At 70.4% G+C, this 42,495-nt stretch carries 40 protein-coding genes and 1 pseudogene; 26 read left to right on the top strand and 15 right to left on the bottom strand.

Features of this window, described 5'->3' with window-relative positions:
• The 4 genes and pseudogenes from ACNFOC_RS12880 to ACNFOC_RS12865 form a co-directional block, all read left to right on the top strand.
• Window positions 1-470 (top strand): annotated as a pseudogene (locus ACNFOC_RS12880) (aldose 1-epimerase); the annotation flags it as partial.
• Window positions 471-504: 34 nt separating this feature from the next.
• On the top strand, window positions 505-1,218 hold the full coding sequence (locus tag ACNFOC_RS12875) for a helix-turn-helix transcriptional regulator (RefSeq protein ID WP_416959251.1): 714 nt from the start codon (window positions 505-507) through the stop codon (window positions 1,216-1,218).
• Entirely contained in the window at window positions 1,215-2,195 is a 981-nt protein-coding gene (locus ACNFOC_RS12870) for a pyridoxal-phosphate dependent enzyme (protein WP_416959250.1), read from the top strand. Before ACNFOC_RS12875 ends, ACNFOC_RS12870 begins: the two co-directional genes overlap by 4 nt.
• A 165-nt stretch (window positions 2,196-2,360) precedes the next feature.
• Window positions 2,361-2,720 carry a cupin domain-containing protein gene (locus ACNFOC_RS12865; protein WP_329262963.1) on the top strand — a complete coding sequence of 120 codons (360 nt, stop codon included), beginning with the start codon at window positions 2,361-2,363 and terminating at the stop codon, window positions 2,718-2,720.
• A 50-nt stretch (window positions 2,721-2,770) separates the two neighbouring features.
• On the opposite strand, the gene ACNFOC_RS12860 is transcribed toward ACNFOC_RS12865, so the two are convergent.
• Window positions 2,771-3,730 (bottom strand): D-cysteine desulfhydrase family protein, encoded by a 960-nt coding sequence (locus ACNFOC_RS12860; RefSeq protein ID WP_416959249.1) that lies wholly within the window; start codon window positions 3,728-3,730, stop codon window positions 2,771-2,773.
• Between the two features lie 162 nt (window positions 3,731-3,892).
• Between ACNFOC_RS12860 and ACNFOC_RS12855 the strand changes: the two genes are divergently transcribed.
• Entirely contained in the window at window positions 3,893-4,594 is a 702-nt protein-coding gene (locus tag ACNFOC_RS12855) for an SDR family oxidoreductase (protein WP_416959248.1), read from the top strand.
• Window positions 4,595-4,609: 15 nt separating this feature from the next.
• Here ACNFOC_RS12855 and ACNFOC_RS12850 read toward each other — a convergent pair whose 3' ends face one another.
• Together ACNFOC_RS12850 and ACNFOC_RS12845 are read right to left on the bottom strand one after the other, a co-directional pair.
• On the bottom strand, window positions 4,610-5,965 hold the full coding sequence (locus ACNFOC_RS12850) for a vWA domain-containing protein (protein WP_416959247.1): 1,356 nt from the start codon (window positions 5,963-5,965) through the stop codon (window positions 4,610-4,612).
• The gene (locus tag ACNFOC_RS12845; protein WP_416959246.1) at window positions 5,962-6,819 is read right to left on the bottom strand and encodes an AAA family ATPase; all 858 of its coding nucleotides are present in this window, start codon (window positions 6,817-6,819) and stop codon (window positions 5,962-5,964) included. The genes ACNFOC_RS12850 and ACNFOC_RS12845 overlap by 4 nt, the downstream gene beginning before the upstream one ends.
• 150 nt (window positions 6,820-6,969) lie before the next feature.
• On the opposite strand from ACNFOC_RS12845, the gene ACNFOC_RS12840 reads away from it, so the two are divergent.
• Window positions 6,970-7,539, top strand: a complete 570-nt coding sequence (locus tag ACNFOC_RS12840) for a TetR/AcrR family transcriptional regulator (RefSeq protein ID WP_416959245.1) — start codon at window positions 6,970-6,972, stop codon at window positions 7,537-7,539.
• A gap of 139 nt (window positions 7,540-7,678) precedes the next feature.
• Here ACNFOC_RS12840 and ACNFOC_RS12835 read toward each other — a convergent pair whose 3' ends face one another.
• Window positions 7,679-8,989, bottom strand: coding sequence for an FtsX-like permease family protein (locus ACNFOC_RS12835; protein ID WP_416959244.1), 1,311 nt, complete (start codon window positions 8,987-8,989; stop codon window positions 7,679-7,681).
• A gap of 3 nt (window positions 8,990-8,992) precedes the next feature.
• On the bottom strand, window positions 8,993-9,775 hold the full coding sequence (locus ACNFOC_RS12830) for an ABC transporter ATP-binding protein (RefSeq protein WP_416959243.1): 783 nt from the start codon (window positions 9,773-9,775) through the stop codon (window positions 8,993-8,995).
• Window positions 9,776-10,009: 234 nt separating this feature from the next.
• Here ACNFOC_RS12830 and ACNFOC_RS12825 point away from each other — a divergent pair, with 234 nt between their 5' ends.
• The 6 genes from ACNFOC_RS12825 (at window position 10,010) to ACNFOC_RS12800 (ending at window position 13,897) form a co-directional block, all read left to right on the top strand.
• On the top strand, window positions 10,010-10,567 hold the full coding sequence (locus tag ACNFOC_RS12825; RefSeq protein WP_416959242.1) for a DUF4232 domain-containing protein: 558 nt from the start codon (window positions 10,010-10,012) through the stop codon (window positions 10,565-10,567).
• On the top strand, window positions 10,564-10,932 hold the full coding sequence (locus ACNFOC_RS12820) for a hypothetical protein (RefSeq protein ID WP_416959241.1): 369 nt from the start codon (window positions 10,564-10,566) through the stop codon (window positions 10,930-10,932). Before ACNFOC_RS12825 ends, ACNFOC_RS12820 begins: the two co-directional genes overlap by 4 nt.
• A 62-nt stretch (window positions 10,933-10,994) precedes the next feature.
• Window positions 10,995-11,675 carry an ABC transporter permease gene (locus ACNFOC_RS12815; protein ID WP_318020537.1) on the top strand — a complete coding sequence of 227 codons (681 nt, stop codon included), beginning with the start codon at window positions 10,995-10,997 and terminating at the stop codon, window positions 11,673-11,675.
• Window positions 11,672-12,343: an ABC transporter permease gene (locus tag ACNFOC_RS12810; RefSeq protein ID WP_416959240.1), complete on the top strand. Its 672-nt coding sequence runs from the start codon at window positions 11,672-11,674 to the stop codon at window positions 12,341-12,343. Before ACNFOC_RS12815 ends, ACNFOC_RS12810 begins: the two co-directional genes overlap by 4 nt.
• Window positions 12,340-13,278, top strand: coding sequence for an ABC transporter substrate-binding protein (locus tag ACNFOC_RS12805; RefSeq protein ID WP_416959239.1), 939 nt, complete (start codon window positions 12,340-12,342; stop codon window positions 13,276-13,278). The genes ACNFOC_RS12810 and ACNFOC_RS12805 overlap by 4 nt, the downstream gene beginning before the upstream one ends.
• Before the next feature lie 40 nt (window positions 13,279-13,318).
• Window positions 13,319-13,897: a hypothetical protein gene (locus tag ACNFOC_RS12800; RefSeq protein ID WP_416959238.1), complete on the top strand. Its 579-nt coding sequence runs from the start codon at window positions 13,319-13,321 to the stop codon at window positions 13,895-13,897.
• A gap of 15 nt (window positions 13,898-13,912) precedes the next feature.
• Here ACNFOC_RS12800 and ACNFOC_RS12795 read toward each other — a convergent pair whose 3' ends face one another.
• Window positions 13,913-15,067: a betaine/proline/choline family ABC transporter ATP-binding protein gene (locus ACNFOC_RS12795; protein ID WP_416959237.1), complete on the bottom strand. Its 1,155-nt coding sequence runs from the start codon at window positions 15,065-15,067 to the stop codon at window positions 13,913-13,915.
• A 129-nt stretch (window positions 15,068-15,196) separates the two neighbouring features.
• Here ACNFOC_RS12795 and ACNFOC_RS12790 point away from each other — a divergent pair, with 129 nt between their 5' ends.
• On the top strand, window positions 15,197-18,307 hold the full coding sequence (locus ACNFOC_RS12790) for a family 78 glycoside hydrolase catalytic domain (protein WP_416959236.1): 3,111 nt from the start codon (window positions 15,197-15,199) through the stop codon (window positions 18,305-18,307).
• On the opposite strand, the gene ACNFOC_RS12785 is transcribed toward ACNFOC_RS12790, so the two are convergent.
• The 6 genes from ACNFOC_RS12785 to rhaI form a co-directional block, all read right to left on the bottom strand.
• Entirely contained in the window at window positions 18,280-18,948 is a 669-nt protein-coding gene (locus ACNFOC_RS12785) for a LutC/YkgG family protein (protein ID WP_416959235.1), read from the bottom strand. The genes ACNFOC_RS12790 and ACNFOC_RS12785 overlap by 28 nt on opposite strands.
• Window positions 18,945-20,432 carry a LutB/LldF family L-lactate oxidation iron-sulfur protein gene (locus ACNFOC_RS12780; RefSeq protein ID WP_416959234.1) on the bottom strand — a complete coding sequence of 496 codons (1,488 nt, stop codon included), beginning with the start codon at window positions 20,430-20,432 and terminating at the stop codon, window positions 18,945-18,947. Before ACNFOC_RS12780 ends, ACNFOC_RS12785 begins: the two co-directional genes overlap by 4 nt.
• Window positions 20,429-21,190: a (Fe-S)-binding protein gene (locus tag ACNFOC_RS12775; protein ID WP_416959233.1), complete on the bottom strand. Its 762-nt coding sequence runs from the start codon at window positions 21,188-21,190 to the stop codon at window positions 20,429-20,431. The genes ACNFOC_RS12780 and ACNFOC_RS12775 overlap by 4 nt, the downstream gene beginning before the upstream one ends.
• Before the next feature lie 73 nt (window positions 21,191-21,263).
• Window positions 21,264-22,727 carry a rhamnulokinase gene (locus ACNFOC_RS12770; RefSeq protein WP_416959232.1) on the bottom strand — a complete coding sequence of 488 codons (1,464 nt, stop codon included), beginning with the start codon at window positions 22,725-22,727 and terminating at the stop codon, window positions 21,264-21,266.
• Window positions 22,724-24,763, bottom strand: coding sequence for a bifunctional aldolase/short-chain dehydrogenase (locus ACNFOC_RS12765; protein ID WP_416959231.1), 2,040 nt, complete (start codon window positions 24,761-24,763; stop codon window positions 22,724-22,726). The genes ACNFOC_RS12770 and ACNFOC_RS12765 overlap by 4 nt, the downstream gene beginning before the upstream one ends.
• Window positions 24,764-24,877: 114 nt before the next feature.
• Window positions 24,878-26,038: an L-rhamnose isomerase gene (rhaI, locus tag ACNFOC_RS12760; protein ID WP_416959230.1), complete on the bottom strand. Its 1,161-nt coding sequence runs from the start codon at window positions 26,036-26,038 to the stop codon at window positions 24,878-24,880.
• A 262-nt stretch (window positions 26,039-26,300) separates the two neighbouring features.
• Between rhaI and ACNFOC_RS12755 the strand changes: the two genes are divergently transcribed.
• The 11 genes from ACNFOC_RS12755 to ACNFOC_RS12705 all read left to right on the top strand — a co-directional run bounded on the left by ACNFOC_RS12755 (window position 26,301) and on the right by ACNFOC_RS12705 (window position 37,055).
• Window positions 26,301-27,818, top strand: coding sequence for a sugar ABC transporter ATP-binding protein (locus ACNFOC_RS12755; protein WP_416959229.1), 1,518 nt, complete (start codon window positions 26,301-26,303; stop codon window positions 27,816-27,818).
• Between the two features lie 43 nt (window positions 27,819-27,861).
• Window positions 27,862-28,902 carry an ABC transporter permease gene (locus ACNFOC_RS12750; RefSeq protein ID WP_365299307.1) on the top strand — a complete coding sequence of 347 codons (1,041 nt, stop codon included), beginning with the start codon at window positions 27,862-27,864 and terminating at the stop codon, window positions 28,900-28,902.
• Complete coding sequence (locus tag ACNFOC_RS12745; RefSeq protein ID WP_416959228.1) at window positions 28,895-29,872, top strand: ABC transporter permease; 978 nt, start codon at window positions 28,895-28,897, stop codon at window positions 29,870-29,872. Before ACNFOC_RS12750 ends, ACNFOC_RS12745 begins: the two co-directional genes overlap by 8 nt.
• A gap of 98 nt (window positions 29,873-29,970) precedes the next feature.
• Complete coding sequence (gene rhaS / locus ACNFOC_RS12740) at window positions 29,971-31,053, top strand: rhamnose ABC transporter substrate-binding protein (protein ID WP_416959227.1); 1,083 nt, start codon at window positions 29,971-29,973, stop codon at window positions 31,051-31,053.
• Between the two features lie 50 nt (window positions 31,054-31,103).
• On the top strand, window positions 31,104-31,424 hold the full coding sequence (locus tag ACNFOC_RS12735) for an L-rhamnose mutarotase (protein ID WP_033278944.1): 321 nt from the start codon (window positions 31,104-31,106) through the stop codon (window positions 31,422-31,424).
• A 19-nt stretch (window positions 31,425-31,443) separates the two neighbouring features.
• Complete coding sequence (locus ACNFOC_RS12730) at window positions 31,444-32,856, top strand: BNR repeat-containing protein (protein WP_416959226.1); 1,413 nt, start codon at window positions 31,444-31,446, stop codon at window positions 32,854-32,856.
• Between the two features lie 88 nt (window positions 32,857-32,944).
• Window positions 32,945-33,976: a LacI family DNA-binding transcriptional regulator gene (locus ACNFOC_RS12725; protein WP_416959225.1), complete on the top strand. Its 1,032-nt coding sequence runs from the start codon at window positions 32,945-32,947 to the stop codon at window positions 33,974-33,976.
• A gap of 111 nt (window positions 33,977-34,087) precedes the next feature.
• On the top strand, window positions 34,088-35,392 hold the full coding sequence (locus ACNFOC_RS12720; protein WP_416959224.1) for an alpha/beta fold hydrolase: 1,305 nt from the start codon (window positions 34,088-34,090) through the stop codon (window positions 35,390-35,392).
• An 81-nt stretch (window positions 35,393-35,473) separates the two neighbouring features.
• Window positions 35,474-36,088, top strand: a complete 615-nt coding sequence (locus tag ACNFOC_RS12715; protein WP_416959223.1) for an FxLYD domain-containing protein — start codon at window positions 35,474-35,476, stop codon at window positions 36,086-36,088.
• Window positions 36,085-36,219: a hypothetical protein gene (locus tag ACNFOC_RS12710; RefSeq protein ID WP_416959222.1), complete on the top strand. Its 135-nt coding sequence runs from the start codon at window positions 36,085-36,087 to the stop codon at window positions 36,217-36,219. The genes ACNFOC_RS12715 and ACNFOC_RS12710 overlap by 4 nt, the downstream gene beginning before the upstream one ends.
• 5 nt (window positions 36,220-36,224) lie before the next feature.
• Window positions 36,225-37,055 carry a pentapeptide repeat-containing protein gene (locus ACNFOC_RS12705; RefSeq protein ID WP_416959221.1) on the top strand — a complete coding sequence of 277 codons (831 nt, stop codon included), beginning with the start codon at window positions 36,225-36,227 and terminating at the stop codon, window positions 37,053-37,055.
• Here the strand turns inward: ACNFOC_RS12705 and ACNFOC_RS12700 are convergent.
• The gene (locus ACNFOC_RS12700) at window positions 37,017-38,552 is read right to left on the bottom strand and encodes a cytochrome P450 (protein WP_416959220.1); all 1,536 of its coding nucleotides are present in this window, start codon (window positions 38,550-38,552) and stop codon (window positions 37,017-37,019) included. The genes ACNFOC_RS12705 and ACNFOC_RS12700 overlap by 39 nt on opposite strands.
• A 108-nt stretch (window positions 38,553-38,660) precedes the next feature.
• Between ACNFOC_RS12700 and ACNFOC_RS12695 the strand changes: the two genes are divergently transcribed.
• Together ACNFOC_RS12695 and ACNFOC_RS12690 are read left to right on the top strand one after the other, a co-directional pair.
• Window positions 38,661-39,269, top strand: coding sequence for a TetR/AcrR family transcriptional regulator (locus ACNFOC_RS12695; protein WP_416959219.1), 609 nt, complete (start codon window positions 38,661-38,663; stop codon window positions 39,267-39,269).
• 112 nt (window positions 39,270-39,381) lie between these two features.
• Complete coding sequence (locus tag ACNFOC_RS12690; RefSeq protein ID WP_416959218.1) at window positions 39,382-40,107, top strand: DUF2470 domain-containing protein; 726 nt, start codon at window positions 39,382-39,384, stop codon at window positions 40,105-40,107.
• On the opposite strand, the gene ACNFOC_RS12685 is transcribed toward ACNFOC_RS12690, so the two are convergent.
• The gene (locus ACNFOC_RS12685; RefSeq protein ID WP_416959217.1) at window positions 40,075-41,307 is read right to left on the bottom strand and encodes a lactonase family protein; all 1,233 of its coding nucleotides are present in this window, start codon (window positions 41,305-41,307) and stop codon (window positions 40,075-40,077) included. The genes ACNFOC_RS12690 and ACNFOC_RS12685 overlap by 33 nt on opposite strands.
• 114 nt (window positions 41,308-41,421) lie before the next feature.
• Complete coding sequence (locus ACNFOC_RS12680) at window positions 41,422-42,474, bottom strand: hypothetical protein (RefSeq protein ID WP_416959252.1); 1,053 nt, start codon at window positions 42,472-42,474, stop codon at window positions 41,422-41,424.
• Between the last annotated feature and the right edge of the window lie 21 nt (window positions 42,475-42,495).

Genomic DNA, 42,495 nt, shown 5'->3' with positions numbered 1-42,495 from the left:
ACTTCACCCTCTCCCGCCCCATCGACGACCTCGTCCTGCGGATCCCCGCCCACACCCTGATCCGCACCGACGCCTCCCTCATCCCCCTGCGCGGAAAGGAGGCCCTGCTGCCGCTGGACCGCTGCCCCGACATGGACTTCCGTACGCCCAGGAGGCTCGGCGACGCCGTCATCGACGCCTGTTTCGCGGACCTGGTCCCCGGCCCCGGCGGCCGGACCGAGACGGTGCTGAGCGACCCCGTGACCGGAGACGAACTACGGGTGTGGCAGCACGGCGGGTACCTGCACGTGTTCACCGGCGACACCCTGGCCCGCGACCGGCGTGCCTCCCTCGCCCTGGAACCCGTCGAGGCACCGACCGACGCCTACAACCGTCCGGAACACGCCGGCGCCCTGTCCCTGGAGCCCGGTCGGCAGCGGGAATTCCGCTTCGGCGTCACATACCTGCCCGGTTCTGGACTGCGAGTATAGTGATTGGACTTACAGTCTGAACCGAGGGGTGGCAATGACGGACGGCAACCCGGCCCGCGACGCCGAACGCGACGCGATCATCGCCGCGTTGGTGCCCGTGGTCGACGGCATCGCGGCGACGTTCGGTCCGGTGTGCGAGGTGGTGCTGCACGACTACCGGCAGCCGGAGAAGTCGGTGGTCGCCGTCGCCGGGGACCTGACCGGGCGGTCGGTGGGCGGGGCGATGAGCGAGATCGGGCTGCGCATGCTGGCGCGCGGGGACGAGGCCGCCGACGAGCTGAACTACCTCACCCGGACCAAGGGCGGCCAACAGCTCAAGTCGTCCACGATGGTGCTGCGCGACTCCACGGGCGCGGTGTTCGGCGCGCTGTGCGTCAACGTCGACGTGACCGCCGTACAGCAGGCGCAGGCACTCCTTGCCGCGATCGGCGGGGGTGGTGCGGCCGAGGCGCCGACCACCACCACCTTCGGCAACGACATCGACTCCGTCGTCGAGGCCATCGTCGACGCCCATCAGCTACGGCGGGGCAGGACCTGGGTCCAACTCGACCGCGCGCAGCGGCTGGAGCTGTTCCGCGGCCTCGACGAGCACGGGGTCTTCGCCGTGCGCCGGGCCATCGAGCAGGTCGCCGCCCGGCTCGGCATCTCCCGGGCCTCCGCCTACAGCTACCTCTCGCAGACCCGCGCGGCGACGGGCACACCGCCCGGTCCCGCCGCTGATTCCGCTTCCACTGGAGGAGACGCGTGACGACCGGCACCCCGCCCATCACCCTCGACGACGTCCTCGGCGCCGCCGCCCAGATCAAGGGCGTCGCCCACCGCACCCCGGTGCTGCGCTCGCGCACCCTCGACCAACTCGTCGGCGCCGAGGTGCACTTGAAGTGCGAGAACTTCCAGCGGATCGGCGCCTTCAAGTTCCGCGGCGCCTACAACGCGGCCTCGCGGCTGACGCCGGAGCAACTCGCGTGCGGCATCGCCGCCTACTCGTCCGGCAACCACGCCCAGGCCGTCGCCCTCGCCGCCCGCGAACTCGGCACCACCGCGGTGATCCTCATGCCCGAGGACGTCCCGGCCTCGAAACGGGCCGCCACCGAGGGATATGGCGCCGAGGTCGTCACGTACGACCGCTACAGCGGCGACCGCGTGGCCATCGGGGAGGCCCTGGCCGCCGAGCGCGGGCTCTCCCTCATCCCGCCCTACGAGCATCCGCACGTCATGGCGGGGCAGGGCACGGCGGCACTCGAACTCGTCGAGGAAGTGGGGGAGTTGGACGCCGTACTGGTGCCCGTGGGCGGCGGCGGGCTGATCGCCGGGACGGCCACCGCCGTCAAGGGGCTGCACCCGAGCACCCGCGTGATCGGTGTCGAACCGGAGGCCGGGGACGACACCAGGCGGTCCCTGGAGGCGGGCCGGCGCGTGTCCATCCCGGTGCCGCGCACCATCGCCGACGGCCAAGCGGCCGATACGCCCGGTGAGTTGACCTTCTCCGTGAACCGGCGGCTGGTCGACGAGATCGCGTTGGTGAGCGACGAGGAGATCAAGGACGCGATGCGGTTCGCCTTCGAGCGGCTGAAGATCGTCGTCGAGCCCAGTGGTGCCACCCCGCTGGCCGCGCTCCTCGCCGGGCGCGCGGGCTCGCTTTCGGGCCGGGTGGGGATGATTGTGTCCGGCGGCAACATCGACACCGAGCGGTTCGCGCGGCTGTGCGCGAGCGGCTCGTCCTGACGGTGCCCGAGCCGGCGTTCCCCCGAATGGCGCTCCCGGGTGGACAGGAAGACGATGGAGTGGTGGGGCGCGGCCCCCGCCGGAGCGCCGGTGCCGTTCGAGGATGCCGGGAGACGGAGACCGGCCCCGGCCGCGCTGTGCGCGGCCGGAATGGAGGCAGCCGTCATGCTGGAAGTGAAGACGGTCGACAAGCCGGACGAGCGACGTGACTTCCCCCGCGGCCACCTCGAAGCAGTCCACCTCAGCGGTCTCGACTTCGCCGTGGGCACCTTCGAACCGGGCTGGCGCTGGTCCGAGTCCGTGGCACCGATCGCGGGAACCAAGAGCTGCGAGGTCCACCACAACGGTTATGTGGTCCAGGGACGGATGCACCTTCTGATGGACGACGGCGGCGAGGGCGAAGTGGGTCCCGGCGACGTCTTCGTCTGCCCGCCCGGACACGACGCGTGGGTCGTCGGCGACGAACAGGTCATCGTGTACGACTTCGCGGGCGGCATGGCCACGGACTACGCGAAGGCTCCGTAGCCCCTCCGGATGTACGCGCCTCGCGGCACCGCACCCGCCGGGCGCGTATGTCATGTCCGGTACTCGACGACCCGCCCCTCGGCGTACGCGACACCTTCCGCGTGCCCGAACAGGCCGGGCAGCCCGCCCGTGTGCACGAACACGGTCCGCTCACCCGGCCTGATGTCGCCGTCCCGGACGGCCGCGATCAGCCCGGCCATCGCCCGTCCCGTGTACGTCGGGTCGAGGACGAGCCCGGCGGTGCGGGCGGCGAGGGCGAGGGCCTCGGCGGTGGGCGCGGTGAGCGTGGCGTAGCCGCCGCCGATCTGGTCCCGTCGTACGCGCAGTCCATCCGGTGAGGTCAGACCCGCGAACTCGCTTACGGCGGGGGCGGGTTCGGGCAGCGCTCCCACGTCGACGCCGAGGACCGCCTCCGCCCCGAGCGCGACCACCAGCCCCGCCATCGTGCCGCCCGAGCCGAGCGCGACGACGGCGGTACGGAGATCGGGGAGCTGTCGGCGCAACTCCTCGCCACAGCGCACATATCCGCGTGCGCCGAGCGCGCTGGAACCGCCGAACGGGATCAGCGCGGGCCTGGCGCCCGACGTGCGGAGCTGTTCGCACACCTCGGCCGCCGCCCGGTCCAGTCCAGTCTGGTCCACGTCGCCCGCCCAGGCGATCCGCGCGCCGAACAGCCCGTCGAGGGCGAGGTTCCCCGAGCGCGACACACCCGGCGATCCGCGCAGCACCAGCACCACCCCCAGGCCCAGCCGTGCTCCGGCGGCCGCCGTCAGACGGGCGTGGTTGCTCTGCGGGGCGCCGGTCGTGACCAGGGTGTCCGCGCCCTCGGCGAGCGCCGCGCCCACGGTCCACTCCAGCTTGCGGATCTTGTTGCCGCCGCCTCCGAGGCCGGTCAGATCGTCGCGCTTGATCCACAGGTCGTCCGGGCCCAGCCCGATCGCGGTGGCGAGTCTCGGCGCCGGTTCGACGGGGGTGGGGAAGGTGGCCAGTTCCACGTGCGGGTCGCTCATGGCGTCCATCATCGCGTGCTCCGGTCGCCGGTCGGCTTGCGGGCGGGCCCACGGGCTTGCCCATGGAAACCGATCGGTTTACTGTGGTCGACATGAGGAAACCGATCGGTTTCCCACCCTCCTGCCGCGCTCCCACGGCACCCCTCACCTCAGGAGATCCCCATGACGAACATCGAAGGTTCCGTCGTCCTCGTCACCGGCGGCAGCCGCGGCATCGGCCGGGCGCTGGTCGAGGCCCTGTACGAGCGCGGCGCGAAGAAGGTGTACGCCACCGCCCGTGACCCGAAGACCGTCACGCACCCGGACGCCGTCCCGCTGGCGCTGGAGGTCAGCGACACCGCCTCCGTCGCGGCGGCGGCCGAACAGGCGCAGGACGTCACGATCGTGATCAACAACGCCGGCGCGTCCGTGAACGCGAACTTCCTGGACTCGCCCGTCGAGGACATCCGCCGCGAGTTCGAGACCAACTTCTATGGCCCGCTGCTCGTCACGCGCGCCTTCGTGCCGATCATCGAGCGCAACGGCGGCGGCCACCTCCTCAACGTCCACTCGGTGCTGTCCTGGGTCGGTCTCGCCGGCTCCTACAGCGCGTCCAAGGCCGCCTTCTGGTCGCAGACCAACTCCCTGCGCCTGGACCTGAAGCCGCGCGGAATCGACGTCACCGGACTGCATGTCGGCTACGTCGACACGGACATGGCCGCGCATGTCGACGCGCCCAAGTCCACTCCCGAGAGCGTGGCGGCCCAGGCCCTCGACGGCATCGAGGCCGGCGCCTTCGAGGTACTGGCCGACGACCTGACCCGCCAGGTCAAGGCCGGGCTCTCCGCCGAAGGCGGCGCCCTGTACCCGCAGTTGGCCGCCTAACCGGACCGGCGGTGCTCAGATCGGCAGCAACCGGCCCACCAGCGCGCTGAGTTGCTGGGCGTTCCGGCACTCGTGCATCTCGACCAGTTCCGTGTAACCGGGCGCCGCCGAGTCGCCGGTGCCCCACTGGGTGCGCTGCTCGGGGTTCAACCAGTAGACGCGGCGGGCCCGTCGGGCGATCTGCCGGACGGCCGGGAGATTCGGGTCGCTCATGTTGGTACGGGCGTCACCGAGCACGAACACGGTCGTACGCGGGCCGACCGCGTCGCCGTAGCGCTCCGCGAACTCGCCCAGGGCGACGCCGTAGTCGCTGCTTCCGTGCCAGCCGGTGAGGGTGGCCTCGTCGCGGATGCGGGTGCCCAGTCCCTCGGGGTCGGCCGTGCCGTGCGCGAGCAGCGGTGTCACCTCGTCGAGGCGGTTGACGAAGGCGAACACACGCACCTTGCTGAACTGGTCGTGCAGCGCCTGCACCAGCAGCATCGTGAAGTCGGAGAAGCCCGACACCGAGCCCGACACATCGCACAGCAGCACCAGTTCGGGCCGGACGGGCCGGCGTCGGCGCAGCACCGGACGCATCGGCACCCCGCCTGTGGACAGTGAGCCGCGCAGGGTGCGGCGGAGGTCGATCGTGCCCCTGGAGGCGCGGCGGCGGCGCGCGGCGAGACGGGTGGCCAGCTTCCGGGCCAACGGCTGAACCGCCCTGCGCAGCTCGGCCAGTTGGGCCCGTCCGGCGAACAGGAAGTCGACGCGGTCGGCCGTCGGAGCGATCGCCCGCCGGGCGATCTCGTCCCTGCCGCGCCGCTCGGCGACCCGACGCCGTGCCTCCAGGGCGACCTGCCGCCGGAAGCCCTCGATGCGCTGCCGGATCTCGTCGTCGAGCAGCCGGTCGGTGAACCCGGACTGGCCGCCCTCCGCCCGGATGCTCGTACGCACCCGGGCGAGCAGCGTCTGCGGACGCAGCCACTCCAGGGTCTGGTGCGACGACCAGCCGTCCGACGTGGGGGAGTTGCCGTAGCCGCCGAAACCGTCGACCGCCTCCGCCGCCAACTGCCCCATCAAAGCCTGGTCGTTGGCGGCCAGCGCTGCCGCGAGCCGGTCGCGGAGGTCGTCGCGGTTGGTGGGCTCGCCCTGGGGTGCTCCGATGCCGCGCGGGAAGTACAGGTCGAAGACCGGGTCGAACAGCGGGCGTTGACCCGTGCCGTGCAGCAGCGTCGCGGCCAGCCCCTCGCGCAGCAGCTCACGGTCCGCGAACCCGAGCGCCTCCATGGCCTGCGCCGCGTCCACGGTCTCGCCGGTGCCGATGCGCAGACCGTGCGCGCGCAGCGCCCCGACGAGGCCCGTCAGCCGCTCGGTGACACCGGCGGCGGTCACACGGCGTCCAGGTCGAGCTTCGCGGCCGCCCTGAGGATGTCGTCCTGGTGCTTGAGGAGCACGCCGAGGGTGTCCCGCACGACCGTCTCGTCGAGGGTGTCGGCGCCGAGCGCCAGGAGGGTGCGGGCCCAGTCGATGGTCTCGGCCACCGACGGCACCTTCCGCAGCTCCATCTCGCGCAGCGCCCCGACCACCCGCACCACCGACTCGGCCAGCGCCGCACCGAGCCCCGGCACCTTCAGCCGTACGATCCGACGCTCCAACTCCTCGTCGGGGAAGCCGATATGGAGGAACAGGCAGCGGCGGCGCAGGGCCTCGGACAGCTCACGGCTCGCGTTCGAGGTGAGGACCACGAAGGGGCGGCGGGTCGCGGTGATCGTGCCCAACTCCGGGACGGTGACCTGGAAGTCGCTGAGCACCTCCAGCAGCAGGCCCTCCACCTCGACGTCCGCCTTGTCGGTCTCGTCGATCAGCAGGACCTTCGGGTCGTCGCCGCGGATCGCCGTGAGCAGCGGGCGGGGGAGCAGGAACTCCTCGCTGAAGATGTCGGTGCGGGTCTCGTCCCAGCTCTCGTCGCGGCCCGCGCTGATGCGCAGCAACTGCTTGGCGTGGTTCCACTCGTACAGCGCCCGGGACTCGTCGACGCCCTCGTAGCACTGGAGCCGGACCAGCTCGGCTCCGGCGACCTCGGCGACGGCCTTGGCCAGCTCCGTCTTGCCGACACCGGCCGGGCCCTCCACGAGGAGCGGCTTGCCGAGGCGGTCGGCGAGGAAGACGGTCGTGGCGACCGCGGGCGAGGCCAGATAGCCGGTCTCGGCGAGTCGGGCGGCGACTTCGTCGACGGAACGGAACACGGGGCCTCCGGCGGGTCACGGGTGGTACATCGGCGCGCGGCAACATATCTAAGCGCTTGTTCACCTTCACTGTCACCCGGGGCCGGGTGCCCGCGCAAGCGTGTACACCGATCGGTTTCCTCTTGGCGTCCGGCGCGGTAACCTCGCAGTATGGCCACGACAGAGAAGGCGTCACCCCGGGACCGGCTGCTGGACGCGGCGGCCGAGCTGTTCTACCGCGACGGCGTTTCCATCGGCGTGGAGGCGCTGTGCAAGTCCGCCGGGGTCTCGAAGCGGTCGATGTACCAGCTCTTCGACAGCAAGGACGAGGTTCTCGCCGCGAGCCTGGAGCGGCGTGCGCCCGGGTACGCGGCGCGGCTCACGGCCGGTCCGGATGACGCCGATACACCGCGCGAGCGCATCCTGTACGTCTTCGAGCAGGCGGAGAAGTCGTCGACGGAGGTCGGCTATCTGGGCTGTCCCTTCCTTGCCACGATGGTCGAGTTGAAGGATCCCGGGCATCCGGCGAGCGTGGTGGCCCGGGCGGCCAAGGAGACGTTGCAGGACGCGTTCCGGGAGCAGGCGGAGTTGGGGGGCGCGCGTGATCCGGGGTTGCTGGCACGGCAGTTGATGCTGGTCTTCGATGGGGCCAGTGCTCGTGCCGGGGCGAAGTTGGAGTCGTTGGACGGGTTGACTGTCTCGACTGTGCGGACGTTGTTGGATGCGGCCGGGGTTGCCTGAGCGTTGGGTCATGTCGTTGATTGGCTGCGGCGCCGTTGTGGCTGGGCGCGCAGTTCCCCGCGCCCCTTTGGGGCGCTCCCGGACCGTGGGTCAAGGGGCAGCCGGTGTAGCGGCTGCCCCTTTCCCGTCCGGCGGGGACTCACGCGGCCAATGCCACCGCCTCCACCGCCGGTGTGCGCAGCACCCGGTGTGCCGTCAGCAGGCTTGTGCCCAGTGTCACCGTTGCCGCCACCGCTGCGACCGTGAGCCAGATTCCGAGTCCCTGGTGCGGTAGGACCGAGTCCGTGCGGACCATGGTGAACGGGATGATGCCCGCCAGCGCGGCCGCTGTGCCGGACAGTACGCCGGTGACCGTGAGGATCGCCGTCTCGGTGGCGATCGTGCGCAGCACCTGCCCCGGGGTCGCGCCCGCCAGGCGCTGGCCGCCGAACTCGCGGGCACGGTAAGTCGTCGCCGCGTACAGCGAGTTGACCAGCATCACGCAGACGAAGACCACGATGATGCCGACGACCGTGAAGTTGAGGGTCTCCAGGTTCTTCGCGTCCACCGACTTCGTCAGGCCCGAGGACTTCACCGCGTCGCTCTCCACCGCCTGCATGTACAGCGTCGCCGTGGACACCGCAGTGAACAGGATCAGCGACATCAGGATCCCGGCGAGCTGGTCGGTCCGCTCGCGCAGATTGCGGACGGCCAACCAGCCGCTCGCGCCGGTCAGTTGGAGGCGGTCGAGTAGGCCCTTCAGCAGGCGTGGCGCCAGCAGGGCCAGTCCGACCGAGAGCAGGATCGCGCCGTACGCCGGGGCCGCCATCAACGCCGCGTCCGTGGCGGAGAAGGCGAAGGTCGCCGACACCGACACCACACCGGCGACCAGCGCGGCGTAGGCGAGGAATGCGCGTGCCCGGCCCTGTTGCCGGCGCCCGCGCGTCGCCCGCCGTACGGCCAGGAACGCGGCGCCCGCTGCCGCCAACAGCGTGATGCCCAGGCCCGATTGGAGGGCGAAGGGGCCGAAGGAGTAGTCGACGGACCGGGCCACCTGGCCGCTGTCCTTGAACGCCCCGAGCAGTGCCCGTCCGCCGAGCATCGCGGGACCGACGGCGAGGATCGCGCCCAGCAGCGCGACGGCCACCGCCTCACCCACGACCATCCGCTTCAGCTGCGCCGGAGTCGCCCCCGAGCAGCGCAGGGTCTCCAACTCCCTCGACCGTTGGCGGACGTTGACGGTCAGCGTCGACGCGACGGCGAAGAACACCAGCAGGGTGCCGTAGCCCCCGACGACACTCGACGAGGTGGACAGGGTGTCGGCGCTGACCGAGTCGATGCCGCGCTGCGCCGCCGTGTCGTGCAGCGAGTTGAACGTCATGATGATCGCCGCGCCCAGGAACGCGGCCAGCAGTGTCGCCAGGAACCGGCCCGGCCGCTGCCGGATCGAACGCATCGCCAGTACGAACATCGGTCACACCCCCGCCGTCACGTCGTCGCCCAGGTGCGCGAGCCGTTCGGCGACCGCGTCGACGGTCGGTGCGTGCATCCGGCCGGCGAGGCGGCCGTCCGCGAGGAACACCACCGAGTCGGCGTACGAGGCGGCGACCGGGTCGTGCGTCACCATCACCACGGTCCGGCCGTGCACCCGCACCGCCTCCTGCAACAGCAGCAGCACGCCCCGCGCGCTGCGCGTGTCCAGGGCGCCCGTCGGCTCGTCCGCGAAGATCACCCGGGGTTCGGTGACCAGCGCGCGGGCGATGGCGACCCGCTGCCGCTGACCGCCGGAGAGCTGGTCGGGGCGGTGGCCGAGCCGGTCGCCGAGCCCGACCGAGGTCAGGACCTCCTGGGCCCGCCGCCGGTCGACGCGCCGCCCGGCGAGTTTCAGCGGCAGCACGGTGTTCTGCGCGACGGTGAGCGTGTCCAGGAGGTTGTACTGCTGGAACACGAACCCGATCCGACTGCGCCGGAACCGTGTCAGCTCGGCCTCGCTCCCGCCCGTCATCTCCGCGCCGTCGACCATCACGATCCCGCTGTCCGGCCGGTCGAGACCCGCCGCGCACTGCAACAGCGTCGACTTGCCGGAACCCGAAGGACCCATCACCGCCGTGAACGTGCCGCGCTCCAGGCTCAGCGTGACCCCGTCCAGAGCGGTCACCGCGCTGTCGTCGAAGCCGTAGGTCCTGCTCACCTTGACCAGCCGCAGCGCCTCGGCGGCGGGTCCCTTGTCGTGCGTGCTTCGTGCGGTGCGGAACATCGCCATCACCCTCCGTGCGGCACGCCCTGTGCCTCGCCGACGACGCTACGGAGAGCGCCGGTTACGCACATTGGGCGCAGAACCCGTATCGCGGGGTGTACTCAGCGACACCCCCGCGCTCGGGTCCGCGGGACATGCTGTGACAGGGCTGTGACCGGAGGTATGGCTTCCGCCACAGCGATCCCGCCCCCGTCTTGATCGACTCTGCGCATGCCGCGAAGGATGCCGAGAAGCGTGTACGACACCGTGCTGGTCGCGGTGGTGGGGCTCCTCGTCGGGGCCGTCATCTGGACGGTCACGGACGTCTCCTACGACGATCCCGCCGCCGGATGGTCGAAGCCGGGCCCCGTCTGCCCGGAGGAGGGCGTCCGCGTCACGGCCGGACCGGTGAACCCCGCGATGGGCCTGCGCGCCATGGACCTCACCCTGGAGAACTGCGGCACCCACGCCTACCGCGTCGAGGGCTACCCCGAGGTCCGCCTCCTCGACCGCGACCAGCAGCACGTGACCGGTGTGTCGGTGATCCACGGCAGCGCCGGTATCGCCACGGTCACCGGCTTCGACGATCCACCGGGCGCGGTGACGCTCGCACCCGGCGAGACCGCGTCCGCCGGCCTGCTGTGGCGCAACACCACCACCGGCTTCGACGGCGCGGTCTACGTGCGCTATCTGACGGTCGCGGCGCGGTCCGGTTCCCTGCCGCTCCTCCTGACACCGGACGGCGGCCTCGACCTCGGGACGACAGGCAGGCTCGGCGTCGGACCGTGGCGTACCGCCGGAGGCACCCGATGACGGACCAGAGCACCCCCGTCGACGGCTTCCCGCAGCGCGTCCTGCGCCGCTCGCGCGCACACCGACGGGCCGACGCCATCGCGTGCGGGCTGCTCGCCGGCCTGGACGTCCTCCTCGTCGCGGTGATCCTCCTGCTCGGCAGCGAGGGCGTCTTCACGGCGGACTGGATGGGTTATGCCGGGATGATGGACTCCACGGCCGCCTCCTACCAGTACCACTGCGTCGTCTTCCTCTGCCGGGCCGAGGCCGTCACCGTCGCCCTGGCGATCGCCTGCCGCCTCTGGACCACGGCCGCCACCCAACTCGTGGTCCTCACGTCCGCAGCGGCCTTCGTCGCCTCCCTCTCCACCTACTGGAACCCCTGACCGACCGCCCGTACGGGTCACCAGAACGAGCCGCCCCGGGGCCCGCCCGATGCAATGGACCTGTGACCGCGCCCCCGGACGACTGCCTCGCCCGCAACGAGTGGATCTGCGGCGAGTACCTGAGCACCCGCCGCCACATCCTCGTCGACGCGGTCGTCCAGCACCTCCAACTGACCGCGGTCTCGGTGCTCATCGGCCTGGCGATCGCCCTTCCGCTCGCGGTGGTGGCCCGCCGCTGGGGCTGGGCGGCGGGACCGGTGCTCGCGGTGACGACGATCCTCTACACGATCCCGTCCCTGGCGATGTTCTCGCTGCTCCTGCCCGTCTACGGCCTCTCGGCCACCCTCGTCGTCGCCGGGCTCGTCCTCTACTCGCTCACCCTGCTCGTCCGCAACATCCTCGCGGGCCTGCGCGCCGTCCCCGAAGAGACCCGACAGGCCGCACGCGGCATGGGCTACGGCCCCATCCGCCTCCTTCTCACCGTCGAACTGCCCCTCGCGCTCCCCGCCGCGATGGCAGGCCTCCGTATCGCCACCGTCTCGGCGGTCTCGCTGGTCACGGTCGGTGCGATCGTCGGCTTCGGGGGACTCGGCAACCTCATCTACGCGGGCATGAACACCTACTTCAAGGCACAGGTGCTCACCGCGTCCGTGCTGTGCGTGGTGATCGCGATCGTCGCCGACCTGCTCCTCCTGCTCGTGCAACGGCTGATCACCCCCTGGACGAGGGCGGTGCGCGGATGAACACCCTGACCGACGCCTGGCACTGGCTCACCGACTCCGCCCACTGGTCGGGCGACGACGGCATCTGGCACCGGCTCGCGCAGCACCTGGTCCTCACGGTCGTGTGCCTGGTCATCAGCTGCCTGATCGCGCTGCCGGTCGCGCTCGTCCTCGGCCACCTCGGCAAGGGCGGCGCGCTCGCCGTGAACATCTCCAACATCGGCCGCGCGGTGCCCACCTTCGCCGTCCTCGTCCTGCTGCTCCTGACCCCGATCGGCAAGTGGGGCGAGGGGCCCACGGTCGTCGCCCTCGTCCTGTTCGCCGTACCGCCACTGCTCACCAACGCGTACGTCGGCATGCGCGAGGTCGACCGCGATGTGGTGCGGGCCGCGCGCGGCATGGGGATGACAGGCCGTCAGATGTTGTTCCGCGTCGAACTTCCGCTCTCCCTGCCGCTGTTGATGAACGGCGTCCGGATCGCGGCCGTCCAACTCGTCGCCACCGCCACGATCGCCGCACTCGCGGGCGGCGGCGGACTCGGCCGCATCATCACCGCCGGCTTCAACCTCGCCGACACCGCACAGGTGGTGGCCGGGGCAGTGCTCGTCGCCGTGTTCGCGCTGCTCGTCGAGGGCGTCTTCGAGGTCGCCGAACGGCTGGCGCCCCGCTGGGCGGGGAGAGCGCGATGAAGCGACGTACGGCCGCGGCCTGCCTGCTTCTCCTGGTCACCGGCTGCTCGACCGGCCCGTCCCTGGAGAACCAGGGCGCCGTCACCGCACCCCCGGGCGACAGCCACCACCTCACCATCGGCTCGGCCGGATTCACCGAGAGCGACCTGCTCGCCCAGATGTACGCGCTCCTGCTGAACCAGGCCGGCTACAAGACGTCCCTGCTCACCGTCGCCAACCGCGAACTCTACGAACCCGCCCTGGAATCGGGGCAGATCGACGTCGTGCCCGAGTACGCGGCCACCTTCGCCGACTGGCTCAACGCCAAGACCAACGGCCCCGACGCACCGCCCGTCGGCTCACCCGACCTCGCCACGACGATGAAGGCACTCCGCCAACTGGCCACGCCCCGCGGCCTCACGGTGCTCGACCCCGGGAAGGCCGTCGACCAGAACGCCTTCGCGGTGGCCCGCTCGTACGCTCGCGAACACCACCTCAAGACCCTCAGCGACCTCGGTGCCTCGGGACTGGAGGTGCGGCTCGCGGCGGGCGACGAGTGCGTGCAACGCCCGTACTGCGAACCAGGGTTGAAGAAGACCTACGGCATCGACATCACCGCCGTCGACCCCAAGGGCGTCGGCACGACACAGGCCAAGAGCGCCGTACAGAACGGCCAGGACCAGATGGTGCTGACCACGACCACCGACGCCACCCTCGACGAATTCGGCCTGGTCATCCTCACCGACGACAAACACCTCCAGAACGCCGACTACGTCGTCCCGGTCGTCAACCGCTCCCGGGCGGGCAGCACCGGCGTGACCAAGGCGCTGGGGAAACTCAACGACGTCCTGACCACCGCTGACCTCGCCTCCATGAACCAACAGGTCGACAGCTGGCGGCGGTTGGCGCAGGACGTGGCGCGGACGTATCTGAAGGGCAAGGGCCTGCTGAAGTGAGGCCCGGGGGATTGTCAGTGGTGGGTTGTACGTTGCGGGCATGGGTGTCTATCTCGTCGATGTCGACGCGCAGGAGTGGTTCAGTGAGGACACGGGGGAAGGGGGCATGGGGGCGATCGCCAAGGGGCTCGACGCGGAACTGGCGCGGCGCGGGCTGCCGCCGTACGCGTCCGTGCCCGCGCGGGACTTCGGGGCGGCGTTCGAGGAGAAGCTGAGCCCGTCCATGCAGGGGTTCGACGTGCTGTGCCGCGCCCGACTGACGCCCGCGGAAAGAGCGTTGCTCGGCGACTGGTCGGTGCTGGTGCCGTTCTCGCTCGACGAGGAGATACGGCTGCCGATCGGCTCCGCGTACACGGACGAGACGGTGATCGTCGGCGCACCCCAGGTGCTCGCCCTCGCCGAGCGGCTAGCGGCGGCACTCGAACTGCCCGTGGAGATACCGGAGGCGTCCGGGAACCTCGCCCTGACGTTCTGGTTCCTGGAGGGCGAGGCGGAGGAGTTCGCCGCCACCCACCCCGGGACCTGGGGCGAGGACCTGGACACGGCCTTCTACGTGTCCCTGTACCTCCGCGCGGCCCAGCACGCGCTACGGCGGGGCTGCCCCCTCACCTACACCTGAGCCGGAGAGCCACGCTCAGGCGTCCGCCACCGAGTCGAAGTCCACCTGACCCCGCGGCACCCCCAGCGCGTCCGCGTCCACCGACCGCCGCAGCGCCTCATGCAGCTTCGCCGGAGTCAGCACACCGAGGAAGCGCGCCCCGTCCAGCACGGCCACCCACCCGGCGTCGTGCTGGAGCATCACGCCGAACGCCTGCTTCAAGGGGGCGCCCACCGGGACCCACGCGTTCATCCGGTGGGCGAGTTCGCCGACCGTGCCGCCCGCGGTGAGTTCGTCGGCCTTGACCCACCCCTGTAGTTCGCCCTGCTCGTCGAGGACCACCGCCCACCTCGCGCCCTCCACCCGCAGCCGTTCGGCGGCCCGCTGCGCGTGCTCGTCCACGCGGGCGACCGGCGGTTGTTCCAGGTCGTCGGGCTCGATCTCCGTCACCGACAGCCGCTTCAGACCTCGGTCGGCGCCCACGAACGACGCGACGTACGGCGTCGCCGGCGTACCGAGCACCGCGCCGGGGGTGTCGTACTGCTCGATCCGCCCCTGCCCGTACACGGCGATACGGTCGCCTAGCCGTACCGCCTCCTCGATGTCGTGCGTGACCAGCAGCACCGTCTTGCGCACGGCGGCCTGCATGCGCAGGAACTCGTCCTGCAACTGCTCCCGCACCACCGGGTCGACCGCGCCGAACGGTTCGTCCATCAGCAGCACCGGCGGGTCCGCGGCGAGCGCCCGCGCCACACCGACGCGCTGCCGCTGGCCGCCGGAGAGCTGCTCCGGGTAGCGCGGACCGTACGTCTTCGGGTCCAGGCCCACCAGATCGAGCAGTTCGGCGGCCCGGGCCCGCGCCTTCGCCCGTTTCCAGCCGACCAGGGACGGCACGGTCGCCGTGTTGTCGAGGATCGTGCGGTGCGGGAAGAGGCCGACCTGCTGGATGACGTATCCGATGCGGCGGCGCAGCCGCACCGGGTCGATCGTGGCGATGTCCTCGCCGTTCACGAGGATCCGGCCGGAGGTGGGCTCGATGAGGCGGTTGACCATCATCATGGTCGTCGTCTTGCCGCAGCCGGACGGGCCGACCAGCGTGACGAGTTCGCCCTCGTCCACCTCGAAGGACAGCCCGTCCACGGCCGTCGTACCGTCCGGGTACCGCTTGCTGACCTGCTCGAACCGGATCATGTCCTCACGCTAGCGGCGCCGGTCCGACGCCGCCCTTCAACAGCGTCCCACCGGCTGGTGACGCGGGCCCGCGGATCCTGGAATGATCCGGTGCACCTCCATCTCTCGGCGGGCCGAAGGGACAGCGGCATGAACGACGAAGTCGACGGTACGGCCCGCACCGGAAGGCTGCGCCGCCGCACGCTGCTCGCCACGGCGGCCCTGAGCGTCGTCCCCGCGGCGATGGCGGCAGGCAACGGCGCCGGAGGAACCGCCTCGGCCGGCACCACGGTGTCGGGCCTGACCGTGGACCACCGCACCGACCCGCTCGGCGTCGACGCGGCACACCCGAGATTCGGCTGGCGCACGGCGTCCACCGCGCGGGGCCGGCACCAGACGGCGTACCGGATCAAGGTCGCCACCTCGCCCCGGCACCTGACCCACGGCAGCGCCGACGTCTGGGACAGCGGTCGCGTCGACTCGGCGGACTCGGTCGCCGTCCGCTACTCCGGCCCCGAACTGCACGCCTCGACCCGCTACCACTGGACGGTGACGGTGTGGGACGAGCACGGCCGCGCCGTCACCGCCGCCCCCACCGCCTACTTCGAGACCGGCCTGCGCAGCACCGACGGCGTCACCGGCTGGGACGGCGCGCGGTGGATCGGCATGGCGGGCAAGCGCCCGAACACCCCCGGCGCACCCCTCCTGCGCGGCCAGACGGCACTGACGGGCGGGCAGGTGACCGAGGCCCGGCTGTACGTCTCCGCGCTCGGCGTGTACGACGCCTATGTCAACGGCCGGCGGGTGTCCGTGCCCCAGGGCGACGGCATCACGTACGAGTTCCTGCCCCCGGGCTGGACCAACTACGACACCACGGTCAACTACTTCACCTACGACGTCACGGACCTGCTCGCGGACCCGGCACAGGTCACCCTCGCCGCCGTCCTCGGCAACGGCTGGTACAACGGCCGCATCTCCGAGGACAGCACCCACTACTCGGCCGACGGCAACCCCCTGGCCCTCAAGGCGAAACTCCTCGTCCGGTACGCCGACGGCTCCACCCAGTCGATCGTCACCGCACCCGGCGCCGACTGGAGCGCCACCGACACCGGCCCCTACCGCGCCGACGACATCTACGACGGCCAGTCCTACGACGCCCGCGAGGAACTCCCCGGCTGGACGGCGAACGGCTTCGACACCTCCACCTGGTCGGCCGTCGAGGCACAAGAACCCTTCCCCGAGGCCCAGTTGGTCGCCTATCCCGGCGAGAGCGCCCGCCTGATGCCCGAGTGGGACCGCAAGCCGCACTCCGTCACCGTGTACACGGGAGTCACCGGCGAGGACGGCAGCGCGAACGGCAAGGGCAGGATCGTCGTCGACCCCGTCCGCACGGTCACCGACCCCGTGCGGGCGTCCACCGTCTCCGTCACCCTGCACCCCGGCGACACCGCCGTCATCGACCTCGGCCAGAACCTGGTCGGCGTGCCCCGCTACACCCTGCGCGGCCCGGCGGGCGCCCAAGTCGCCTTCAGACCCGGGGAGATGCTCAACGACGACAGCCCCGGCGCCGACGGGCCGGCCGGCTCGGTCTACCGCGCGAACCTGCGCACCGCCGAGGCCACCAGCACGTACACCCTCAAGGGCGACCCGGCCGGCGAGACCCATCAGGACTCGCTGACGTTCTACGGCTTCCGGTACGTTTCCGTCACCACGACCGAGACCGTCACCCTCGTCGAGCTCACGGGCAAGGTCGCCACCTCCGCCCTCCACGACATCGGCACGGTCACCACCGACGACAGCGATGTCAACCAGCTGATCAGCAACGTCCGTTGGGGCCAGCGCGGCAACTACCTCTGGATACCCACCGACTGCCCGCAGCGCGACGAACGCCTCGGCTGGACCGGCGACACCCAGCTCTTCTCCAACACGGGCCTGTACAACACCGACGCGGTCCCCTTCCTCAGCCACTTCCAGGACACGCTGATCGACTCGCAGCACACCTACGGCGCGGGGAAGGCCCAGTTCCCCTGGGTCGCCCCCGGCCACCGCTACAGCCGGCCGCTCCCGGCGAGCGGCTGGGCGGACTGCGGGGTGGTCGTGCCGTGGACGGTGTGGCAGATGTCAGGCGACACCACGATCATCGACCGCAGTTGGGCGTCGATGACCAAGTACCTGGACTGGATCCGGAGCCGCACCGGCGACGCCCACGCCGGCCAGGGCGCGATCTTCGGCGACTGGCTCGCCTTCCAGATCACCAGCACCCAGCTCATCAGCGACGTCTACTACGGCTACAGCGCCCGCCTCATGGCGGACATGGCCCGCGCCACCGGCCGCACCGCCGAAACGGCCACCTACGAGCGGCTGTTCACCCACGTCAAACGGGCCTTCATCACCAAGTACTTCGCCACCGACGCCCTCACCGGACAGCTGACGGTCAGGTCGAGCCTCGGCGACCCACCGCCCCACACCCCCGGCAACAGCGCCGGCAAGACCGAGGACGACACCCAGACCGCCCTGCTCTGGATCCTCAAACTCGGCTTCTACGACACGGAGTCGCAGCACCGCCAACTGGTCGCCCTGCTCGCCGACAACATCGGCAACAGCCCCGCCTACAAGGCGGCCCACCCCGACAGCACCCGCGTGGAGTACCCGGAGAACACCCTCGCCGTGGGCTTCCTCGGCGTGAACGTCATCGCTCCCGTCCTCACCGACGAGGGCCGCGTCGACCTCGCGTACCGCCTCCTCCACCAGAACGCGATGCCGTCCTGGCTGTACTCGGTGGCCAACGGCGCCACCACCGTCTGGGAACGCTGGAACTCGTACTCGAAGCGGGACGGTTTCGGCCCCGTCGACATGAACTCCTTCAACCACTACGCGTACGGCGCGATCATGGAGTGGATGTACGAGAGCATGGTCGGCATCGCCAAGGACCCCGAACACCCGGGCTTCAAGCACTTCTTCCTCCGGCCGCACGTCGACCCGACCGGAAGGATCACGAAGGTCCGCGGCTCACACGTCTCCCCCCACGGCGAGATCGTCAGCGAATGGACCGTGCGGGAAGGGAAGTTGACGTACCGGGCGGTGGTCCCCGCGAACAGCACGGCGACCCTGCGCATCCCCACCACCGACCCGTCGACCGTCCACGAGAACGACCGGCCCCTGACCGAGGCGCTGGGCGTGCAGTTCCTCGGCTTCACGGACGGCACCGCCTCCTACCAACTGCCGTCCGGCACCTACGAGTTGACGTCCACGCTCACCTGACCGCTCACCAGCACCACCTCAAGGGTGCGCGGACCGTGCACGCCCTCGACCCGGTCCAGCTCGATGTCACTGGTCGCGGAGGGACCCGAGATCCAGGTCAACGGGCGTGTCGGGTCGAGGCGTCGGAGCGCCTGGGGGACGGAGGACACCACCTGGTCCGGCACCCGTACGACACAGATGTGGTGGTCGGGGACGAGCGTGATCCGGCGGCGGCCCTGGTCCGGGCCGCCGTCCAGGACGATGGTCCCGGTCTCGGCGACGGCCACCGCGCACGCCGTGACCACACTGCCGACCCGGTCCAGCTCGGCGGGGGTGCTCCCGGCCCGGTCGGCGACCTGTTCCGCGTCGGCCGCCGCGAGCCAGGAAGGCTCAAGACCCGGCGGTACGACGACGGTCCTCGAGCCCCGCGCGGCGAGCAACCCGGCGAGCACGGCGGCCAGTTCGGCTTCCGCGCACCGGTGCACGAGCGCCCGGTAGTCGGCCAGGTTCTCGGCGAGCAGCTCCACCGTCCGCTCGACACTCCGGTCCCCGTGCTCGCTCAGATAGCCGCGCTCGAAGGCCTGCTCGTAGGGCGTGTCGTCCTTCGGTACGTCCGCGAGCGCGCGCTCCACGCGGCCCAGAATCCGTTCCCTGCTGCTCACTTGGAGCCGTCCTTTCCACCGTGCGTGCGCTGCCACCAGTCGCGGAACGGCTCCGCGGGTACGGCGGGCAGGTCCCGGGTCCCGCTCCACGCCCTGCCGGGGCCGGGCAGGGTCCGTGGGTGGAAGCGCCGGGTGCGGGACGCGAGCCGCTGGCCGGTGCGCAGGGCGCCCGGGTGGGTGAACGTCCAGCGGGCCGCCCGCATGGCCGCGCGCTCGGCCGCGTGCCCCTTGGCGGGTTGCAGGACGACCTTGTTGCCCTCGCGGACCACCGGCCCGCCCTCCACGACCCGCTCCCGCAGATGCACCAGCACCTCGGGGATGTCGATGGCGACCGGGCACACCTCGTAGCAGGCACCGCACAGCGAGGAGGCGTACGGCAGAGAGGCGTCGATCTCGCTTGCCGTGCCCCGGAGTTGGGGGCTGAGGATCGCGCCGATCGGGCCCGGGTAGACCGAGCCGTAGGCGTGACCGCCGGCCCGCTCGTACACCGGGCAGACGTTCAGGCAGGCCGAGCAGCGGATGCAGCGCAGGGCCTGGCGGCCGACCTCGTCGGCGAGGGTGTCGGTGCGGCCGTTGTCGAGCAGGACCAGGTGGAAGGCGCGCGGCCCGTCGCCGTCGGTCGTGCCGGTCCAGGTGCTGGTGTACGGGTTCATGCGCTCGGCGGTCGAGGAGCGGGGGAGGGTCTGGAGGAACACCTCCAGGTCCTGCCAGGTGGGCACGATCTTCTCGATGCCGACGACCGAGATCAGCGTCTCGGGGAGGGTGAGGCACATCCGGCCGTTGCCCTCGGACTCGACGACGACGAGCGTGCCGGTCTCGGCGACCATGAAGTTGGCGCCGGAGATACCGACTTTGGCGCGCAGGAACTTCTCCCGGAGGTGGAGCCGGGCGGCCTCGGCGAGTTCGGCGGGCGTGTCGGTCAGCCCGTCCGGTGCCGGGCGCCCCCACTCGCTCATCTCGCGGACGAAGATCTCCCGGATCTCGCCCCGGTTGCGGTGGATCGCGGGGACCAGGATGTGCGAGGGGCGGTCCTTGCCCAACTGCACGATCAGCTCGGCGAGATCGGTCTCGTAGGCGTGGATGCCCTCCGCCTCCAGGGCCTCGTTGAGCCCGATCTCCTGCGTGGCCATCGACTTGACCTTGACGACCTCCGACTCGCCCGTCTCCTTGACGAGCCGGGTCACGATCCGGTTGGCCTCGTCCGCGTCGGCGGCCCAGTGGACGATGCCGCCCGCCGCCGTCACCGACTCCTCCAACTGGACCAGATACCGGTCGAGATGGCGGAGGGTGTGGTCCTTGATCTGCTTGCCGGCCTCGCGCAGCGCGGCCCAGTCGGACAGCTCCGCCACGGCCTTGGCCCGCTTGGCGCGGATCGTGTGGGTGGCGTGGCGCAGATTTCCGCGCAGGGTCTGGTTGTTGACGGCCTCGTGGGCGGCCACGGGGAAGGCCGGGAACGCGGGCATACCGACGAACGTCCCGCTCATGCGCCCGCCTCCTCTTCCGTCTCCGTCGCGGCCAGGATCTCCGCGATGTGCACCGGCCGCATCCCGGTGTGGAGCCGCGCCATCGTGCCCCCGATGTGCATCAGACAGGAGTTGTCCGCCGCGCACAGCACCTCGGCGCCCGTCGACGCGGCGTTGGCCACCTTGTCGGCACCCATGGCCGCCGAGACGTCGGCGTTCTTCACGGCGAACGTGCCGCCGAACCCGCAGCACTCGTCCGCACCGGGCAGCTCGACCAACTCCAGCCCCTTGACGGCCTGGAGGAGCTTCCGGGGCCGGTCGCCGAGCCCGAGGCTGCGCAGCCCGTGACAGGTGGGGTGATAGGTCACCTTGTGCGGGTAGTGGGCCCCGACGTCCGTCACCCCGAGCACGTCCACGAGGAACTCGGTCAGCTCGTACGTCTTCGGTACCACCGGCGCCAACGTGGCCGCGAGAGTGTCCCCCCGCCCCTCGGCCCGCGCCCTTTCCCCCATCCGCGGATACAGCTCCCGCACCATCGCCCCGCACGACCCGGACGGCGTGACGATCGCCTCGTACTCCCCGAAGACATCGGAGAAATGCCGGGCCAGCGGCTCGGCCTCATGCCGGTAGCCGGTGTTGTAGTGCGCCTGCCCGCAGCATGTCTGGGCCATCGGGAAGTCGACCTCGACGCCCAGCCTGGTCAGCAGTTTCACCACGGCGCGCCCGGTGTCCGGATAGAGCGTGTCATTGACGCAAGTCAGGAACAGGGCGACACGCATCGCGGCTCCTTAGTGGTCGATCATCGGATGGGTGCAGCGTAGTCGGAGGTCACCGTCTCGGGGAGCCCCCGGTTCATCGTGCGGCGATCCGGGCCTCGGCGGCACGCCACCGGGCGGTGTCGCCTCGCGGTTCATAACGGGTGGTCGGCTGGGTTCGGGCGAGGAGCCTCCGCATCCCGGCCAGGTCGCCGACGAGCCCGTGGGCCCGCGCCTGGACGAGCACGTTGCCCAGGGCGGCGGCCTCCGTGGGACCCGCGATCACCGGCAACCCGCAGGCGTCGGCGGTCAGTTGGCACAACAGCGCGTTGCGGGTACCGCCCCCGACGACATGTACGACGTCGACCGGATGCCCGGCGAGTTCCTGGGCGTCGCCGACCGCCCGCCGATGGGCCAGCGCGAGGGAGTCGAGGATGCAGCGCGTGATCTCCGCCCGGGACTGAGGCACCGGCTGCCCGGAACCGCGACACGCATCGGCGATGCGCTCCGGCATCCGCCCCGGCGCCAGGAATCCGGCGTCCCCCGCGTCCACGACCGACCGCAGCGCCGGCACCCGGGCCGCCCCGCGCAGCAACTCGCCCAACTCCGGCTCGCCCCAGGCCCGTACGCACTCCTGAAGCAGCCACAGCCCCATGATGTTCCGCAGATAGCGGACCGTGCCGTCCAGCCCCAGCTCATTGGTGAAGTTGGCGGCACGGCTCGCCTCGCCGAACACCGGCGCGTCGAGTTCCAGACCGGCCAGGGACCAGGTGCCGGTACAGATGTAGGCGAACCGCTCCTCAACTGCCGGAACCGCGGCGACCGCTGACGCCGTGTCATGCGAACCGACCGCCGTCACCGGCACGGGCCCGCTCAGCCCCGTCTCCTCCACCGCCTCGGCCCGCAACACCCCGGCAGGATCGCCCGGTTGCCGCAACGACGCGAACAGCCCGAGGTCGATACCGAGGCGCGAGGCGATGTCGTACGCCCAGTCGCGCGTCCGGGGATCGATGAGCTGGGTGGTCGAGGCGTTCGTCAGCTCGGTGCCCTGCTCCCCGGTGAGCCAGTACGACAGCAGATCGGGGATGAGCAACAGCCGTTCGGCGTGCGCCAGTTGGGCGGAGTCGCGGGCCGCCGTCAGCTGGTACAGGGTGTTGAACGGCGCGTACTGCAACCCGGTCGACGCGTACAACTCACCCGCGGGCACGGTCGCCCACACCTTCTCGGCGACGCCCTCCGTGCGGGCGTCCCGATAGTGCACGGGATTGCCCAGCAACGCCCCGTCCGCGTCCAGCAGGCCGTAGTCCACGGCCCAGCTGTCGATGCCGACCGAGTCGAGCCGCCCGCCGGTGACCGCGCCGGCCGCCCGGAGCCCGTCCAGGACACCGGCGTACAGTGCGAGGATGTCCCAGCGCAGCCCCTCGGGCGTGCGGACGGGCCGGTTGGGAAAGCGGTGCGCCTCCGCCAACTCCAGGGAGTCCGGCCCGACGCGGCCGACCATGACCCGCCCACTGGACGCGCCCAGGTCGACCGCGGCATACGCCTTCACGTCGGCGCTCACCGAAGGAAGGCGGCCGCAACGCCGGCGTCGACCGGGACGTGCAGCCCGGTGGTGTGCGTCAAGTCCCCACCGGTGAGGGCGAAGACGGCGTTGGCGACATGCTCCGGGAGCACCTCACGCTTGAGGATGGTCCGCTGGGCGTAGAACTCGCCGAGCTTCTCCTCCTCGATCCCATAGGTCGCCGCCCGCTGCGCACCCCAGCCGCCCGCGAAGATGCCCGAGCCGCGCACGACACCGTCCGGGTTGATCCCGTTGACACGGATGCCGTGCTCACCCAACTCGGCGGCGAGCAGCCGTACTTGATGGGCCTGGTCGGCCTTGGTCGCGGAGTACGCGATGTTGTTGGGCCCGGCGAACACGGCGTTCTTGGAGGCGATGTACAGGATGTCGCCCCCGAGCCCCTGCGCGATCATCGCCCGGGCAGCCTCACGCGAGACGAGGAACGACCCGCGGGCCATGATGTCGTGCTGAAGGTCCCAGTCCCGGGCCGAAGTCTCCAACAGGGGCTTGGAGATGGAGATCCCGGCATTGTTGACCACGAGATCGACGCCACCGAAGGCGAGCAGGGCAGCCTTGAAGGCAGCGGCGATCTGCTCCTCGGAGGTCACATCGACAGTGACGGCGACGGCCTTGTCGGGCCCGCCCAGCTCCTCCGAAACAGCCTGCGCGCTGGCGGAGTTGAGATCCGCGACAACAACGCAAGCCCCTTCATCGACCAGCCGCCGGGCGATGGCCTTCCCGATGCCACTCCCCGCACCGGTGACGAGCGCGACCCGCGTGGCGAGCGGCTTGGGCTTGGGCATCCGCTGAAGCTTGGCCTCCTCCAACGCCCAGTACTCGATGCGGAACTTCTCCGACTCCTCGATCGGCGCGTAGGCCGACACGGCCTCGGCCCCACGCATCACGTTGATGGCGTTGACGTAGAACTCGCCGGCCACCCGCGCCGTCTGCTTGTCCTTGCCGAAGGAGAACATGCCCACGCCCGGGATCAGCACGATCGCCGGATCGGCACCGCGCATCGCGGGGGAGTCGGGCAGCGCGTGCCGCTGGTAGTAGGCGGCGTACTCCTCGCGATAGGCGGCGTGCAGCTCCTTCAGCCGCGAGATCGCCTCGTCCAGCGGAGCGGTGGGCGGCAGGTCGAGAACGAGCGGCCTGACCTTGGTCCGCAGGAAGTGATCGGGACACGAGGTACCGAGCGCGGCGAGCCGGGGATGCTCGGCCCGCGCGAGAAAATCAAGCACGACATCGGAATCGGTGAAGTGCCCGACCTGCGGCCGGTCCTGAGAGGCGACAGCACGGACGTACGGCGCGAGCGCGGCAGCCCGCTCCCGTCGCTCACCATCGCCGAGCGCACCGTAGCCCTCGACGACGGGCCCGAAGGGCTCCGCCTTCCCTCGCTCGACGAGGAACGCCTCGGCGGTCCGGATGATGTGCAGGGAGTTCCGCTCGCACTCCTCGGAGGTGTCACCCCACGCGGTGATCCCATGCCCCCCGAGCACACACCCGACAGCCTGCGGATGGGCGGCCTTGACGGCGGCGATGTCCAGCCCCAGCTGAAACCCGGGCCGCCGCCAGGGCACCCACACCACGCTGCCCCCGAAACACTCGCCGGTCAGCTTCTCCCCATCGGCGGCACACGCGAGCGCGATCCCGGAATCGGGGTGCAGATGATCGACATGAGCGGCGTCAACGAGCCCATGCATAGCGGTATCGATAGATGGCGCCGCACCCCCCTTCCCATGCAGGCAGTAGTCGAACGCGGCCACCATCTCGTCCTCGCGCCCGACCCCCGGATACACGTCGACAAGCGCCCGCATCCGGTCCAACCGCAGCACGGCCAGCCCGCCCTCGGTGAGCGTCCCAAGGTCACCCCCGGACCCCTTGACCCACATCAACTCGACATCACCCCCGGTCACGGGATCAGTGTCGGTGCCCTTCGCGGACGTATTGCCGCCGGCGTAGTTGGTGTTACGAGGATCGGAGCCAAGCCGATTGGAACGAGCGAGCAGAGCGGCAGCTTCGGGGTGCGGAGCCATGAACCTTCAGTCCTTCTCGAGAGAGGGTGAGTGCAATTCTTTTAGGGGCGCGGGGAACTGCGCGACCAGCCACAACGGACCCGCACCCGCAAACGACAGATACCCGGCAGACGCTCACGCCCCCCAACCGGCCTGCCGCCCCCCAACCCGCTCAGCAACAATCCGCTCCTGCCACCCGCTGGAGCGATACGCAGCAATCGGGTCAGGGGCAAGCCCCTGCTCCTCCCGCACCTCACGCAGCAGCGGCCGTACATCCGTGTTGTAGGCGTCCATGAGCACGGCATTAGCCTCCAGCACATCCCCGGCACGCTGCGTAGCAGCCAACGCCACGGGGTCCACCAGCAACGCCTTAGCCGTAGCCTCCTGCACATTCATCACCGACCGGATGATCGCCGGAATCTTCGCCTCGATGTTGTGACACTGATCGAGCATGAAGGCGACATCAGCGGTGAACCCGCCACCCCGGATCACCTCGTACATGATCCGGAACAACTGGAACGGATCAGCCGCCCCCACCATCAGGTCATCGTCCGCATAGAACCGCGAGTTGAAGTCGAACGCCCCGAGCTTCCCCTCCCGCAGCAACGTGGCGACGATGAACTCGATATTGGTGCCGGGGGCGTGATGCCCCGTGTCGACCACGACCTGCGCCTTCGGCCCGAGCTTCAGACAGTGCGCGTAAGCCGTACCCCAGTCCGGGACATCCGTCGCGTAGAACGCCGGCTCGAAGAACTTGTACTCCAGCAACATCCGCTGCCCGTCCCCTAGCCGCTCGTACACCGCCGCGAGCGCCTCCGCCAACCGGTCCTGGCGCGCGCTCAGATCATCCTGCCCCGGATAATTCGTGCCGTCGGCGAACCACAGCTTCAGATCGGCGGAGCCCGTCGCGTCCATGATGTCGACGCACTCCAGCAGATGATCCAGCGCCTTGCGCCGCACCGCCGCGTCGGGATGACACACGCTGCCGAGCCGGTAGTCGTCGTCCTGGAACGTGTTGGAGTTGATCGCGCCGAGCTTCAGCCCGTGGTCCTGCGCGAACTTCCCCAGCGCCCCGAAGTCGTCGACCCGGTCCCAGGGGATGTGCAGGGCGACCGTAGGAGCCACGCCGGTGAACTCGTGGACCTTGGCGGCGTCCTCCAGCTTCTCCTGCGGAGTCCTAGGAACACCCTCCTGGGCGAAGACCTTGAACCGGGTCCCCGAGTTCCCGTACGCCCACGACGGCGTCTCGACTGCCTGGGTCCTGAGAGCGGCCTTCACCGCGGCGAGATCGGTCACTTGAGGGCTCCTGTGACGTGCGACGGAACGACGTGTGTATGAAACGATTCAGAGAGCGAAGTTATGAGCCCCCCGAAGGGGTGTCAAGCCCTACGGCGAAGCCTGTGGCCCGTGACTCCAATGTGACCTTTGGCTATCGAAAGTTTTTCGACGCGGACCCATTGACGTGACAAGGCTGGCGCGCCTAACGTCCCGGCAACCAAGTTGAAACCTTTCACGACGCTGTGAGGGCCCACCCGCCGGCGTCGTCGAGGAGCCCCTCATGACCCACCCGTCAGACGCGGGTCCGGCCCCGGTGCTCGCGCTCAAGGGCATCTCCAAGTCCTTCGGCGCGGTGCGCGCCCTGCGGGACGTGTCCCTCGAACTGTTCCCCGGTGAGGTGCACGCACTCGCCGGTGAGAACGGCGCGGGCAAGTCCACCCTCATCAAGACCCTCGCCGGTGTGCACCGGCCCGACGCCGGCCAGGTGCTGCTCGACGGCGCGCCCGTCCTCTTCCACGGCCCCGGTGACGCCCGCGACGCGGGAATCGCCGTGATCTACCAGGAGCCGACCCTCTTCCCCGACCTGTCGATCGCCGAGAACATCTTCATGGGCCGCCAGCCCCGCCGCGCGCTGGGCCGTATCGACCACAAGGCCACGTACGCGGCGACCGCCGACCTGATGAAGCGGCTCGGCGTCGAGCTCGACCCCGACCGCCCGGCGCGCGGGCTGTCCATCGCGGACCAGCAGATCGTGGAGATCGCCAAGGCGCTCTCCTTCGACGCCCGGGTCCTGATCATGGACGAGCCGACGGCCGCGCTCACCGGCAGCGAGGTGGCCCGCCTCTTCGGCGTCGTCCGCACCCTGCGCGAACAGGGCGCCGCCGTCCTGTTCATCTCGCACCGCCTGGAGGAGATCTTCCAGATCTGCCAACGCGTCACCACCCTGCGCGACGGCGCCCTGATCTCCAGCGAGCCGATCGACGGGATGACCGAGGACGATCTCGTACGGCGCATGGTCGGCCGCGATCTCGACGAGCTGTACCCCAAGCAGGACGTCGAACCCGGTGAAGTCGCCCTGAGCGTCAAGCGGTTGACCCGCGAGGGCGTGTTCACCGATGTCTCCTTCGACGTACGGCGCGGGGAGATCGTCGGTCTCGCCGGACTCGTCGGCGCCGGCCGTACCGAAGTCGCGCGGGCCGTCTTCGGCATCGACCGGTGGGACGCCGGCGGGGTCGAGGTCGACGGCAGGTCGCTGACGAACGGCGCCCCTTCGACCGCGATGGCCGCGGGCCTCGCCCTGGTCCCCGAGGACCGGCGCGCCCAGGGCCTCGTGATGGACATGTCGATCGAGCGGAACATCGGCCTGACCGGCCTGCGTACGACCGTGAAGGCGGGCCTCGTCGACCGCGGCGCCGAGCGCAGCCGTTCCCTCGACTGGGCGGTGAAGCTGCACGTCAAGTACGCGCGGATCGCCGACACCGTCAACACCCTGTCCGGCGGCAACCAGCAGAAGGTCGTCCTCGCCAAGTGGCTGGCCACCGGCCCCAAGGTGCTGATCGTCGACGAGCCGACCCGAGGTATCGATGTCGGGACCAAGGCCGAAGTGCACCGGCTGCTCAGCGAGTTGGCCGCCGACGGGGTCGCCGTCCTGATGATCTCCTCCGATCTGCCCGAGATCCTCGGCATGGCCGACCGCGTGCTGGTGATGCACGAGGGCCGGCTCACCGCCGAGATCCCCCGCTCCGAAGCCACCGAGGAAACCGTGATGGCCGCAGCCACCGGGAGGGCCGCCGCGTGAACAGGTCCTTCATGACGACCGCAGCTTTCGGGAGGGCCGCCGCATGACGGTTACGGCTCCCAATCCCGCGCCCGCCGCCGAGGTGCCCGAGTCGAGCAGCACCCGGCTGGTCGACCGTGTCTTCAAGATGCGCGAACTCGCCATCCTGGTCGTCTTCCTGGTGATGATCGGCATCACCCAGGCGGGCAACAGCCAGTTCCTGTCCGAGCAGGGCATCAAGGACCTGCTCCTCAACGCGACCATCCTGGTCCTGGTCGCCACCGGTCAGTCGCTGGTCGTCATCACCCGCAACGTCGACCTGTCCGTCGGCTCCACCCTCGGCATCACCGCGTTCGCCACCGGCACCTATCTCCAGGGCGGTGGCAACGCTGTCATCGCGATCCTGCTGGCAGTCCTGCTCGGTGTCGGACTCGGCCTGGTCAACGGGCTGTTGGTCAGTCTGGGGCAGGTGCCCGCGCTGGTCGTCACCCTCGGCACGCTCTACATCATCCGGGGCGTCGACTCCATCTGGGTCGGCTCACGGCAGATCACGGCCGCCGATCTCCCGGGCGGATTCGTGGACTTCGGCTCCGGCGGCCTTTCGGCCGTGCCCTGGCTGGCGATGATCGCGCTCGCCGTGCTGATCGCCACCGCCTACTACCTCAAACACTTCGGCAGCGGACGGGAGTTGTACGCGCTCGGCTCCAACCCCGAGGCCGCCCGCCTCGCCGGCATCCCCGTCCGCAAGCGGACCCTCGCCGCGTACACCTTCTGCGGCGGACTCGCCGGACTCGCCGGCGCGATGTACCTCGCCCGCTTCGGCAACGTCGACTCCGGCACCGGCACCGGCTATGAACTCACCGTGGTCAGCGCGGTGGTTGTCGGCGGTGTGGTCTTCACCGGGGGCTCCGGCAGCGTCTACGGCGCGGCCCTCGGCGCACTCCTGCTGACCTCCATCAACAGTGTGCTGCCCGCCCTCGGCGTCAGTTCCGTCTGGGTGCTCGCCATCAACGGCATCCTGCTCATCCTCGCCATCGCCGTCGACCGGATCGTCGCCCTGCGCGTGGCCACCGCACTGAAGAAGAGGAACGCCCGCCATGCCTGACTCGTTGACGCGTGCGATCCGCTGGGACACGGTCGTCGGCGCCCTCCTGATCGTCCTGCTGCTGTTCTCCTTCTCCTTCGTGGACGGCTTCGGCAACGCGCTGAACCTGTCGTTCCTGATCGGCAACACGCTCCCCATCGCGCTGATCGCCCTCCCGATGACCCTGTTGGTCGTCGCCGGTGAGATCGATCTGTCGGTCGCCTCCACGGCCGGCCTGTCGGGCGCGGTGATGGGCAAGTTGTGGAACGACGGCATGACTATCGAGACGATCATCCCGATCTGTCTGCTGCTGGGCGTGGTCTGCGGACTCGTCAACGGGCTGTTGGTCACCCGGCTGGGGCTGCCGTCCCTCGCCGTCACCATCGGCACGCTCGCCGCGTACCGGGGGATCGCGCAGATCGTGCTCGGGTCCGACGCGGTGACCGATTTCCCCACGCAGTACCTGGACTTCGCGTCCGGGCGGCTCGGGGGGACGTTCCTGCCGCGGGCGTTTCTGCCCTTCCTCGTGCTGCTCGCGATCGCCGTGGTCGTGCTGCACGCGACGCCGTTCGGGCGGTCGTTGTTCGCGATTGGCGCGAATGTGGAGGCTGCGCGGTTTGCCGGTATTCGGGTTCGGCGGCAGAAGCTGATCCTGTTCACGGTGACCGGGTTGATGGCTTCTCTCACCGGGGTTTTCTGGGCGCTGCACTACGCCAGTGCGCGCTATGACAATGCCACGGGGCTCGAACTCTCCGTCGTGGCAGCGGTGTTGCTCGGTGGGATCGATTTCGACGGCGGGAAGGGGACGTTGGGAGGTGCGGTCGCCGGTGTCTTTCTGCTCGGGGCGTTGCAGAACGTGATGAGCCTGCTGAACGTTTCGGCGCAGTCGCAGATTGTCGTCACCGGTGTGCTGCTCGTTGTTTCGGTGCTCGGCCCTCGGGTCGCACGCCAGATTGCCATCGCGAGGGCCGCTGCGCGCGCCGTCGGATAGGTCGTTCGAAAGCTGCCGGCCGGTTGTGGCTGGTCGCGCAGTTCCCCGCGCCCCTTAGGGGGCGCTCCACTCACCCTTCTGACAAAGGACCCCATCCCATGCGCAAAACATCCCTTCGTCGTGCCCTTGCGGCCCTCGTTGCCGTCACTTCTCTCACGCTCGTTGCCACCGCCTGTGGTGGCACCACGAAGAAGGACGTGAAGGACGAGAGCACCGGGTCGGCCGTCACCGGTGGCAAGGCCGATCCGAATGCCGCGCTCAAGAAGGGGCTCACCGTCGGGTTCCTGCCGAAGGCGGTCAACAACCCGTACTTCACGACGTCCGACAAGGGCGGCGAGAAGGCCCTCACCGAATTGGGCTCGAAGTACAAGGAAGTCGGCACGACCAGTGCCACCGACACCTCCGGTCAGGTCTCCTACGTCAACACGCTCACCCAGCAGCAGGTGAACGCGATCGCCGTGTCCGCGCAGGACCCGGGTGCCCTGTGCACCGCGCTCAAGCAGGCCATGAGCAACAAGATCAAGGTCGTCACCTACGACTCCGACACCAACCCCGAGTGCCGCAACGCCTTCGTCTCGCAGGCCAGCGCCGAGGACCTGGGCCGCACCGAGGTGCAGCTGCTCGCCCAGCAGATCGGCTACAAGGGCGAGATCGCGATCCTGTCGGCCGCGCAGACCGCGACGAACCAGAACACCTGGATCGGCTTCATGAAGGAGGAGTTGAAGGACCCGAAGTACAAGAACATCAAGCTGGTCAAGGTCGCCTACGGCAACGACGACGCCCAGCAGTCCTTCCAGCAGACCCAGGGCCTCCTCCAGGAGCATCCGAACCTGAAGGGGATCATCTCCCCGACCACCGTCGGCATCAAGGCCGCCGCTCAGTACCTGTCCGGCTCCAAGTACAAGGGCAAGGTCAAGCTGACCGGCCTCGGCACCCCCAACGACCTGCGCAAGTACGTCAAGAACGGCACCGTCGACGGCTTCGAGCTGTGGGACCCGGCGAAGCTCGGCGCCCTTGCCGCGCAGACCGCGGTGGCGCTGGTGTCGGGGCAGATCACCGGCAAGGAGGGCGAGACCTTCAAGGCCGGCGGGACGTCGTACACCATCGGCAAGGACGGCGTGATCAACCTGGGCAAGCCGACCGTGTTCAACCTGAAGAACATCGACCAGTTCAACTTCTAGTCCCCGAAATTCCAGAAGATCCCGAAGTCCCTTTTCCCCAAGGGGTGTTGATGCAGCGCGTGTGCTTCCTGCTGAAGGTCAGGGCGGACCGCCTCGACGAGTACCGCGAGCGGCACGCCGCCGTGTGGCCCGAGATGCTCGACGCACTCTCGGCCACCGGCTGGCACAACTACTCGCTCTTCCTGCGCGAAGACGGCCTGCTGGTCGGCTACTTGGAGACCGAGGACTTCGCCGCCGCCCAGGCAGGCATGGAAGCCACCGACATCAACTCCCGCTGGCAGGCGGAGATGGCGCCGTTCTTCGAGTCCCTGGACGGCGCCCGTCCCGACGAAGCGATGAAGCCCCTCACCGAGGTCTTCCACCTCGCGTGATCCCCCACAGGAGCCGCTCATGAGAAGACGTGCCGTGCTCGCGACCGCCATACTTGCGGCCGTGGCAACGCCGGGCATCGCACGGGCGGCCGACCCCGGCCCGTCCGTCACCAAGAAGAGCACCACCCAACTCGACGCCCAGGCCGTCTACTTCGTCTCGTACGACGGCCTGGTCAACAACAACTCGTTCCAGAAGAACGGCCTGTTGACCTACAAGGGCTACCAGTACGCGGCCTGGTACACGTCCACCAAGAACGCCGTCGTCGCCCGCCGGGTCCTCGGCGGCACCACCTGGTCGAAGATCACCCTCGCCCACACCCTCAAGAGCGCCGACTCCCACAACGTCATCTCCATGGGCGTCTCCCGGACCGACGGCCGTCTGCACCTCAACATGGACTCCCACAGCGACGGCTTCTTCTACGTCAAGTCGGTCGCCGGTCTCCTCGACAACCCGGCGTCCACCGCCTGGACTTCGGCCGTCCTCGGCGCCGTACAGACATCGCTGGACGGCGTGGCACTCACCAGCCAGTTCACGTACCCCCAGTTCATCGCCACCCCCGAGGGCAGGCTCCAGCTCAGCTACCGCGTCGGGATCTCCGGCAACGGCCGCAACGCCCTTGCCGAGTACGACGGTTCGGCCTGGACGGCGCTGGGGGAGTGGAGCGGTTCGACCGGCACCTACACCAGCGCGCACGGCTCCAGCACCGCCCGCAACATGTATCTGCACGGCATCGACTACGACGTGAACGGCCGACTGCATGCCTTCTTCACCTGGCGCGAGCAGTCCGCCGCCGTGATGTGCAACAGCGGCGGCATCACCAACCACGACACTGGTTACGTCTACTCGACCGACCGGGGCCGCAGTTGGCGCAACGACGCGGGAACTGCCGTAGGAACCACGGGCAGTTCGAACACCGTGGCCGTCACGGACGCCGGACTGGTCGTCGACCCGCTCGACCCGGACCACTCCCTGATGAACCAGGAGAGCCAGTCCACCGACTCGACGGGCCTTCCGCACGCGATCATCAGCTACGTCCCCGGCCGCTTCGGCCAGTGCACCACCAACTACGTCACCGACCGCACCGCCAACGGCCGCGCCTTCCACGTCCGCAAGAACTCCGCCGGCACCTGGCAGAAGACCGAGATCCCCATCGCCCTGAACTCCACCCAGCGCACCAAGCTGGTCCTGGACAAGTACGACAACGCCTACGCGGTCCTGCCCTACGGCCGTATCGCCGGGGCCTCGAAGTCCTCCGGGTACACCGACTGGGCGCTGCTGTACGACGGGAGCGGCCTGAACGCGTTCGGTGAGGTCGTCATCGACGAGTTGCGGGTCAAGGCGGACAACGTGCTGTCGTTCATGTACCAGGAGAAGTCGAGCGGTACGACCCCCTCGGCACTCCACGTCGTCGACTTCGCCCTGCCCGCGTGAGCGGCACGGTCGAAGGAGTCGGCACAGGTCATGGCGGTAATGTGAAGACCTGCCCGCCGTCCCACGTCACCCTGGAGGTCTCCGCCTGATGGCCCAGCCGGTGGGTATCAAGGACGTCGCCCGTGCCGCCGGAGTCTCCGTCGGCACGGTCTCGAACGTCATCAACCGCCCGGACACCGTCGCCACGGAGACCCGGGCCCGGGTGCTGTCCGCGATCGACCGGCTCGGCTACGTCCGCAGCGAGTCCGCGCGCCAGCTGCGCGCCGGCCGCAGCCGGATCATGGGGCTGCTCGTCCTCGACATGGGCAACCCGTTCTTCGTGGACGTGGCCCGCGGCGCCGAGCGCGCCGCGCGTGAATCTGGGCTCGGCGTGATGGTCTGCAACAGCGCGCAGAGCCCCGTCGAGGAGGCCGACTACCTCTCGCTCTTCGCCGAACAGCGGGTGCGGGGCGTGCTGTTGACCCCGGCGGACGCGACCGGCCGCAACATCGAGTCGTTCCGTCGGCACGGCATTCCCTTCGTACTCGTCGACCGCGTCGCCGAGGGCACCACCGAGTGCTCGGTCTCCGTCGACGACGTCGCCGGCGGCGCGCTCGCGGTGCGGCATCTGATCGACGCCGGGCACCGCTCCATCGCGTACGTCAGCGGTCCGCCCGGCTTCAACCAGGTGCGGGACCGCCGTACGGGCGCGAAGAACGCGCTCGCCGAGGCCGGTCTCGACCCCGACGCGCTGCGCGAGCTGCCCACCGACCGGCTCGACGTGGCCGCCGGGCGTGACGCCGGGGCCCGGCTGCTCGGCCTCGCCGACCGGCCCACGGCCGTCTTCTGCGCCAATGACCTCCTCGCCCTCGGCGTGCTTCAGGCCATGTACGCGGCCGGGGTCGGCGTCCCGGACGACCTCGCGATCGTCGGCTACGACGACATCGAGTTCGCCGCCGCGGCGGCCGTACCGCTCACCTCGGTCCGCCAACCCGCCGTCACCATGGGCGCGTTGGCCGCCGAGCTGCTCCTGGAGGAGACCGAGGCGGAGGCGGACACGGCGGCTCGCCCGCACGAGCACCGGCGGGTCGTGCTCCAGCCGGAACTGGTGGTGCGCCGCTCCAGCCTCGCCGCCCGCTGACCCATCGGTCAGTAGCGATCCACAGGATTTCATGATCCAGGGGGTCGGATATCGGACGCGCATGTGCTGAGATGTGACGCGGCCCGTAAACCGTCCGTCCCAGGAGCCCCGTTGTCCGTCAGCTATCGCCAGCCCGGCGTCGTCCTCACCGACCGCCACTTCACCGTGCCCCTCGACCACGAGGACCCCACGGGCGAGACCATCGAGCTCTACGCCCGTGAGGTCGTCGCGAGCGACAAGGCGCACCGCGAGGACCTGCCGTGGCTGCTCTACCTGCAAGGCGGACCCGGATTCGGGGCGAATCGTTTCGTCGGAAGGCAGGCTTGGCTCGGCCGCGCCCTCGACGAGTACCGCGTGCTCCTCCTGGACCAGCGCGGCACCGGCCACTCCACCCCGCTCACCCGGCAGACCCTCCCGCTGCGCGGCGGCCCCGCCGAGCAGGCCGAGCACCTCACGCACTTCCGCGCCGACTCGATCGTCCGGGACTGCGAGACGATCCGCCCGGCCCTCACCGGCGGCGCCCCCTGGACCGTCCTGGGCCAGAGCTTCGGCGGCTTCTGCACGGTGAACTACCTGTCCACCGCCCCCGAAGGCCTGCGCGCCGCCGTCCTCACCGGCGGTCTGCCGTCCCTCGACGCCCATGCCGACGACGTCTACCGGGCCGCCTACCCGCGGATCGAACGCAAGGTCGCCGCCCACTACGACCGCTACCCGCAGGACGTGGACCGGGCCCGCCGCATCGCCGAGCACCTGACGCGGCACGAGCCGGTCCTCCCCAACGGCTACCGGCTCACCGTCGAGGCCTTCCAGTCCCTCGGCATCATGCTCGGCGGCAGCGAGGGCAGCCACCGCCTCCACTTCCTCCTCGAGAACGCCTTCGTCCGCACCCCGCAGGGCTTCGAGCTCTCCGACGCGTTCCAGGAAGAGGTCCAGAACTCCCTCTCCCACGCCGGCCACCCCCTCTACGCCCTCGTCCACGAGGCGTGCTACGCCCAGGACAGCCGCCCCACCGCATGGTCGGCGGAGCGCGTGCGCGCCGAGTTCCCGCAGTTCGACGCGGCCAAGACCCTCGCGGGCGACAGCCCCCTCCTCTTCACCGGCGAGACCATCCACCCCTGGATGTTCGACTGCGACCCCGCCCTGCGCCCGCTCCGCGACACCGCCGAACTCCTCGCCGCCCACACCGCCTGGCAGCCGCTCTACGACCCCGCGCGCCTCGCCGCCAACGAGGTCCCGGTCGCCGCGGCCGTCTACCACGACGACATGTACGTCGACGCGACCCACTCCCTCCAGACCGCCCGCGCGATCCGCGGCCTGCGCACCTGGGTCACCGACGAGTTCGAGCACGACGGGGTCCGGGCCGGCGGCCCGCGCGTCCTGGACCGGCTGCTGGCCCTCACGCGGGACGAGGCCTGAGGGGGCTCCATCGGGTGGCCGTAGCGGACATGCCGCATCGAAATTCCCGGCATAAGGTTCATTTCGATGAATACCAAGTCGATGAGTACCAAGTCACTCTGTCGGGCCCGCCCGGCCGCCCTGGTCCTCGCCGTCGTCGCGGCGAGCACGGTCGCGCTGGTGTCGTGCGGCGACGACAACGACAGCAGCGGTAGCAGCAGTGCGCAGGCTTCGACGCCGGACGCGTCATCCTTCTCGGGGATGACACCGTCGGCCCTGAAGTCGGCCGCTTCCTCGGCGGTGGCGTCGGCCCGCGCCGAGGCCTCCGCCCTGGCGTCCTCCGCGTCGGCCGCGGCGTCCTCCTTCGAGGCATCGGTGTCGGCCGAGGTGGCCCGTGCGAGCAAGGATGCCCAGAGCGAGCTCAAGGACGTCGAGGGTCAGGGCAACGCGATGTCGGACGTCGCCATGACCGGCAAACCGCGCGCCCAGACCAGCGGACTGCTCGCCGTCGTCGTCACCATCACCAACAAGACCGACAAGAAGGCGTCCTACGCCGTCCAGGTCGACTTCCTCGACTCCTCGGGGAAGGTGGTGGAGACCCGCTACGTCGGCGCCGAGAACCTCGCCCCCGGCGCGAAGGCCCAGCCGATCGCCATCAGCACCAAGCCGCCGGAGCCGGTACTGACCCCGAAACTGGCGAAGGCACAACGCTATTGAGCGAGCTGTTGGGCAACGGACGTCTCAGCGCCGGGAGTTGGGTCCGCGCCGACGGCCGGATCGCTGAGATGTGCGTCCTGTCCGAGCTGGAACGGCTCACCCGCCCCGACATGAACGGGCCAGTACGCTGAACGACATGGAAGATCACATAGCGGCCCGCTCCGACCTCCGCGGCGACTGCGAGCGCTGCTTCGGGCTGTGCTGTGTGGCGTTGCCCTTCGCCGTCTCGGCCGACTTCGCGGCCGACAAGGCAGCCGGGACGCCGTGCCGGAATCTTCAGGACGATCACCGCTGCGGTATCCACGCGAAGCTCCGGCCGAGCGGCTTCACCGGCTGCACGGTCTACGACTGTTTCGGCGCCGGGCAGCAGGTCTCCCAGGTCACCTTCGCCGGACAGGACTGGCGTACGGCTCCCCGGGAGCAGGCCCGCCGGATGTTCGACGTGTTTCCCGTCGTACGGCAGCTCCATGAACTGCTCTGGTACCTGACCGAGGCGCTCACCCTGCCCGCAGCCGCCCCCGTGCACCCCGACCTGCGCCGGGCCCTGGCCCGTACCGAGGAACTCACGCGCGGGACCCCCGAAGAGCTCGGCGCGCTCGATGTGGGCGCGCATCGGCAGACGGTCAACGAACTCCTGCTGAGGACCAGCGAGTTGGTGCGCGCCGGAGTGCGCGGCAAGAAGAAGGCGCGGCGGGGTGCCGACCTCATGGGTGCCCGGCTCAAGGGTGCCGATCTGAGCCGGGCCGATCTGCGCGGCGCCTACCTCATCGCCGCCGATCTCACCGGGGCCGACCTGCGCGGTGCGGATCTGATCGGGGCCGATCTGCGGGACGCCGATCTCACGGACGCGGATCTGACCGGCGCGTTCTTCCTCACCCAGCCCCAGGTCAACGCGGCCCGGGGGAGCGCCGGGACCAGGCTGCCGGAGTCAGTCGTCCGTCCCGTGCACTGGACAGCGGGGCTCTGAGCCGCCGTCGCCGGGGACAGCTGCCGCTTCTTCAGCCGGCGCCGACATCGTGCGTCGGTCCAGGTGCAGGCGCAGCCCCTCCGGCATCAGCGTCAGACGCTCGGTCACGCGCAGCCGGTACGCCGGGTCGGGGCGCAGCTCGTAGCGGCGCAGCAGCAGGCCGAGGACCAACGTCGCCTCGTGCAGGGCGAATTGGCGGCCGATGCAGGCCCGCGCCCCCGTCCCGAACGGCTTGAAGGTGTGCGGGGCGCGCGAGCGTACGGCCTTGGCGTCGAAGCGGTCCGGGTCGAACTCCTCGGCGTCCGCGCCCCACACCTCGGGGTCGCGGTGCAGCATCGGTGTGAGGATCAGCGCCCAGGCGCCCCGGCGCATCGGGTGGACCCCGCTGAGTTCGGTGTCGCGGGTGGCCTCGCGGGCGTAGGCGGGGGCCGTCGGCCAGAGCCGTAGCGACTCGTCGAGGACCCGGCGGACGTAGCGCAGCTTGGCGACCTGGTCGTAGCCGGGGGCCTCGGTGTCGCCCCACACCTGGTCCACCTCCGCGCGGGCGCGGGCCGCGATCTCCGGGTGGCGGGCGAGGTAGTGCAGCGCGAAGGACAGGGAGCCCGAGGTCGTCTCGTGGCCGGCGACGAGGAAGGTGATGACCTGGCGGCGGACGTTCTCGGGGGAGAGGCGTTCGCCGGTCTCCGGGTGGGCCGTGTCGAGCATCCGGTCCAGGAGGTCGCCGGCGCCGTCCCCGCTCGCCTTCCGGCGGGTCCGCACCATCTCGTCGACCGTGCGGTTGAGACAGGCGATGTCCGCCTCGTTGCGGCGAATCGCGGTGCGCAGCAGGAGCGGGGCCAGCGGCGACGGTACGGCGTTGAGGCGCTGCGCGTAGCTGAGCGTGCCCACCATCGCCGTCACGAAGGGGTGTGGGCGGTCGCGTTCGAAGGAGCCGAAGTCGTGGCCGAAGCCGGTGCGCGAGATCGTCTCCAGGGTCAGCTTGGTCATGTCGCCGGGGACGTCCACCGAGCGCCCGGCGGCCAGTTCACCGTCCCAGTGGTCCGTGAGCCGCTCGGCCACGGACAGCATCATCGGGTGGTAGCCCGCCATCGCCTCGCGGCTGAAGCCGGGGGCCAGGACGTCGTGCGCCAACTGCCAGTTGGGCTCGTGGTTGTACGCCGTGAACAGCCCGTCCCCGGCGACCGGCCGCAGGTTCGCGACTCCCAGACCGACATGCTTGGCGAACCGCGACTCGTCCGCCATGTCGGCGACCAGGTCGGCGCCCCACACGAACACGAACTCCTTGCCGAAGGCCTTCCGCCGGAAGATCGGGCCCAGTTGACGGGCGAAGCGGAGCGAGTCCTGGAGGGGAGTGCGGCGGTCGGCGCCGATGATGTCGCCGAGGATCGGGACCCGGCGCGGGGGATGCGGGATGCGGTCGAGGCGGGGCCAGCCCTGCTCGGCGTCCCGGAATCCCTTCGGCAGCGCGGTCGGCGTCACCGTCGTCGTCTCCGCCATGACGCGATCTCCCTTGAGTCAGCGGCAGGTTGAGCCTGTTGTACGTGGGTTCAATAGCGGATTCCAGTGTGATCCCGCTGTTGAACCGACGTCAAGTAAAGTGCGGGAATGGCCGCGAACCAGGGTGAGCGCACGCGCCGCCGGCTCAGCACCGAGGAGCGTCGGGAGCAACTCCTCACGGTGGGCGCGCGGTTGTTCTCGGAGGATCCCTACGACGACGTGTGGATCGAGCAGGTCGCCGAGATCGCCGGGGTCTCGCGCGGGCTGCTCTACCACTACTTCCCTACCAAGCGGGACTTCTTCGCGGCCGTCGTCGAGCGCGAGAGCGAGCGGATGCTGCGGATGACCGAGGCCGTGCCGGGTGTACCGGCCCGCGAGCAGCTCGCCGTCGCCCTCGACACGTATCTGGAGTACGTGCACACCCACGCGCACGGCTATCGCGCCTTCCATCGAGCTGACGCGGCAGGGGACCAGACCGTACGGCGGGTCTATCAGCGGGCGTTGGCGGCGCAGGAGCGGCAGATCCTGGCCGCGCTCGCCGCCGATCCCGAGTTCGGGCCGGCCGTGGCGGAGCGACCCGACGCGAAGCTCGCGGTGCGCGGGTGGCTGGCGTTCACCACCGCCGTCTGTCTGGAGTGGCTGCGGGCGCCGGAGTTGAGCCGGGAGCAGGTGCGTGATCTGTGCGCACGGGCACTGTTGGGCGTCCTCTCGCTCTGAACGCCTCTCGTGGCGCTCGCCCCGGACGACTTCTGTAGAGATTGCGTGGCGTGGTTGGCGTGCGCCCCGATCTTCGGTAAGTTAGGCAAGGCTTACCTAGGGAGGTTCAGGGATGGGTGACAGCCAGACGTGGACGGCCGTGCCTGCCGCGGCCGAGCGAGCCCGCTCGGTGCTCGCCGCCGCATGGTCCTGCGCGGTGACCGCGGAGGGCGGTCGCGAGGAGTTCGTCGGTGCGCACAGCGTGGACGACGACGGCCGGGTGCTCCTTCAAGTGCCCGAGGACAGCGCCCTGTTGTCGGCCGCGATCTGCGCGCCGCGCGGAGAGCCGTCCGCCGTCCTGGAGTTCGCGGACGTCGCACCCGTCCCCGTGCGCAACCGTATCCGAGCCAGGCTGTGGCTCGCCGGGTGGTTCGTGCCCGAGGAGGGTCAACTCGCCTTCCGGGCAACGCGCGTGGTGCTCCGCCCGCCGACCGGCGCGGTCGTCGTCGACCTCGACGAGTTCGCCGCCGCCGAACCCGACCCGCTGGCCCTGGCCGAGGCCCAACTGCTGACCCACCTCGCCGACTGCCACTCCGACGCGGTCGAGCGGCTCACCCGACTCGTCGAACCCGACAGCCTGCACGGCGCGGTCCGCGTCCAGCCCCTCGCCGTGGACCGGCACGGACTGACGCTGCGCATCGAGCGCGCCCGCGCCCACGGCGACGTACGACTGCCGTTTCACGCGCCCGCCGACTCCGTCACCCACCTCACCGAGCGCATGCATGTGCTGCTCACCCAGGCCAGCGCGGCGTCCTGCCCGCGCCCCCTACAGCGGCAGCGCACAGACGGCGACCGGTGACGCGAACGGCTCGCCCGCGAGGGCGAGTTGACCCGTGCTGTCGTCCACGTGGAACACGCTCACCGTGCTCGATTTCTGGTTCGCGGTGAACAGCAGCGTCCCGTCCGGTGAGAGCGCGATCTGCCGCGGGAAGTCACCGGACACCGGCACCGTGCCGAGCAGCCTGAGCCGGGCGCCGTCGGCCTCGACGGCGTACCGGGCAAGGGTGTTGTCGCCGCGGTTGGCGAGAAAGGCGTACGCGCCGTTCGACGTCACCAGGATCTGCGCCGGGTAGTTGGTGGCGTCGCCCGTGCTGCCGCTGGACTGCGGGTCGCCGATCGAGAGGGCGCCCGTGGCCGGGTCGTAGGCGCAGACCGCGATGGTGTCGTCGACCTCGTTCGCCAGGTAGGCGTACCGGCCGCCGGGATGGAACGTGAGGCTGCGCGGGCCCGCGCCCGCGCGGGTGTGCGCCTGCGAGACCTCGGTGAGCGTGCCCTTCGTGGTGTCCAGGCGGTAGGTGTACACCGTGTCGGTGCCCAGGTCGACGGCGAGGACATGACCGCCGTCGGGACTGGTCACGAACTGGTGCGCGTGCGGGCCGTCCTGGCCCGGGCCCGGCTGCGGACTGGAGTGTTTGACCAGCGCGGTGCGTTCGCCGAGCGCGCCCGAGGTGTCGATGGGGTGCACGGCCACGCTGCCGGACGTGTAGTTCGCGCTGAGCAGCCAGCGCCCGGTGGGGTGCACGGACAGATGGCAGGGGCCCGCCCCGCCGGTGCTCCGCGCGCCGAGGACCGTGCGGTCCGCCAGCCGTACGGCGGTCACCGCGCCGGCCGTCTGCTCGTCGACCGCGTACAGCGTGCGGCCGTCGGGATGCACGGCGAGGTACGACGGGTCGGCGACCCCGGTGAGCGTGCCCGCGCCGGTGATCTGCCCGGTCGACGCGTCGTAGGTGGCCAGGCCGATGCCCGTGCCGCCGCCGTCGACCGAGGTGTACGTGCCGAGGTACAGGGCGCGGGGGCCGGAAGCCTTGGCGGGGCGGCGGGTGCCGGGTGCCGGTGCCTTCGCGGCCGACGATTCCGGCGTGGTCGTACGGGACGATTCCGGATCCGCGGGTGTTGCGGCCGGTGCGGGGACCGCGATCACCGCCGCGGTTCCGCCCAGGGCGCCGATGAAACGGCGCCTGCTCCAGCCCTCGCGTGACGCCTCCGCACCACTCGTCATACCCACACCCTCAGGTCGTCGCTTGCCCCGGTCGTCACAGCAACCTTGGCGTGCGGGGCCTGTCGAGCGCAAGACCGGCAACGGGCGTTGCATCCAGTGCAACGTGATGGTGGCCTACCAGTCGCCGTCCTCCACCGGCCTGCCCTGCGCGTCCTTGAGCGGCCGCACCTGGTCGGGCGTGGGCTGCTGCCAGGGTTCGTGGTCGTCGCCCAGCCAGTCGCCGACCGGCTTCACCGCCTCCAGGGTGTCGGCGGGGGTCAGATCCTCGGCGTCCTGGTCGTAGTAGTCGAACCAGGGGAGCCCCGCCCGGGTGTACGCGGCGCGGTCCACCGGCGACGGCGGCGGGGCCTCGCCGGTGATGCGGCGCCACTCCGGGGGCGTCACCAGGTGCACGAACACCCGCCCGGCGGGCTCCTCGGCCCAGGCCTTCAGCGGGCGGTCGTCCTCGTAGACCTCCTGGCGCATCGAACCGCCGACACCGAGCCCCATGGCAGCGGCGGCCCGGGGGCCCGGTGCCGGCGGAGCGCCGGGTGCGGGGGCGGCCTGCGCGGACATCATCGGCATGGCGGGCATGCCGTAGCCCCCGGTCGGCAAGGCCGTCGTTCGCGTCCGCTCCGAGCGGCGGCGCTCCGCCTCGCGCCACCTGGCCAACTCCCGCTCGCCGAGCGGGAAGGACTGGAGCTGGACGCCGCCCCACACCTCCTCGCCCGTGACCTGTCCCTCGACCGTCGCACCGAGGCCGAGCGGGACCGCCACGAACTGACGGACGGTCCCCTTGCCGGAGTTGATGCCGTCGAGCCACGGCTGGCGGGGCAGCACCACATAGTTCTGCGGGTTCCGGGACAGGCGGTCGCTCCACGGCTTCCCCGAGACGGCGCACACCTTGCCCACCCCGACCTGGAGAGCGGCGGGCTCGGCCGTGCCCGCGAAACTCAGCCACATCGCCTCGCGCAGATACACCGGCAGCATCACCCCGCCCCGCGCCCGCCACTCCTCGGGCACCGTGTCCGGGAAGTCCGCGACCCGCCGGACCGGGAACTCGCCGAGCCCCGGCGGCAACGGATACGTGCCCGTCTCGGGCAGACGCAGGGTGCGGACGAAGCGCACCGCCACCCCACCGGGCAGCCGCAAGGTGTTCCCGTCGATCCGTACGGTGCTGTCCGCCATGCGCCCGCCCCCATCGCTCTG

It is taken from the genome of Streptomyces colwelliae (genome assembly GCF_048158785.1).
Classification (GTDB): domain Bacteria; phylum Actinomycetota; class Actinomycetes; order Streptomycetales; family Streptomycetaceae; genus Streptomyces.
Note: the sequence above shows the minus strand (reverse complement) of the source record. Positions and strands in the feature narration are given on the sequence as shown.

Excerpts from the sequence above, each read along its gene's own strand:
- ACNFOC_RS12860 (WP_416959249.1), bottom strand. The coding sequence starts at position 3,730 with ATGAGCGACCCGCACGTGGAACTGGCCACCTTCCCCACCCCCGTCGAA.
- ACNFOC_RS12810 (WP_416959240.1), top strand. The coding sequence starts at position 11,672 with ATGAACACCCTGACCGACGCCTGGCACTGGCTCACCGACTCCGCCCAC.
- ACNFOC_RS12730 (WP_416959226.1), top strand. The coding sequence starts at position 31,444 with ATGAGAAGACGTGCCGTGCTCGCGACCGCCATACTTGCGGCCGTGGCA.
- ACNFOC_RS12865 (WP_329262963.1), top strand. The coding sequence starts at position 2,361 with ATGCTGGAAGTGAAGACGGTCGACAAGCCGGACGAGCGACGTGACTTC.
- ACNFOC_RS12820 (WP_416959241.1), top strand. The coding sequence starts at position 10,564 with ATGACGGACCAGAGCACCCCCGTCGACGGCTTCCCGCAGCGCGTCCTG.
- ACNFOC_RS12715 (WP_416959223.1), top strand. The coding sequence starts at position 35,474 with ATGAGTACCAAGTCACTCTGTCGGGCCCGCCCGGCCGCCCTGGTCCTC.
- ACNFOC_RS12695 (WP_416959219.1), top strand. The coding sequence starts at position 38,661 with ATGGCCGCGAACCAGGGTGAGCGCACGCGCCGCCGGCTCAGCACCGAG.
- ACNFOC_RS12830 (WP_416959243.1), bottom strand. The coding sequence starts at position 9,775 with ATGTTCCGCACCGCACGAAGCACGCACGACAAGGGACCCGCCGCCGAG.
- ACNFOC_RS12690 (WP_416959218.1), top strand. The coding sequence starts at position 39,382 with ATGGGTGACAGCCAGACGTGGACGGCCGTGCCTGCCGCGGCCGAGCGA.
- ACNFOC_RS12875 (WP_416959251.1), top strand. The coding sequence starts at position 505 with ATGACGGACGGCAACCCGGCCCGCGACGCCGAACGCGACGCGATCATC.
- ACNFOC_RS12835 (WP_416959244.1), bottom strand. The coding sequence starts at position 8,989 with ATGTTCGTACTGGCGATGCGTTCGATCCGGCAGCGGCCGGGCCGGTTC.
- ACNFOC_RS12855 (WP_416959248.1), top strand. The coding sequence starts at position 3,893 with ATGACGAACATCGAAGGTTCCGTCGTCCTCGTCACCGGCGGCAGCCGC.
- ACNFOC_RS12780 (WP_416959234.1), bottom strand. The coding sequence starts at position 20,432 with ATGAGCGGGACGTTCGTCGGTATGCCCGCGTTCCCGGCCTTCCCCGTG.
- ACNFOC_RS12755 (WP_416959229.1), top strand. The coding sequence starts at position 26,301 with ATGACCCACCCGTCAGACGCGGGTCCGGCCCCGGTGCTCGCGCTCAAG.
- ACNFOC_RS12700 (WP_416959220.1), bottom strand. The coding sequence starts at position 38,552 with ATGGCGGAGACGACGACGGTGACGCCGACCGCGCTGCCGAAGGGATTC.
- ACNFOC_RS12705 (WP_416959221.1), top strand. The coding sequence starts at position 36,225 with ATGGAAGATCACATAGCGGCCCGCTCCGACCTCCGCGGCGACTGCGAG.
- ACNFOC_RS12805 (WP_416959239.1), top strand. The coding sequence starts at position 12,340 with ATGAAGCGACGTACGGCCGCGGCCTGCCTGCTTCTCCTGGTCACCGGC.
- rhaS (WP_416959227.1), top strand. The coding sequence starts at position 29,971 with ATGCGCAAAACATCCCTTCGTCGTGCCCTTGCGGCCCTCGTTGCCGTC.
- ACNFOC_RS12725 (WP_416959225.1), top strand. The coding sequence starts at position 32,945 with ATGGCCCAGCCGGTGGGTATCAAGGACGTCGCCCGTGCCGCCGGAGTC.
- ACNFOC_RS12765 (WP_416959231.1), bottom strand. The coding sequence starts at position 24,763 with ATGGCTCCGCACCCCGAAGCTGCCGCTCTGCTCGCTCGTTCCAATCGG.
- ACNFOC_RS12800 (WP_416959238.1), top strand. The coding sequence starts at position 13,319 with ATGGGTGTCTATCTCGTCGATGTCGACGCGCAGGAGTGGTTCAGTGAG.
- ACNFOC_RS12795 (WP_416959237.1), bottom strand. The coding sequence starts at position 15,067 with ATGATCCGGTTCGAGCAGGTCAGCAAGCGGTACCCGGACGGTACGACG.
- ACNFOC_RS12745 (WP_416959228.1), top strand. The coding sequence starts at position 28,895 with ATGCCTGACTCGTTGACGCGTGCGATCCGCTGGGACACGGTCGTCGGC.
- ACNFOC_RS12680 (WP_416959252.1), bottom strand. The coding sequence starts at position 42,474 with ATGGCGGACAGCACCGTACGGATCGACGGGAACACCTTGCGGCTGCCC.
- ACNFOC_RS12735 (WP_033278944.1), top strand. The coding sequence starts at position 31,104 with ATGCAGCGCGTGTGCTTCCTGCTGAAGGTCAGGGCGGACCGCCTCGAC.
- ACNFOC_RS12775 (WP_416959233.1), bottom strand. The coding sequence starts at position 21,190 with ATGCGTGTCGCCCTGTTCCTGACTTGCGTCAATGACACGCTCTATCCG.
- ACNFOC_RS12840 (WP_416959245.1), top strand. The coding sequence starts at position 6,970 with ATGGCCACGACAGAGAAGGCGTCACCCCGGGACCGGCTGCTGGACGCG.
- ACNFOC_RS12750 (WP_365299307.1), top strand. The coding sequence starts at position 27,862 with ATGACGGTTACGGCTCCCAATCCCGCGCCCGCCGCCGAGGTGCCCGAG.
- ACNFOC_RS12685 (WP_416959217.1), bottom strand. The coding sequence starts at position 41,307 with ATGACGAGTGGTGCGGAGGCGTCACGCGAGGGCTGGAGCAGGCGCCGT.
- ACNFOC_RS12790 (WP_416959236.1), top strand. The coding sequence starts at position 15,197 with ATGAACGACGAAGTCGACGGTACGGCCCGCACCGGAAGGCTGCGCCGC.